This is a genomic window from uncultured Altererythrobacter sp. (assembly GCF_913057185.1).
Classification (GTDB): Bacteria; Pseudomonadota; Alphaproteobacteria; order Sphingomonadales; family Sphingomonadaceae; genus Erythrobacter; species Erythrobacter rubellus.
In genome coordinates this window covers 1,470,130-1,526,709 of the sequence record NZ_CAJXNK010000001.1, presented here as the reverse complement: position 1 = coordinate 1,526,709, position 56,580 = coordinate 1,470,130, and the positions used below count along the sequence as shown (strand labels likewise).

The window sequence follows — 56,580 nt, the reverse complement described above, 5'->3', positions numbered from 1 at the left end:
TCTCGACATCATCACCAATCTGATAGGCTGACTTTATTCGCGCGCGTAAACTTTCCAGATGCGCCGCATAGTCCGGCAAACCGCCCGCCAGAACCCCGCGCAAATGCTCGAACGCATCCGGCGAGAGGTCATTCGCCGTGGACGAGGCATAAGCCATCGTTTTGCGGGGATATGGAGCGGAGAAATATTTATTGAGGCCACTTATCGGGTCCAGCGAAGTCCGCGCGTCGCCCCCCGATGATAGCTGTGCAATCAGCTTCGCTGTAAGCTCGTCCATTGCAACATGCGCTGCAATGTCGGGGGTGCTGTATCCGTCTTGACCCATCTATGTCCCGTTTCGACTTGGCGATTACCCATTCCCGTCTTATGGGCCCCGGCAGACAAAGGAAAGGTTCGCTTGCATGTCATTCCCCCATGAGCCTCTGACAATCGACGCCGCGACAAAGCGCGATTGCCGAATCATGTTCATTGCCAAGAACGCGCTGTGGGATGGATCTGGCAGTGCAGAAGATGGCAATCATGCGAGCTATCACGTTGAAATGCGTGAAGTTTTAACGAGACTTGGCTTGAACCTGCGAGTCGAAAACCGCTTCGAAGTGCTGTTTGAAAATCCCGAAGTGGATTTCGTTTTCCCGCTTCTGAACCGCGGCGGTTTTTTCAATTCGGAAATGTTGTGCCCGTTGCTGTGTGAGCGTGCCGGCATCCCATATCTGGGCGCGAGCCCGATTCTGCGCGGTCTTTCCGACGACAAGCACTTGGCCAAACGTTCAGTCGTCGAAGCGGGTGTGCCCACCGCACCCTGGGCTATCTATCGCCGCGGCGCGCCAATCAATCCGTCGCTATGCCCGGCGGGAGAGCGCTTTGTGGTCAAACCCAACAACTCCTCTGCCAGCTGGGGCGTGAATGACGCAACCGATTGGGCCAGCGTCATAACTGCGATCGATAGCGTGCACGCGCTAGGCCACGATGCGCTGGTCGAGCCATTCATCCAAGGCAGCGACGTCGAAGTGCCCGTTATCACCATCAATGGCGAGCCTGTTATCATGCCGATGATGATCTTCCGCCAGGCAGACCCATCGCATCTGCGCACCTATCAGGAAAAGCGCGATCTTGTTGACCGCAGCCAGAAATATTCGCTCGATCCGTTCGAAAATGCGGACATGATCGCCCAGATCACTGACCTGACGCAGAAGGCGATGCAGGAATACCGCCCGTTCGATTACGGACGCTGGGAATTCCGCGTGAATGAGGGCACCGGAGAAGTGACCTTCCTTGAACTCAACCTCAACTGCAACCTCTGGTCACAGAAAGTGTTCGGCCGCTCGGCAGAACTCGCTGGCTGGACGCAGGAGCAGCTGATCGAGACGATCCTGGCGGAGAGTTTGAGGCGACACGGGCTGATGGCCTAGGGCCTAAGAAGACTTTTTGGAACGATGGCGGGTTGTCAGTTTTTGCTTGGATGACAGCCAAGAGCTGGCAGTCCGCTAACGACCCCAAGGCCGCTATTCCGGCGAAGGCCGGAATCCAGTCGATTTCGGGGTATTTCTTCGATCATAGCTGGACCCCGGCCTTCGCCAGGGTGACGACTTAATCCAAAGTCCACTTCCCACCCCAATTGAGGCCTCTAAGATTGGCCAAGAATTGGAACGATTGCGGACATTGAGGTTCAAGCCGGAATCTCCTCACCTTTCCAGTCGAAGACCTTGCCGGATTGATCCGGCCCTAGCCCGTTCAGCACGCCGAGCAAGTTCGCGGCCGCTTCCGCCGGGTCAGTCAATTGCCCGGCTGGCAAACCCGACTGAAACGGCTGTGACAGCGCGGAATCAACCGTACCCGGATGCAAGCCCACCACAACAGCCTGATCGTGTGTGCGGCCAAGCTCGATCGCAAAATTCTTCAGCAGCATATTGAGCGCGGCCTTGCTCGCGCGATAGCTATGCCACCCGCCCAGCCCATTCTCGGATATCGACCCCACGCGTGCTGATAGCGCTGCAAACACAGCTCGGCGATCGCGCCGCAGCAAAGGAAGCATATACTTGGCGATCATCGCCGGTCCGATGGTGTTGAGCGCAAACACTTCGCCCATCGCCGCGCTATCCAACCGCTTGTAGGTCCGCTCCGGCCCGGTTCCATCCGCCAAAGTCAGCACACCGGTCGCCACTATCACAAGTTCCGGGGGATTTGCGCGCATCGACTCAGCGGCACAGGCAATGCTCGCTTCATCGGTCAGATCAAAACTAAATGGGATCAAGCCAGTTGCCTCCGGCGCACTTCCGTTGCGAGAGCCTGCGTAGATTGTTCCCACGCCGCGATCGGCCAGCTTCCGGACCAGCGCTGCGCCAATACCGCCTGAAGCCCCGAAAACTGCCGCTGTGCGCGGCCATTGCTGTCCTACATCACTCATACCGGATAGACGGTTGACATGGCCATGAAGTTCCCCTCACATCCCGTTTCAACCCCGCGGACCGGCGCAAACCCTTTCCCCTCTTGGACAGTGTTCGATGTGTTCCATCCTGTAGGAATTCAGCGCGCGCCGCAGCACTGTTCAATTCGGTTCACCACCCCCCTCAAAAGTCTCAACAGCAGATGGCTTGCCCTCCTCGCCTCAGCCGCTAGATAGGGGTCGCAAAGTAATGGGATTCACGACTGATATGGCTACCTTCACGCTCCCCAAGAACTCCAAGATCACCGGCAAGGGCAAGGCCCACAAGGCCGATGGCGGTTCGCGGATCAAGAAGTTCACAATATACCGCTACGATCCCGATAGCGGAGAAAATCCGCGTTACGACACGTTCGAGCTGGACCTCGACAATTGCGGCCCAATGGTTCTAGACGCACTGTTCAAGATCAAGAACGAAACCGATCCGACGCTCACCTTCCGCCGCAGCTGCCGCGAGGGGATTTGCGGTTCATGCTCGATGAACATGAATGGCAAGAACGGCCTTGCCTGCACCACCGCAATCGAAGACCTGCCGGGCGAAATCCGCATCACTCCGCTGCCGCATATGGAAGTGATCAAGGATCTGGTGCCGGACTTCACGCATTTCTATGCGCAATACGCCAGCATCCGCCCCTGGCTGCAAACCGTATCACCTACGCCAAGCGGCAAGGAACGGCTGCAATCGCCCGAACAGCGTGAAAAGCTGGATGGCCTTTACGAGTGCATTCTGTGCGCCTGTTGTTCGACTTCTTGCCCGTCCTATTGGTGGAATTCGGACAAGTTTTTGGGCCCGGCCATCCTGCTGCAAGCCTATCGCTGGCTGGCGGACAGCCGTGACGAGATGACTGGCGAGCGGCTCGACCAGCTGGAAGACCCCTTCCGCCTCTATCGCTGCCACACGATCATGAACTGCGCGAATGTGTGCCCCAAAGGGCTTTCGCCGGCAAAGGCTATCGCTGAAACCAAGAAGATGATGGCAGAGCGCGCGATCTGATATCGTCATGCCGAGCAAGGATGTATTCGAACATGGGCCCGATCCTGAACATCCGGGCTGGCATCACTGGAATCTGAAAGACGATACACTATTCAACGGCGCGGTGATGGGCAAGCTTATTACCCGCAAGGAAGGCGACAAGTGCCGCCTGCGCATGTTTCCAGAGCGCAAACATGAAAACCTGCAAGGGATCATCCATGGCGCGGTAACGCTTGGCCTGATCGATATTTCCATGTTCACCACCATGCATGGTGTCGGCAGCGGCAATGCCGGGCCATCTGTGACGCTGGAGCTATCAACACATTTCATCGGCGGAGGTGACCCTGCGCGCCCGCTTGACGCAGTGACAGAGATCATGCGCGAGACTGGCAAGCTGGTTTTCGTGCGCGGCGAAGTGGTGCAAGATGACGATTGCGTAGCTGCTTATAGCGGCATCGTGCGCAAATTCGCGCCGCGCGGGTAATGCGGTGAGCGGCATCCTCGCCCGCTATTATGCGCTGATTGAGGCTGGAGAACTCAAAGCCGATCCGGACCAAAGTGCTGCAGTAACGCGGCTTGCAAGGCTTCAAACCGATTTGGAGACCGTGCCGAAACGCGGTTCAGTGCTGTGGCGCGCGCTCACTCGAAAACCGGATTCGATCGAAGGCGTTTACATGTGGGGCGGCGTGGGCCGCGGCAAGTCCATGCTGATGGACCTGTTTATCGAAACCTTAGCAATTGATCGCAAACGCCGGGTCCATTTTCATGCGTTCATGCAGGAAGTTCACGCGCTTCTGCGCGAGGTTCGTAAAGGAAAGACAGGGGACCCCATTCCGCTGGTTGCCAGACAGCTGGCTGAGGGGATCCGCTGCCTGGCCTTTGACGAGATGGTCGTGAACAATTCAGCTGATGCGATGATCATGAGCCGGTTGTTTCGCGCACTGATCGAAGATGAAGGGGTAACCGTGGTCACTACCAGCAACCGACCGCCGCATGATCTCTATAAGGATGGGCTCAACCGCGAGCATTTTTTGCCGTTTATCGACCTGATCTGGGAACGGCTCGAAGTGATGTCATTGAACGGCCCGACTGACTATCGCCTGGATCGATTGGGTGGGATCGACTGCTGGCATACGCCACTTGGCGACGCGGCCACCGCGCAGGTTCGCGAAGTCTTCTTTCGCCTGACCGACTACAAGCCTGAAGACGCAGAGCACGTTCCCTCAGCCGAGCTGGATGTGGGTGGCGGACGTATGCTGCATGTACCCAAGAGCCTTAAGGGCGTTGGCGTTTTCAGTTTCAAGAAATTGTGCGGCGAAGCGCGTGGTGTACCAGACTATCTCGCGATCGCCCGGGTCTATCATTCGGTGATAATTGTGGGCATCCCGCAGATGGGCAAGGACATGCGCAATGAGGCGGCACGCTTTGTCACGCTGATCGATGCGCTCTACGAACATCGGGTAAAGCTGTTTGCAACCGCTGCGGCGCAGCCGGACGATCTATATATCGAAGGTGATGGAGCGTTCGAATTCGAACGTACGGCCAGTCGCTTGATGGAAATGGGCAGCGACGAATACATGGCACTCGGCCACGGAGAACAGGAAACAGTTAGAGACTAGGCGGCAGCGATCCGTTCCGCCAGGCGGCCTTGCGCAGCAACCAGTCGATTCATCACTTTCAAGTCCTGCTCACGAAGTTCCAACGCGGTGTCTGCCCACATCTCCGTGATCTTGTTCAACTCACCAAGTTTCAGGTTCCACGCATGCTTCATGGCTTTACGCGAACCAACCAGCCCGGCGTGGCGACGCTCGGAATTCTTGATGAATTGCTTGCAGGCGTTGATCCCGTCGCCAGGCTCAGCGAGCTCGTGAACAAGGCCAAGCTCGAACATCTGCTCTGCAGTATAGGTTTCGTTCGAAAGGATGAACTGTTCGGCCCGCGCGCTGCCCAACTTTCGATAGAGCAGTGCGTGCGCGCCCATACCCGGGAACAGACCGAACATGATTTCCGGCAAGCCGAATGTGGCCGTACGCTCAGCGACAATGAAGTCGAACGACAGAAGCGCTTCAAAGCCACCGCCCAAAGCAGCACCTTGCACCAGACCGATTGTGAGCATCGGAATATCAAGGTTCTTGATATTGCGGTCCAGGATAGCGCAGCACCTGTGACCATATTGGACCAGCCCTTCGCGATCACGATTGCGGATAAGTTGTTCGAATAGCGCCAAATCCCCGCCGAAGCAGAATACGTCCTGCGCACGGCTGCCCAATATCAGATAGCGCAGCGGAACCTTGCCTTCACCAAATCCGGTCGGGATCAATTCCTGCCAACGCTCAAAATCGTGCAGCATCGGCGGAGTAAAGCTCGGTCGTCCTTCGGGGTTCATAAACGTCCAGAGTGCAGCAGTGCGATCGTCGTAAAGAACGTCGAGCTCGTTCAGTTCAAACAAGCCGTCCGGAATGGCCGCGTGCTTCACGCTCTCAACCAGCAGTTCTTCGTCACCTGACAAAGGTATAGCTTGCGAAATACCACTATCCATCGTTGCGCGCCCCAATTACCGTGAAATCGGGAGAAATACTTAAAATCTTTAGAATTGATTCAAGCATTTCTGATTTCGTTTGGCGAATCTAAGCGAGAGAGGAGTCGCTTGGCAAACGCAAATTTGCGACGCGTTTGAGGGACAAGTGCCAAATCGGGGCAGTGGAAAGCGATTGTCCAGTGTCAGGAAGCAAGCAAAAGACGCAGAAATCCGCCGATCAACGCACTATGTGACGTCAGGTTGCGCCCAATCGGCCACACCACCGGAAAAATTTGAATTGAGGTAAATCGGCTGTTTCCCGCAGTTTCAGGCCGCTTCGCTATCGACCGCTGGCTTGGGCTTGGTGTCCGTTTCAAGCCAGTCAATCAGCATATCGAGCACGCTGCGCACAGAATATTCCTGATCTTCCAGGCGCTTCTCCAGCTCGGCAATACGATCATCGCGAGCACCAAGCTACTGCTTGATCTCTGCCAGAGCGAATTCGATATGTGCGGCTTCTTGTTCTTCAGACATGGTGCAAAGCTCCCTAATACCAGCAGGGCTAAGCCAATTTTATGAATAATAGGTTAGGCTTAGACTAGTATTTCCGCCGCTGGACCGTGCCCGAGAAAATTGGCTGGAGACGCGCTAGCACCGTACGCACCGGCGCAAAACACAGCGACCAGATCACCGACCTGCGCCCGTGGCAAATACGCATTGTCGGCCAATCGATCGAGCGGCGTGCAAAGGCATCCCACCACACTGGCCTCTTCTTCCGGTGAAGCACCAAAACGCGTGGCTATCGCAACAGGATAGTTTCGCCGAACCACAGTCCCGAAATTTCCGGACGCGGCCAATTGGTGATGCAGGCCCCCGTCAGTGATCAGATAAATCACTCCGTGGCTACCCTTGCGATCAATGATGCGGGTTAGATAGACGCCCGCTTCGCCAACGAGATAGCGCCCCAACTCGATGCAAAGATCGGTTTCGGATAGGCTGTCTGGCAGTGCATCGAAGCGTTCGCCCAAAGCCCCGCCAATCACAGAAATATCGAGCGGCGCATCGCCAGAGAAGTACGGAATGCCAAAGCCGCCGCCCATATTGAGCTTCGGCAGTGGCGCGCCGATCTCATCCGAGAGCCGGTTCGCGCATTCCAGCACATTGCCTTGCGCTTCAATGATCGCCTCCGCGCTTAGAGCCTGACTTCCTGTAAAGATGTGAAGCCCGCGCCATTCAGCACCAGCGGAAATCACTTCTCGCGCCAGAGCCGGCACACGTTCGGCATCGACGCCGAATGGCTTGGCGCCTCCCCCCATTTTCATGCCCGAGCCTTTTAGCTCGAAATCGGGATTGACTCGGATTGCGATGCACGGTGCCTTTCCAAGTCGCTCGCCGATCGCCATCGCACGCCGCGCTTCACCTTCGCTTTCGCAATTGAGCGTTACGCCGGCAGAAATGGACGCTTCCAGTTCCTCATCGCGCTTGCCGGGCCCGGCGAAACTCACCCGCGCGGGATCGATACCGGCAGCCTTGACCATCTCAAGCTCGCCAGCAGACGCGATATCGAATCCGTCGACTAGCCCCGCCATATGTTCGATAACTAGCGCAAACGGGTTGGCCTTCACCGCATAATTGATGCCCAAACGTTCGGGCATTGCCGAGCGCAGCATAGAAACGCGCTGATCGAGATGTTCCCTGGAGTAGACAAAACAGGGTGTGCGCCCGGCAAGATCTACCAGCTCGCTCGCTGCCCTCCCCCCAATCGCCAACTCTCCATCAATCGCAGAGTAGCCCGAAGGAATCGGTCCCGTTGGTTTGGGTTTCATACCGAAAGCTCCCGCTGCAAGGCGGAGCGGTCGATCTTGCCATTGGGATTCAGCGGCATCGCTGTGCGCCAATGGATGACTTGCGGCTGCATGAAATTGGGCAACTCCTTTGCGAGCAGTTTGGGCAATTGTTTGTCGGCATCGACCGCCCCCGGCTCAGCACGAACGACCAAATGCACCGCCTGCCCTAGCCGTTCATCCGCAATTCCCAAAGCGACCGCTTCTGCGACCAGACCCGTGGCAAACGCAGCTTCTTCCACTTCCTGTGGGCTGATGCGGTTGCCTTGGCTCTTTATCATCGCGTCCCACCGGCCGATAAAATAGAGCAAGCCCTGCGCATCGCGTTTAACCCGGTCTCCAGACCAAACCGCGATGCCGCCATAGTTCGACATCTTTGGTGAGGGCTTGAAGCGCTCGGCGGTGCGTTCGACATCCTGCCAATATCCTTGCGCGACGAGTGGCCCGCAGTGGACGAGTTCGCCTTCCTCGCGAGGCGCAGCAAGCTCGCCAGCATCATTGATGACGAGAATTTCTGCAAAGGGGATCGCGGTCCCCATCGAGGTCGGGTGCGAATCCACGAGATCAGGATCAAGAAACGTTGAGCGGAACGCTTCGGTTAGCCCGTACATCGGAAACAGCCGCGCTTCAGGGAATATCCCGCGCAAATCACGGACAATATCTGTCGTCAACGCACCTCCGCTATTGGTCAAGCGGAGCATAGGCGCGACGGCCTGTTCACTCCAATCAAGCTCGGTCAATTGCACCCACAAGGGAGGAACCGCCGCCAGCGTTGTCACCTGATGCTTCGCGCAGGCCTTCATGACATCTTTCGGGAACAGGTAATCAAGCGGTGCAACTGCTCCCCCCGCATACCAAGTGCTCAAGAGCTGGTTTTGCCCGTAATCGAAAGACAGCGGGAGCACAGCGAGTGTGACGTCATCAGACGCCATACCAAGGTAATGTGCGACGCTGGCCGCGCCGAGCCACAGATTGGCATGGCTCAACATCACGCCTTTGGGCCTGCCGGTCGAACCGCTCGTGTATAGAATGGCGGTCAAGTCATCCGGATCCGCATTGGAAGGCGGCATATGCTCACTGAGCTCGGCAGCGGAATCAAGCGCATCATTCTCCTCGATCAGACGACAGTGTTGCGGCACATCGCCCGCTTCGAGCGACTTCAAACGCGCCTGCGTCCCGATCAGTATCGTTGCGCCGCTATCGCTCAGGATGTGCGCGGCCTGCGCATGTTTCAGAAGCGGGTTGATCGGCACATGGACCAACCCTGCGCGCGCGGCAGCCAGCGGCATCAGACAAGTCAGCTCGCCCTTGGTTGCCCAAGTTGCAATGCGAGCACCCTTTTCCGGAGCCTGATGCGCAAGCCATGCGGCCAATCGCCGCACCCTGTCGCGCAGATCAGCAAAGCTCAGTTTTTCCTGCTTCAGGATCAGCGCAACATCGGCATCTGCGCCGCGCTCAGCCAAATGGTCCAACGGAAAAGGGGTGGGATCGGGTTTAGCAGTCATCGCTGCACACCAAACCCGCACATGGCGACAGCGTCAATCGGATAATCACCCCATCCACCAGTCACTTGCACCTTCAACAACGCACGGCTAAGGCGAGCGGCCTTTTCGTTGTAGGGGAACTTCACCAGTGACGGGTGAAAGCAAGACTGACGGACATGCCAACAAGCGTGGCCTTCCGCCAAACCGTTCGGCGATTGATCGCGATCTAAAAGCCATTCTGGTCGATGTGCTTGGCCTTGAGCCGGACGAGGTCGATGAATTTGACAATGAAACGGGCCTGTTCGGTCACTTGCCTGAACTGGATTCCATGGCAGTTGCCGGCCTTTTTACCGAGATCGAAGACCGCTTCGACATGCTGATCGAAGATGATGATGTTGATGCAGAGATGCTCGAAACCTTCGGCGGGTTGCTGGCATTTGTCGAAATGAAGCTGATCGAGGGCTGATCCGGCAAGATCACCCACGCGTCCAATAGCTCGCCAGTTCAACATGCGTTGACCAGCGAAACTGACCCACAGGGCGCAATTTTTCCAGACTAAAACCTGCTTCAATCAGCTTGGTACAATCACGCGCCCAGCTGACGGGATTGCAACTGATGTATACCACGCGGTTGACGCTGCTGGCCGCAATCTGCCCGACCTGTTCTTTCGCACCAGCTCGCGGGGGATCAAGCAGAACGGCTTCAAAACGGTTCAGTTCGTCAGGCTGCAATGGATTACGAAACAGATCGCGATGCATCGCGGTCATTGGTAATCCTGCGCTTGTGGCCTTGCACGCGAGATGTGCGTCGCGCGCGGCCTCAACGGCGAGCACCTTTGCAGGGTTTGCCAGCGTAAAAGCAAAGGTGCCGAGCCCGGAAAACAGGTCCGCGACGCTTACCGCATCGCCAATCCATACTTTCGAGTCAGCGACCAAAGCGTCTTCGCCGTCTTGCGTTGCCTGTAGAAAACCGCCCGGCGGCATCCCGACGGGTCGGCCCGAGAGCGTAATTGTAACCGGCTGCGGTTCCCATTGTGTCTCCGCGCCGTAACCCTGATCCAGCGTCAATCGCGCCAAACCGTTCGACTGCGCGAATTCCAACGCAGCCTCTGTTGCCTCCAAGCCTTCCAGCTCCAGATGCTTGATGCTGCAATCCACGCCCTGGTGTGCCACCGTCAGATCGATATCTACCGGTCGCTTGCCCCCATGCTGCGCGACAAACTGCCGAAGCTTTGGCAGTAATTCGGCCAGTTCGGGCCGCAGGATATGGCATTCCTTCAGATCAACGATCTTGTGCGAACTGCCTTCGCGAAAGCCGAGCGCAGCGCCTCTTGCTGTTCGCAGAGCATGCAAGGTCGCGCGACGCCGTGTTTTAGGCGGCGAAAGGTGTGTGGGCAGCAATTCACCTATCGAGAATCCGTGCTTTTCCGCTTGAAACGTCACCCGCTCGGTAACGAATTGCCGTAGAACATCCTCGTCTGCGTGTTGAAGCTGGCATCCGCCGCACTGCTCGAAATGCTGACACACAGGGGCAATATGATGCGGTCCATGTTCAAGCGCCCCATCAGGGCGCAAAACATCGCCCGGTACACCGCCAGCCGCATGCTGTCCGTCTGCGGTCACACCGTCACCGCGCGCCGCAATGCGAATGATTTGGAAGTTTTCGCTCATAGAGCTGCGGCGATAGCGGCGGAAACCGCCAGCGCAAGGTCATCTGCGCTAAAAGCTGGCCCGCATTGACGTGCGGCCTCACCATGCAGCCATACCGCTTCGCACGCGGCATCGAACGGCTCGCGACCAGATGCCATCCGGCTAGCGGCAATTCCTGCCAGCACGTCTCCGGTACCCGCAACGGACAGCCAGCTAGGAGCAGGCGGCGCGATTGCCAAACGCCCATCAGGCGCGGCGATCAGCGTATCCGGCCCCTTTGCAAGGATGACCATCCCGCTGGTCTTCGCGAGAGCAAACGCGCAAGCTTGCCGATCCGGCGCAACGATAGCGAACGCGCGGCACAATGTCTCAAACTCGCCATCATGCGGCGTCGCGAGACATGGCATGTCCGCTCGCAACATTCCCGGTTTCAAGAGCACCAGGGCATCCGCATCGATCACAATGGGCTTACCGCAATCAATCGCCATGGCCAGCCGGTCCTCAGCCTCGCGATCACGACCAAGCCCAGGGCCCACCAGAACCGATGCAATGCGGTGATCACCAAGCGTATCTTCAAGTGAAGCCTGATCGATCACGAGCCCAGCTGGCGGGTTGGTGGGCAAATGGTGCGTCAACAGCTTCACATAGCCAGTGCCCGCGCGCATCGCGGCCTGGCTGGCTAGCAAGGTCGCACCCGGCATTGCGCCACCAACCACGGCGCATAGCCCGCGCGTATATTTATGCGCATCGCTCGCTGGCACAGGGATATCCGGTTTTCCGGCCAATTGCGCCGCCCCTTCGATCGCGGCAACTCCAATCGGTACCAGCCGAAGGTCACCCATCATTTCGCGAGCAGGCAGCCGCCAATGCGCGAACTTCCACGCACCTAGCGCTATCGTAAGGCGGTAATCCGGCAAACGCTCGTTGAGCAATGCACCGCTATCGCTCTCAACACCTGAGGGCAGATCAACTGCAATGCGAACAGTGTGTCGCTTCGCCAAATCGCGCAGCATCAATATGTGTTCACCGCTCAGCGGTCGCGCCAAACCTGATCCGAACAGGCAATCAACCAGCACCTGTCCCGTGACATCCTTGCCCGAGCTGAGCAAAACGCCTTTGTATGCCCGGCGCGCATTTTTTGCAGCATCAGTCTTAGGCGTAATGGGTGCTACAATTTGCACTTCATCGCCGCGCTGGCGCAGAGTCTCTGCGATAACATAGCCATCGCCGCCATTATTGCCCGGGCCGCACAGCACAGTGACCGGCCGGCCCGCTGCAACACGCCAGACCCACTCGGCTGCGCCCCTGCCCGCAATCTGCATAATTTCGTCTACGCTGGTGCCAGCATCGATCAGGGCCTGCTCTGCGGCCTGCATTTGAGCAACGGTCAGGACTTGCGCGTTTTTCATGCGCAGCAGCTTATCAGATATCTCCGAAAACGTGGCGTTCGGATTTCGCACCGGGATGCGTAAGCGCACCTTTTACCGCCGGGCCGACATTCTGCGCATAACGCCACAGCGCGCCGGACTGGTAATCATTGGTGCGCGGTTGCCAGGCCTTGCGACGCTCGGCCAGAACAGCCTCATCGACCTCCAGATCGATTGTGCCAGATTTCGCGTCGATGCTGATGATGTCGCCATCTTCAACCAACGCGATCGGACCGCCATCCGCCGCTTCAGGGCCAACATGACCGATACAGAAGCCGCGCGTCGCGCCGGAAAAGCGCCCGTCCGTGATCAGCGCAACGCTTTCACCCATACCTTGCCCGTAAAGTGCGGCCGTTGTGGAAAGCATTTCCCGCATACCGGGGCCACCTTTGGGGCCCTCGTAGCGGATCACGATCACACTGCCATCGCGGATTTCGCGATTTTCAACCGCGGCAAACGCATCTTCCTCGCAATCAAAGCATTGCGCCGGGCCTGAGAACTGCAGTCGCTCCATTCCCGCCACTTTCACAATCGCACCATCGGGGGCCATGCTGCCCCTCAGGCCCACGACGCCGCCAGTGGGTGTGATCGGATTGGAAACTTCGTAGATTACCTTTTGATCGGGGTTCCAGGTGATCTCCTCCAGGTTTTCTCCGATAGACTTGCCTGTGACCGTAATCGGTTCTGGATCTAGGAAACCGCCGTCCAGCAGCGTCTTCATCACCATGTAGACCCCGCCTGCTGCATGCATATCCTTGGCGACATATTGCCCGCCCGGCTGTAAGTCAGCGATGTAAGGCGTAGACTTGAAAATCTCCGCCACGTCGAACAGGTCGAAATCGATCCCCGCTTCGCTCGCCATGGCGGGCAAATGCAGCGCGGCATTGGTAGATCCGCCAGTCGCAGCGACAACGCGCGCCGCATTTTCAAACGCGGCCCGCGTGCAGATATCGCGCGGGCGTAAATTGCGCGCGAGCAGTTCCATGACCTGCTTACCGGCAGCAACCGCCACTTCCTCGCGCGACTTGTAAGGTGCAGGAGCCATATTACTGTTCGGCAAGGACAAACCAATCGCTTCGCCGACACACGCCATGGTGTTTGCGGTAAACTGCCCGCCGCAAGCTCCGTGTCCCGGACACGCGACTTTCTCAAGCGCGATCAGCTCTTGCAACGGGCAATTTCCCGCCGCGTGCTGTCCCACAGCTTCGAATACGTCTTTGACCGTCACATCCTTGCCATGAAAAACGCCGGGCAGGATCGAACCACCATAAACAAAGATAGAAGGCACGTTGAGCCGGAGCATTGCCATCATCATACCCGGAAGGCTTTTGTCGCATCCCGCAAAACCGACCAGCGCATCATAGCAATGCCCACGGACGGATAGTTCGACCGAATCCGCGATGACCTCGCGGCTCACCAACGAGCTTTTCATGCCTTGGTGACCCATCGCGATGCCATCTGTCACAGTGATGGTGTTGAAACGGCGGGGCATACCTCCGCCTTGCTCTACGCCAGTGCGGCAAATGTCTGCTTGCGCATCAAGCGTGGTGTTGCAGGGCGCAGAATCGTTTCCGGCAGAGGCCACCGCCACGAAGGGCCGCGCAATCTCTTCTTCAGTCAGCCCCATCGCATAGTAATAGGACCGGTGGGGTGCCCGTTCCGGGCCGACCGAAACGTGGCGGCTTGGCAATTTCGACTTATCGAAGCGCGAGTCAGACATTTTCTTTCCTGTTTCACTAAGTTTGCGAAACAGGCAGTGCCTTCACTCCATCGCCAGCGCAACCCTGTTTGCAACATCTGTGATCATCGCTGCCCAGCGCGATTGCTCTGCACGGGTAACAATCAGGTCCTGCCTGATCTCCAGCGCGATATAGGCGCGGCCGTGAGCTTCGGCATGGCGGTTCATCGTCGCGTTCAATTCCTTACCCGAGTAGGGCTGATTATCACCCACATTGAGCCTATGATCACTGAACAGCCGAATTGCATGGCGAGCGGCGCGATCATCATTGTTGTACAGAAGCGCCACTTCCCAAGGGCGCTCTTCGTCACTGGTTGCCAGCGAAGGTGTGAAGGAATGGAGCGATATGATCAATTCGGGCTGGGCCGCATCAAGCCATTCTCCCAGCGCCTTGTGATATGGCCGGTGCAAACGCTCCAACCTTGCTTCAAGATCGGCGCCAATATTGCCCGGTATCAGGTGCCCGTCACTTTCCGTGGGGACCACGTTCTTGTGATTTTCCTCGCGGTGCATGTCGCATATCAGCCTGCTGACCGTTGCCAGATGCGCGGGAATGTCGTGGCGGCGCGCCATGCGAACTGCAATACCTTCGACGCCAATATCGAGCGCGATGTGCTGTTCGAGCAAATCAGCTGAAATGCCAAGCTCGATGTCTTCCGGCACGAAATTGGTTGCATGGTCCACCACACATACGATCCCGCCAGGTTTGGGTTCGCCCACCTGGCGATAGGGTAGGTCATCAATCATCATTGCTGCATTTTACCTTAGTAAACCTGACATTTGCCACCATTGCGGCTCGAGCTCGGCCAAGACACGCGATGCGCGATCGCGGTGCTCCGTGCTGTCATAGAGCGCAAAACAGGTGGCGCCGGACCCTGACATTTCGAACATCCATGGATCAGTTTGACCCAAGCGCTCAAGAACATCTTCTATTTGCGGGCACAGACTGAGTGCGGGTGCGCGCAGATCATTGCGACCTTCCAGTGCGATATTGCGCGCAGTTCCTTTGGGCAATGGCCCGCGATCTTCACCATCCCACGCTGCAAAAACTGGCCCGGTAGGCACGGGAACACGTGGATTGACCAGCAACACAGCCATGCCTGCCATGTCGTTCTTTACCGGCTCAAGTTCAGTCCCGGTGCCGCGCCCAATTGCCATCTCGCTTCGCACGCAAGCTGGTACGTCGGCGCCAAGTCGCACCGCCGCGTCCTCCCATCCTTTTGGGAGACCGTGGACTTGCTCGACAATTCGGAACAGAGCGCCTGCATCGGCTGACCCACCGCCCAGCCCGGCGGCGACCGGCAGATTCTTTTCGAGCGTGACATGCAAACCCTGCGGGCGCGGCAAGGCAGAAAGTGCGCGAGCGACAAGGTTGCCAAACGGGTTATCCAGCACATCGGCGAACTCACCGTATACTTCGAACCGATCCGCCTCGGCTGGCTGCGCAGTCAGAACATCACCATTATCTACGAAGGCGAAAAGCGTTTCCAGTTCATGATAGCCGTCATCGCGCTTTACACGTACATGCAGCGCGAGATTGATTTTGGCGAATGCAATTTCTTTTACAGTCACGCACCTGCTCTAGCGGGAAAAATTGTGTCTGTCCGCTGATAGTTACAGCGAGAGCTTATCAGCTGGTGACAGCTTCTTTGGCTTCCTCTGCCAATGCAGCTTCGGCTGCACGGCGATCAGCGCGTTCTTGCTCAGCTTTTGCGCGATCAGTCGCCACCCGGCGCGCCTGTTCGGCCAACCCGCGCCAAGTCTTCTCTGCTCGCAGATGACGGTCACGGACATTTTCCAGTTGAGCTTTTTCGGCATCGGCGGCGGCTTCTTTGGCGCGCGCATCGTAAAATTCAAACGTCTGGCTCATGTGGTTCTCCGGGCAAGAAGTGTTGCCTCTCCCACTCGAACAGCGGGAGAGGCGAAATTCGAAATTTAGTCAGCAGCCGAGAGGTTTACGGCGCTTTCCTTGCCATTACGGCCGATCTCAACTTCGTAGTTCAAGCGTTGCTCTTTATCGAGCGAGTGCATGCCAGCGGCCTGAACGGCTGAAATGTGAACAAAGCTGTCATTCGAACCGTCGTCTGGCTGGATGAAACCATAGCCTTTGTCGGTGTTGAAAAATTTGACAGTACCGGTCTTACTCATGTGCGTTTCCTTTCAAGAAACGAATTCACCCGCGCGACGGAAGTGCCACGTAGGTCGTGCGTCAGGTCGTAAAGTGAAAGGAAGTCGTCGTCTGGTTTACGCGAGCACCAATGGTACTTAGCGGTCGTCAAATATCGAAGTCCGTCGCGTTATTCGACGTCAGCAATGATTGTTTAGCACAGAGACAGGAAATTACCTAATCAATAGCGCAATCAGCGTCATTCCTGCCGTAAAGTCGCTTCAAAAGGGCTAAGAGCAAGGCCAGCTTTCGCATTCATTGCACGGGAATGAGGTAGACTACATATTCGGATAGTTAGGCCCGCCGCCGCCTTCAGGAGTGACCCAATTGATGTTCTGGTTCGGGTCCTTGATATCACAGGTCTTGCAGTGGACGCAGTTCTGCGAATTGATCTGGAACTTCGGCTCCCGCCCTTCTTCCTCAATCCATTCGTAGACACCTGCCGGGCAATAGCGCGCCGATGGACCACCGAAAATGTCGTATTCGCTCACCTTTTGCAGGTCGCGATCCTTCAGCTGCAAGTGAACCGGCTGATCTTCTGCGTGATTGGTAAAGCTGAACGCGACATTGGTCAGGCGATCAAAGCTGATCTTCCCGTCGGGCTTGGGATAATCGATCTTGGGATAGAGGTCTGCGCGGCCTGTATGCGTATAGTCAGGCGTATGCTTCATCGCAATCGGCAGTCCGATCTTGAGTGTCCGCATCCACATATCCGCGCCAGCCAGAACCGTGCCGACATCGCCGCCAAACTTGGCAACCGCAGGTTGCGCATTCTGCACCAGTTTCAGTTCGTCCGCGATCCAGCTTGAGCGAACCGCTGCGTCGTAATCCATCCGCTCGTCATGCTCACTACCGGCTGCAATCGCCGCGGCCAGACTCTCTGCCGCCAACATGCCGCTCTTCATGGCAGTATGGCTACCCTTGATGCGCGGCACGTTCACAAAGCCAGCTGCACAGCCGATCAGCGCGCCACCCGGGAACGCAAGCTTTGGCACAGACTGCCATCCGCCTTCGTTGATTGCGCGCGCGCCGTAAGCAACGCGGGTTCCACCTTCGAGATACTCGCGGATCGCCGGGTGCTGCTTCCAGCGTTGGAACTCCTGATAAGGCGAAACCCATGGGTTGGCGTAGTCAAGCGCTGTAACGAAACCCAGCGCCACCTGACCATTCGCCTGATGGTAAAGGAAACCTCCGCCCCAGCTGTCACTTTCTGAGAGCGGCCAGCCCTGCGTGTGGATCACGCGGCCCGGCTCATGCTTGTCCGGGTCAATGTCCCACAATTCCTTGATGCCCAGGCCATAGACCTGCGGCTGACAGTCGGCCTCAAGATCGTATTTCGCCTTGAGCTGCTTGGTCAAATGGCCGCGCGCACCCTCTGCAAACAGGGTGTATTTCGCCTCGATCTCCATGCCCGGCTGAAAATCGCCTTTGTGGCTGCCATCTTCGGAGATGCCCATGTCCTGCGTAATGACCCCGGTCACCGCGCCAGCATCGTTGAACATAACCTCTGCCGCAGGAAAACCAGGGAACACCATCACGCCCAGCGCTTCGGCCTGCTCGCCCAGCCACCGACACATATTGCCGAGCGAGCCGGTATAGCATCCCGCGTTACTCATGAGTGGCGGCATCATCAGATGCGGCATGTCCCACTTGCCGTTCTTGGTCAGCGCCCAATGCCAATTATCAGTGACTGGCGTTTCTGCCATCGGGCAGTCCATCTCGCGCCAATCCGGGAACAACTCGTTCAGCGCTTTTGGATCAACCACAGCGCCAGACAGAATATGCGCACCGATTTCAGACCCTTTTTCAAGGACGACAACTTCTAGTTCATCATTGATCTGCTTTAATTTGATTGCAGCAGACAGGCCCGCCGGGCCTCCACCAACAATTACAACATCACAGGGCATCGATTCACGTTCAATAGCTTCGGCGCTCATGAAGTTCTCTTCCTTCGGAAATCGGTGTTCAACGTCATGCAAAGCCTTGATTGCTACGCCTTCCAAGGTCAAGACCCGCAATTGTGAGTATGGCCAATCAAGACACGCTGACTGCGCGCGATTTTGACGCGCTGGTTTCATGGTGGCGGGATGCCGGCGTGGATTGTGACTTTGTTGATCACGCTACGGATTGGCTGGCAGAGCCTGCGGTTGCCGAAACCACCGAAAAGACCGTGGCAAAGGCCAAGCCGAAGCTAGAATCCGCTGAGACACCGCCTCCACAAAAGATTGATCTTTTCGCTGCAAATCGGCCTGCCGACCTCGCTTCATTCCGCGAATGGTGGATGAGCGAGCCGTCGCTCGATGCGATCGGACCGCGCGGTCGGGTGGCTCCGCGAGGTAACGCCGGGGCCAAGCTGATGCTGATCGTGGTCGATCCCGAGCAAGGCGATACCGAAAAACTGCTCTCGCAGACGCAGGGCCAGCTGGTTTCCCGAATGCTCGCGGCGATGCAAATTGCAGAGAGCGATGTTTATTTCGCCTCCGCTTTGCCGCGTCATACGCCGATGGCCGATGGCGCGGCGCTCGTGCAGGCGGGATTCAGCGAAGTTTTACAATACCATATCAAACTTGCCTCGCCACAACGTGTGCTAGCGTTCGGGGCTAACCTTTTGCCGCTTTTGGGGCACGATGCGGCGCAAGAGCCTGCTTCTTTGGAAAAAATTAACCAAGAAGGGTTCAGCGTAGCTGCCATGGCGGCGGACGGGCTCGACAGCATGATGTCAATGCCGCAGCTCAAAGCCCGTTTCTGGCAGCGATGGCTCGAATGGACAGGCACGTAAGCGCAATGGCACACTACAGCGTAAGAGCATTGGCAATCGGACTTTTTGGAAGCGTTGCCGCGCTTTCTGCGACTCCGGCTTTGGCTGCGAACAGTGCAGCGGATTATTTTCGCGAACGCGCCGAAACGAGCGAAGTCCCGCAAATCCTGAGCGACGCAGACCAGGCACATTACCGCGACATTTTCACCGCAATTGCTTTGGAAGACTGGAGCCGCGTTGATGAGCTGTTAGCGAAAAGCCATGACGGTTTGCTGCAGCAAGTGGCGCTCGCCGAATACTACACACATGCCAACAGTCCAAAGATCGACGCCGGGAAAATAGCAGCATGGCTCGAGATGGGCACCCACTTGCCGCAAGCCGAACAACTAGCTCGCTTGGGCGAAAAGCGCGGGCTGGAGTACACACCCTCCCTCCCCCGGACTCAAAGCTTTAATCGTCAGTCCTATGCTTCCAAGCGGCTCCGGCCGCGAAGCGTACAAGACGGCACCATGCCACAGGATATTCGCAGCGAAATCCTGGAGCACATAAAGAATGACGATCCCGATAGCGCGCGCCTGTTGCTAGAGGGGATTGACGAATTGCTCAGCGCCGAAGCGCGGGCCGAGTGGCGCCAGCGTGTCGCCTGGAGCTATTACATCGAGAATAATGATCCGATGGCTCTGGCGATGGCACAAACCGTTACCGAGGGCGCTGGCGCATGGCTCGCCGAAGGGGAATGGGTCACAGGGCTGGCCGCATGGCGCATGGGCGATTGCGACACCGCCGGTCGCGGATTTGCCCGCACAGCCGAGCTTGCCAGCAATGTAGAGCTCAAGACAGCCGGCCATTTCTGGGCCGCGCGCTCGCTGACCCGTTGCCGAGCACCAGGAGCTGCTACCGAACATCTGCAAGCCGCCGCGAGATACGACGAAACGTTCTATGGCATGCTTGCGCTGGAGCAACTTGGGCAGGATATCCCGACGCAATATGCCGGTGCCGATTTTGCACCCGCCGACTGGCAGCGCCTCCGCGATGAGCAAAACGTGCGCATCGTGATTGCCCTGATCGAAATTGGCCGTAGCGATCTGGCTGACGAAGTCATCCGTCATCAGGCGCGCATCGGTGATCCGAAAGACTTTGCCGCGCTTTCACGGCTTGCTCGCGAACTTGGCCTCCCGCAGGCGCAGCTTTGGATGGCACACAACACGCCGCGCGGCAGCGATCCGGTACCTGCTCTGCGCTATCCCACGGCCCGATGGAAGCCGACGACCGGATGGCAGGTGGATCCGGCACTGGCCTTTGCGCTCGCATTGCAGGAATCCGTATTTCGCGCCGACGCCGTCAGCCCGGCCAATGCGCGCGGGCTGATGCAGATTACGCCAATCACCGTGCGCGAACATGCCGGCCGGATGAATATGAGCGCAAGCTACGTCAATCTCAACGATCCCGAGACGAACCTCGCTTTCGGGCAACGCAATCTGGAGATGCTGCGGGATAGCAATGCTACGCAAGGTCTGCTGCCCAAGATCATGGCCGCCTATAACGCAGGCCTGTCACCCGTGACGCGCTGGAATGGTGAGGTCCGCGATCAGGGCGATCCGCTGCTCTATATGGAGAGTATCCCCTATTGGGAAACACGCGGATATGTGAACGTGGTGATGCGCAATTACTGGATGTATGAACGGCAGTCAGGCGCTCCGTCAGAAAGTCGAAAGGCGCTGGCGCAGGGCCTTTGGCCAAGATTCCCGGAAAGCCGCGGTGCCGGTGCGGTTCGCCTTACCGGGCGCAACTGAAAAAGGACGCAAGAGGACATGTATGGCGATTGATCCGGACAAGACATTCACCCCGATCAATATTGCTGTCCTTACCGTATCCGACACTCGCACAGCAGAGAATGATACCTCGGGCGATATCCTTGCCGCGCGCATTACAGATGCAGGGCACAATCTCGCCGCGCGTCTGATCCTGAAGGATGATGCAAACTTGCTCGCAAGCAAGTTCAACGACTGGATCAATGATCCGCAGATTGACGCGATTGTCTCAACCGGTGGAACCGGCCTGACCGGTCGCGACGTAACGCCTGAAGCGCTCGCTCAGTTGGACGGCGCGCGCGATATTCCCGGCTTTGGCGAGCTGTTCCGTTGGCTCAGTTACAAGACAATCGGTACTAGCACCGTGCAATCGCGCGCCTGCGCAGTGGTTGCTCGCGGAACATATATATTTGCCCTACCCGGCTCGAATGGCGCGGTGAAGGACGGCTGGGATGGCATCCTGACCGAACAACTCGACAGCCGCAATCGACCATGCAATTTCGTAGAACTGATGCCGCGTCTAAGAGAGAAATAGGCTTTCGCACACTAAAGAGGCGTCTACGTCTCATTCGTGCTAATTCGGCAAAGGCCGGTGGTTTTCGGTTAATTGTGCTGCAGAGGGGCTAAGAAAAAATACCAGCTGATAATGAACCGCTCTAATAAGTACGCAACATACTCGATACGAAACGGATCAAGCTTTTCGGGGCGCATGAGCATGTTGGGCGTTGCACTTAAACCTTACAATCGGCGAGACAACTATCTTTGCATTTCAAAACTAAACGTGTCGATAGTGGACAAACGTTGTTAGTCTTGGCCGCAGCGAACGAATCACCCGAAGGCAGCGCCCACCATTACCGGCTTGAAGCGGATGAGGCGGCTGTCGACCAGCGCCGCGGTGCGGTTCACCACGGCTTTCTGGTAATCCGCATCCTTGATCATCTCAAAGAACGCGCCTGAATTGGGATAATGTGCAACAAAGCCATCGTGCCATTTGCGGGTATCGAGGCCTGTCACCATCGTCTGAAATGCGCCCCGCCACACGATCTCTCCGCCGACCCGGCGAAAGATCGGGCCGGACGTTTTGCCGTATTCCTCATAGGCGCGCCTCCCGCTCCAGCCGTTCCCGTGATGCTCGTGTCCTTCAGGGTATTTGGCAAGGTGACGGTAGAGCAGCAAGTTGAGCATATGGATCGGCTCGTCGCGCGGCAGATCCTTGAATGCCTGAAAATTGGTGGGCGATGGATCGATGTAGACTTCGCTCATGCTGTTCACCCCTCCAGCTTATAATCGGCGAACCGATCACGCAGGTCTTTCTTTGAAATCTTGCCGGTTGCCGTGTGGGGAATTTCATCCACAAACTCGATCGCATCGGGCATCCACCACTTAGCAATCTGCGGTTCAAGATGCTTGAGGATATCCTCCTTCGTGACATCGGAACCTTCGCCTTTGACCACGAAAAGGACGGGCCGTTCGTCCCATTTCGGGTGCGGCATGCCAACGCATGCTGCCTCTGCAACGCCTGAATGGCCAACAGCTGCATTTTCCAGCTCGACCGAACTGATCCACTCGCCGCCAGATTTGATCACGTCCTTTGTCCGGTCCGTCAGCTGCAACGTACCGTCCGGATGGATGATGCCAACGTCACCGGTGTCGAACCAGCCATCCTGGTTCGCCGCATCCTGCTCGGCCTTGAGATAGCGCTTAATGATCCATGGTCCACGAATTTGCAATGCACCGGAAGTCTTCCCATCGCGGGGCAGTTCGGTCATCATGTCATCAAGATCAACAATGCGCAGCTCTACTCCGAAAACCGGGCGACCTTGCATTGCGGTCTTGTCGACTTTCTCCTCAAAGCTAAGTTCGTCCCAATCCCATGTTGGGCCGCCGACTGTACCGATGGGTGAGGTTTCAGTCATGCCCCAGGCGTGCTGCACGCGAGTGCCGTTCTTCATCAGGCGCTCGATCATGAAGCGCGGGCAAGCCGATCCGCCAATCGTCGCAGCCTTCAGCGGCGGCAGATCAATCCCCTCTTTGTCGCAATATTGGAAATGGGCGAGCCACACGGTGGGCACGCCAGCGCTGTCGGTTACTTTCTCGCGGATCATCAAATCATGCAGCACCGCCGGATCATTCACCGCGCTGAACACGAATTTGATCCCTGCCATCGCGCCTGCATAGGGCAAGCCCCAGCTGGCCGCATGAAACATGGGGACAACCGGAAGCATGCAAGAGGCGCTGCTGAAGTTGAACGCGGCAGGCTGCAAGCCCGCCAATGCGTGCATCAGTGTTGAGCGATGCTCATACTGCACGCCCTTGGGATTTCCGGTGGTGCCGGATGTGTAGCAAATCATGCACGGATCAGTCTCCGCACCGGTAACCCATTCGAAGTCTCCGTCATGCTCACCAATCCAGTCCTCAAACGCGGGAGAATGCTCACCGCTGTCATAGCAGATGTAATGCTCGACTGTGGTCCAGCGCTCTTTCATCCGGTCCACAATCGGCTGGAACGCCGCATCGTAGCAAAGCACCTTATCTTCGGCGTGATTGACGATGTATTCGAGCTGGTCATCGAACAGGCGCGGGTTCACTGTGTGAAGCACCCCGCCCATCCCCGCAACGCCATACCAGCTGACCAGATGGCGTGAATGGTTCATCGCAAGGCTGGCAACCTTGTCACCTTTCTTGAGGCCTAATGCCTGAAGAGCCTGCGCCATTTTCAACGCATCTGCGCGAATTCCGGTCCAGTTTGTGCGCGTCTCGCTGCCGTCGGCCCAACGTGTCACGATCTCGCGCATTCCCGCCTCGCGTGCTGCGTGATCGATCACATGGGTGATCCGCATGGTCCAATCTTGCATGGCTCCGAGCATCAGGTCTCTCTCCTCAATTGAAATCCTCGTTTGAAACTGTCATGCCGAGACCGGATGTGCTTTGCAATCGTTCAAAATTGGCCTATGAATTAGCTTTCAAGCCGATCGTCAGGCAACCAATCTCAAATTCGCACGGCCGCGCAATGGTTGAAGCTGGACATTGCCGATGCCTTCGACCGCACCCAACCGCTCAGCCAGTTCGCCATCCAGCGCAAAATCCTCGCCTAGAATGATGGTGACATACTCACCCGCGTCCAACAGGACCCGGACGATCACTTCACCACCCATCGACGTATTGCTGCCTTCGGACGCCGGGACCAGCTCCAGCCGCAGATCAGCGAGCGCTTCCAGGCTGAGTACATCAAGCATCAATCGCATGCGCTTGCCGCCCCGAACTTCATCTAGCGGCCGTGCACCCCGCACCGTTACGCGCGGCGGTTCACTTGGATTGGGCGAGTCCAGTTCGACATTGAGCAAGATGCAAGTGCCTTCAGCTGCCCATTTCTCGAACTGAGGCACCAGGCTTTCTTCGAAGCATGCCGCGCTGAACTGCCCGGACGAATCGGAAAAGTCGCCTCGGATAAAGTCTGCGCCGCGCTTGGTGCGGCCCTTACTGAAGCCTTCCACCATCGCCGCCAAGACGGCTGGTGAACGCCCCCCGGCAGGTGCGCCGGCCTCCATGATCGATTGATAGCTGCGCGCGCCATTGGCAGATGCAAGATGCCAATATTGCTGGACGGGATGAGCGGAGAAATAGAAGCCGAAATTCTCGCGCTCTTTGGCCATCTGCTCGGTACGAGACCACGCTTCGGCTTCCTGAAGCCGCAAGTCCTCATCCGCGGCATCCTCGCCGCCGAACAATGCCGCCTGCCCACTCGACCGCTCTCTCTCTGCCGCATCGGCAACGGCCAGGAGCATGTCGATATTGGCAAACAGCTTCCCGCGGTTCTCATCCAGGCAATCAAGCGCGCCCGCAGCGACCAAGCCCTCCAACTGCCGCGAGTTCATTGAACCCTTGGGGATTCGTTCGAAGAAGTCCTTCAGGCTGGTGAACGGGCCAGAGCCTTCGCGCTCAGAGACGATCGCATCCATCGCCTTGTCACCGACATTGCGGATGCCCGCGAGGGCATACCGCACTCCGTAACCTCTATCGGTCTGTTCGACCGTGAAACGCGCCTCGGAATGGTTGATCGAAGGTGGCAGAACTTCGACCCCGCCATCGCTGCCCGGATATCGCCGCGCATCATCTACAAAGACGGCCAACTTTTCAGAATGGTGCATGTCAAAGCACATCGAGGCGGCGAAGAACTCTTCCCGGTAATGCGCCTTCAACCACGCGGTCTGATACGCCAGCAGCGCGTAAGCGGCTGCGTGCGATTTGTTGAAACCATAGCCAGCGAACTTGTCGATCAAGTCGAACAGTTCGTTGGCCTGCTGCTTATCAATGCCTGAAACTTCCTTGCAGCCATCGATGAAACGCTGGCGCTGCGCGTCCATCTCGGACTGCTTCTTCTTACCCATCGCGCGGCGCAGCAAGTCCGCATCACCCAGCGAATATCCCGCCAGAATCTGCGCGGCCTGCATCACCTGTTCCTGATAGACGAAGATGCCGTAAGTTTCGGCCAGAATGCCTTCCAGCTTGGGGTGCGGATATTCGATCTCGGCTTCGCCATTCTTGCGTTTTCCGAACAGCGGGATGTTGTCCATCGGGCCCGGACGATAAAGCGAAACGAGCGCGATGATGTCGCCGAAGTTGGTTGGCTTCACTGCCGCGAGTGTGCGCCGCATACCTTCGGATTCCAGCTGGAACACACCCACGGTGTTGCCTGACTGGAGCAGGTCATAAACCGCCGTATCGTCCCACTCGAGCGCGCCGAGATCGATCTCGACCCCGCGCTTCTCCAGCAGATCAACCGCTTTGCGCAGCACCGACAGCGTTTTGAGGCCGAGGAAGTCGAATTTCACCAAGCCGCTGCTCTCGACATATTTCATGTCGAGCTGCGTCACTGGCATATCCGAACGCGGATCTCGGTACAGCGGCACCAACTGCGCCAGCGGGCGGTCGCCGATCACCACCCCAGCGGCGTGGGTCGAACTGTTTCGCGGCAACCCTTCAAGCTCCAGCGCCAGATCCACCAGCGCCTTCACCTCGTTGTCGTTATCGTATTCGCGCTTGAAATCCGCCGCGCCATTCAGCGCGCGCGGCAGCGTCCACGGATCTGTCGGATGGTTCGGGATCATCTTGCACAGCCGATCGACCTGACCATAGGGCATCTGCAGAATACGCCCGCAATCGCGCAGCACCGCCCTCGCTTTCATTTTACCGAATGTGATGATCTGCGCCACGTGATCATACCCGTATTTGGCTTGGACATAGCGGATCACTTCGCCGCGCCGTGTTTCGCAGAAATCGATATCGAAGTCCGGCATGGAGACGCGTTCGGGGTTCAGGAAGCGCTCGAAAAGCAGACCCAGCTTGATCGGGTCCAAGTCTGTAATCGTGAGAGCCCAAGCGGCAAGCGAACCGGCACCAGAGCCGCGGCCTGGCCCCACCGGAATACCGTTATCCTTGGCCCATTTGATGAAGTCCGCAACGATCAGGAAGTAGCCGGGGAAGCCCATCCCGACGATGATCTCGACCTCGTAATCCAGCCGGTCAAAATAGACCTTGCGTTCTTCCTCTGATAACGGGCCATAGGGCCCGAGCCGCGCTTCCAAACCTTTGCGCGCATCTTCGGCGAGCATTCTCGCTTCACCTTCCAGATCACCCGCAAGACTGGGCAAGATCGGCTTTCGGTCGGGTGGAATCACAGCGCAGCGTTGTGCAATCACCATCGTGTTCGCGATCGCTTCCGGCAAGTCCGCAAACAGCTCTTCCATCATCGGCGCAGATTTGACCCATGCCTCCCGATTGGTGTGCGGGCGATCCTCGGCATCGATATGCGATGAATTGGCGATGCACAGCATTGCGTCATGCGCCTTGTAGAAATGCGGCTCGGCATATTGCGCGGGGTTGCTAGCCACCAAAGGCAGATCGCGCGCATAGGCCATATCCAACAGGGCTTCTTCTGCCGCAATACAGACCGGATCCGAATGCCGGGCGATCTCGATGTAGAGCCGTTCAGGAAACAGCGCTTCGAGCCTGGTAATGAGTGCGTCGGCATGATCTCTCTGCCCCTCAGCCAGCAAACGGGTCAGCGCGCCCTCACCCGCACCAGTCAGCGCAATCAGTCCCTCTGTGTGCCCTTCAAGCTCGCTCAGCTGCACATGAGGTTCAAATTCGAGTGGCCGATCAAGATGAGCTTTGGAGACCAGGTGGCACAAATTGTCATAGCCCGCCTCATCCTGCGAAAGGAGTGGCAGATAATCGACCTGACGCCCATCCTCGTCACGCGCGATACCCAGCAAAGTGCCAATGATTGGCTGAACGCCTTCATCAATGCACGCGCCCGCAAAGGCGACCGTCCCATACAAGCCGTTGCGGTCACAGATGGCGATAGCGGGAAAGCCGCGTTCCTTCGCAAGCTTCGCAATCGCCTTGGGCTCGATGGCTCCTTCAAGCATCGAGTATGATGATTGCACACGTAGCGGAACAAACGGAGCGAAAGCCATTTCGCTACTTTAGGAACTGCTGCGCGATTCGGAAGCACCGAACCGCGTTAATTCTCCACAAGTGGACAGACTTACCAAATGGCTTGTCTATTGCGACCCAATTTCACCGACCAATGTCCGCAATTGGGTCGTTAGCGGTCTGTCCGCTTTTGTCCGGAAGCTAACCCAGAGCCGCCACGCTAAACCGACATCACAGCAGTTTTTCGATATCCTTCGCGATCCGCTCCGGCTTGTCGGTCGGGGCATAGCGCTTCACCACATTGCCTTCGCGGTCGATCAGGAATTTGGTGAAGTTCCATTTGATGCCGGTTGAGCCCATCAGACCCTTCGCTTCACCCTTCATCCAGTCATACAGCGGCGAGGCATCCGGCCCATTGACGTCAACCTTCTGCATCAGCGGAAAAGTGACGCCAAAGTTCACCTTGCAGAATTCCTGGATCTCGTCGGCATTGCCGGGTTCCTGCGCGCCGAACTGGTTGCAGGGGAAGCCAAGCACTTCGAAACCCTGATCCTTGTACTTCTGGAAGACCTTTTCCAAGCCGTCATATTGCGGGGTAAAGCCGCACTTGCTGGCGGTGTTTACGACCAGCAGCACCTTGCCCTTCTTTGTTGCAAGATCGAGCTCTTCACCGCGGTTGGTGGTAACGGTAAAATCGGCAATCGTGGTCATTCTGGTGCGTCCTCTTTCGGGCGATAGGTAAAGTCGAATGCGCTTTGCCACGAAACACCATGGTCCGTCGAGGATTCTCCGAACTGTCGCATCGATCCATCTTCATTTGCCGTGTAGCTCATCCGCACAAGCGTGTGCGGGGCGCCCGGCGATGGCCAGATCCCGGTCAGCACCATTTTGCCTTCAGTTACGCCGCCGGTGAACTCTACCGCGCCCGGTGAAGAGCCAACCCATTTCTGTCGTCACACGCCGGCGTTAGTGTCCCAGTGATTAAGGCTGGTTCCGCCGGCCCCGCGCAATGGCATCCAGCTTTCAATCACAGCGCAACCATTGTGCTTGCGCTCTATCCGGCTGTCGGCGACCTTGGCATCCCCCCCGGTTTGATAGACATCCCATTCACCCAGCCAGAAATCAAACCCCGCATGCCCTTCGCTGTCGCAAGCTGGTGGGGATGGCGGCGGCGATGGTTGCTGCGCGCCGGGTTCAGGTGCTGACTGCAGCAGCAATGCGGCGATAAGCGATGTAAGCATGAAATTCCCCCCGTTGTTTGTGGGGAGAAGACGCCAGATAGAGCCTGCCGTCAAAGCCGCATCCATCAGACGCCAACGCGCCTCTGCCAATGTCGGCGAGCTGTTAAGTTAGCATTCCGTCGTGCAAACGCACCACACGGTTCATTTTGCTGGCAAGCCGTTCATTGTGCGTCGCGACCAGCGCCGCGCTGCCCTCGCCACGCACCAGCGAAAGGAACTCGGCTAGCACCCGCTCGGCCGTGTGCTCGTCCAGATTTCCTGTAGGCTCGTCAGCCAAAACCAGCACCGGGCGATTAGCCAGGGCACGCGCCACAGCGACGCGCTGTTGCTCGCCGCCAGAAAGCTGGCTCGGGCGGTGATCCATCCGGTGACCTAGACCCAACGCGGTCAGCAGCTCTTCTGAACGTGCTTCTGCAAATTCGCGATCCACTCCGGCGATCATCTGCGGCATCACAACATTCTCGCGCGCGTTGAAATCGGGCAATAAATGGTGGAATTGATAGACAAAACCCAGATGGTCGCGCCGCAAGCTGGTGCGCTCTTCGGTTTGCATCGTTGCTGCTTCCTTGCCCGCGATCTGGATCGAGCCTTCGAAACCACCTTCGAGCAGGCCAACAGCTTGCAACATGGTCGATTTACCCGTTCCGGACGGCCCAAGCAAAGCGACGATCTCGCCCGGCCTGATATCAAGATCCGCACCGCGCAGGACTTCGATTACAGTATCGCCCTGCTTGAAGCTTCGCTTGAGTCCGCGGAGTTTGACAACCGGCTTCTTCTCCTCGTCGGCTGCGGTTGTATGCAGGACATCACTCATAACGCAGCACCTCCACAGGGTCAGTGCTTGCAGCTTTGAGCGCCGGGTAGAGGGTGGCCAGGAAACTCAAGATCAAGGCGAGTGCAACTATACCTGCGATCTCAACGGGGTCCGTGCGCGAGGGCAATGTCGAAAGGAACCGCACTTCAGGGTCCCAAATCTCTTGCCCTGTGACAAAAGCAATGAAGGAAACAATTGGCTCCCTGAAGTAAAGCACGACGAATCCGAGCCCCAGTCCAGCGATTGTGCCGAGTGCTCCGACGGTAAATCCAGTTGTTACAAAAATCTTGGTCAGGCTTTTGCGAGTTGCGCCCATTGTCCGCATGATCGCAATATCACGCGTCTTCGCACGCACCAGCATGACAAGACTCGACAGAATATTAAATGCTGCAACCAAAACCATGAAACTCAATGCAAAAAACATTGCGACGCGCTCTACCTGGAGCGCTTCGAAAAGCGTTGCATTCATCGTTTTCCAGTCGGCAATCACCGCGCGTCCAGCGAGCTTTTCCTGTACTGGTGCCAGTATCTCTCCAACCTTGTCAGGGTCAGTCACTTTAATTTCGATCTGCCCCACACTGTCGCCCATCAACAGCAACGTTTGCGCATCGGACATGGGCATCATCACGAACTTCTCGTCAAAATCGAAGATACCCACCTCGAAAATCGCTGACACTTCATACCCCACCTGGCGCATGGTCGTGCCAAATGGAGTCGTGCGGCCCTGCGGGTTGATGATCGTAATAGTGTCTCCCACCCGCGCGCCGATGTTCTGCGCAAGGCGAGAGCCAATCGCTACCTTGCTGGCATCAGGCTGAAGCTCTCCGATATTGCCCAGCAGTACCTTGTCAGCCATGCTGGCCAGATCATCCTGCGTCTGCCCGCGCACAAATATGCCCTCGACGCGTCCGTTAAATGTCGTCAGCAGCGGTTGCTCGATCAGCGGGTTTGCTTCCGCCACATCAGGGGTTGATTCAACCTCGCGCAGGACTTCTTCCCAGTTCGAAAGCCGTCCGCCATAGGCCTGCACCACCGCGTGGCCGTTCAAGCCAACAATTTTGTCGAGCAATTCAGCGCGGAAACCGTTCATCACGCTCATCACCACCACCAGCATGGCAACGCTGAGCATGACAACCCCAACCGAGATACCGGCAACCAGCGCAATGAACGCCTCCCCCTTGCCCGGCAAAAGGTATCGTTTGGCAATCATCCATTCGAATGGAGAGAGGATCACGGTCTATCTGGGCCCTCGAGAAAGTGACTGACATCAACTGGCAGAGCCTGGCTGAACGCAGGATTTAGGGCGCGCTGCAGTTCAAGGCAATGGAACAACTTGCGTCTTTCCCGATCAAAAGCTTGTGACACTGCCGCTATCGCCCTTGTAATCCTGCTGTAATATCGCCATTGACGCGGCGACGGTAACACGCGGCGCTAGCGGGCAGGCTCAGCATGAACTGGACTAATCCTTTCCTCGACGAATTTGGCGACAAGTTGCGCGAGGAATGTGGCGTGTTTGGCGCTATCAACGCATCTGACGCTTCTGCGGCGACCGCTTTGGGGCTGCATGCCTTGCAGCACCGCGGGCAAGAGGCGGCCGGCATCACCAGCTATGACGGTAAGGAGTTCTTCTCTCGCCGCGGGCTTGGCCATGTCGCAGAGAATTTCTCCTCGCCGGAAGCCATTGCGGAACTGCCCGGCTATATGGCCGCTGGGCATGTGCGCTATTCCACCACCGGCGGTGCGGGCCTGCGCAACGTACAGCCGCTCTATGCAGACCTCGCCAGCGGCGGTTTTGCAGTCGCGCACAATGGCAACATCTCGAATTCGCAGAAGCTTCGCGCCGAACTGGTTCAGAACGGCGCGATTTTCCAATCCACATCCGACACCGAAGTGATCATCCACCTTGTCGCAACCAGCCGTTATCCAACTATGGTCGACCGGCTGGTTGACGCGCTGCGTCTGGTCGAGGGGGCCTACGCGCTCGTAGTTATGACACCTGAAGGCATGATCGCATGCCGCGATCCGCTCGGCATTCGCCCGCTTGTAATGGGAAAAATGGGCGATGCAGTTGTCTTTGCCAGCGAAACCGTCGCGTTCGATGTCGTCGGCGCAGAATTTACCCGGGAAGTCGAGCCAGGCGAACTGATCCGTGTCGATTTCGAAGGCAAGATCGAAACATTGCGCCCCTTCGGCAATCACAGTTCGCGACCATGCATCTTCGAGCATGTCTATTTCAGCAGACCGGATTCATTCTTCGCGGGTCAATCGGTCTATGAAGCACGCAAGGCGATTGGACAGCAATTAGCTATCGAAAGCCCGGTCGACGCTGATCTGGTCGTGCCCGTACCGGACAGCGGCGTGCCCGCAGCCATTGGCTATGCTCAGGAGTCGGGCGTACCGTTTGAGCTGGGCATTATCCGTTCACACTATGTCGGGCGAACATTCATCCAGCCTTCGGACACAGCGCGTCATTCCGGCGTTAAGCGCAAGCACAACGCCAATCGCGGTCTTGTTGAAGGCAAGCGGATCGTGCTGATCGACGATTCAATAGTCCGCGGCACTACTTCGATGAAGATCGTCGAGATGATGCGCGAAGCAGGCGCCAGCGAAGTACACTTCCGCGTTGCCAGCCCACCCACGGCGCATAGCTGTTTCTACGGTGTCGATACGCCGGAGCGTGAGAAACTGCTCGCCGCCCGGATGGACGTTGAGCCCATGCGCGAATACATCAAGGCAGATAGCCTGGCATTCGTGTCTATCGACGGCCTGTATCGTGCCGTCGGCGCTGACCACCGCGAGAACAGTTGTCCGCAGTTTTGCGATGCATGCTTTACGGGCGATTATCCAACCTCGCTGACAGACCTAAATGCCAAGGACAGCGACGACGCTCAATTAACATTCGCAGATCACAAGGCAGCTTGAGCCATGACAGACGGCAACAAACCACTTGAGGGCAAGCTCGCGCTTGTCACCGGCGCAAGCAAAGGAATAGGCGCTGCAACTGCAAGAACACTTGCTTCCCAGGGGGCTCACGTGGTGCTGGTCGCTCGCGACGTCAAAGCGCTCGAAGCGGTAGAAGACGAAATTCACGCGGAAGGCGGTACTTCCACCATCGCCCCGCTCGATCTGACCGAGCCCGAATCGATAGCGCGTCTGGCCCAGGCAGTTTCAAGCCGATGGGATGTGCTCGATATCATGGTGCTATCTGCCGCCTATCTGCCAACTTTGACGCCCGTCACGCAGATCGATCCGAAGCAGTTTAATCAGGCGTTGAATCTCAATGTCTTGGCGACGCAAGCCTTGTTGTCCGCGTTCGACCCCATGCTCAAACGTTCAGAGGCGGCCCGCATTATCGGGCTCACAAGCAGCGTGGGCGCCGGCCCCCGAGCCTATTGGAGCGCATATGGTGCATCCAAGGCTGCCTTTGATAATATTCTTAGCTCTTACGGGCAAGAAGTTGAAAAGATTGCTAATATCCGCGTTGCGATTGTCGATCCCGGTGCCACGCGCACCAGCATGCGTGCCAAGGCCTATCCCGGTGAAGATCCCGAAACGGTAAAGCAGCCTGACGTCGTGGCGACCCGTATTGCCGAGCTAGTCCAGGAAGGTTTTGAGACCGGTCATCGCGAGCGCGTTGACGGCTAAATCGTACGCCTGTTACCGCGCAATACCATTCGGTTAAATCGCCGCTAACCACTTTCCTATACAAATGGGAAACCGCGCTCGGTCAACGTGTGTGAAGCTTAAGGCCATGTTCGCAAGATCAGCGAGCACCGGTTCGAGAGCAAGATACGCTAGAACTCAAGGAATTCGGGCATGCATACAACGCAAGACCGCTACGAAATCTCCGCGCAGGAAGATCGCTGCGCTCCACGCAAGAAGCTGACCAGCCAATGCTATCGCTGCGCGCATCGGGTGGCTGCGCCTTCCCAAGCGTGGTGCACGACCTGTCCATCTCCGGCTTCTCCGCCGCCGCGATCAACCGGATGCATGAAGGCCAGGTTTGCTGGCTGACGCTGCCCGGCCTGGAATCGCTCCAGGCGCAGGTTGTATGGTGGGAAAACTGCATTGTCGGCTGCGCCTTCACCAAACTGCTCAGCCCGATCGTGCATGACAACATCATTCAGCGTTACGCGCAGATGAGCGCTTACCGCAGCGTTTAATCATAGTGCGGGCCGCAGCTAAGATCGCCGTTGCTGAGTTATTCAGCTGCGGCGATTTTTTGCACCAACTGATACCATTCGCCTCGTGCATTACTGGTAGCTGTGGGCCAATTGCTGACCACCGCAACCACAAGGCCCTGCTCCGGTATGATCGTAATCGATTGACCGAATATGCCCTGGGCACCGTACCCGCCATCGTAGACCCACCATTGATAGCCATAGCCGAACCCCGGGCGTTCGAAGTCCACTTTACTATCCCCTGCATCGCCAAACCAGCCATCAGGAACGACGCCCTTACCGCCTTCCAGAGCAAATTGCCCCATGCGGGCATAATCAGCCAAGCGGATCGACAAGCAGCAGCCACCGATGCTGCCGCCGCGCGGGTCGCTCATCCAGAACATATCGGCTTCAAACCCTGCCGGGTTGACGACCTTCTGCTTGGCGTAGGCAGCTAGCGGAAGACCTACAGCATTCTCTACCACCAGACCGATAAGATTGGTCTCGCCGGTCTTGTAGACCCATTTCTCACCTGGTGGCGCTTCGCGCGGTAGGTCCTTCATCTGCGCGACCATCGCGTCTTCGCCATATTCCAGCACAAAGCTCGCCATCTTGGCCACGTCGCTGTCAGGATCGGTATAGTCTTCGTTCCACGCGACGCCTGACGTCATTGTCGCAAGCTGCTCGACTGTCACATCATCATAGGCCGAGCCCGCAAGTTCAGGGATGTACTTGGTCACAGGGTCCTGCAAACTGCCAATGAAGCCATCCCGAATTGCTGCACCCAGCAGCGTCGAGGTGAAGCTCTTTGCAACAGAGAAACTGGTCCAGCGCTGTTCGGGGCCAAAGCCAAGGCGATAACTTTCAAAGCGTTTCTGCCCGTTCTGCAGCACCATGACACCTGCGGCATTGGTCGCATCCATCACGTCGCGAATTTCAGCCGCCAGCGCATCATCTAGCGGCGCACCATCGGGCAATGGGCGCGGTTCCAGAGCGCCCTTTACTTCGTGACCTTCGAACCAATTCTCCATATCGCGAAAACGCGCGCTGCGTTGTTCATCGCTCCAGAAAAGAACCTGCAAGTCAGCCAGATCGCGTTCTGGCGGCGTGACAAACGTAACCGGATTTTCCTGCACCGCCACGGTTTCGACCGGGCCACTATAGCCCGCTACACATCCTGAAAGTGCCAGCGCCATTGCCGCGCTGCTAATCCAAATCCGCATTATTCTCTCCTGTCTTCCGTTGCAGCGCTCCCTATGGAGAGCAATCCGCGGGAGCAAGCCTAGCTTTGCGCTTTCATGTCGCGGTAGGCCGCCAGCGCGCGCTCGCGCCCTTCCTTATGCGCGATAATCTTCGCAGGGTAGGACGAAGGGCGCACGCCATGCTCTTCGGGATCATGTATGTAAGGCTCGCTTAAGTCTGCCAGTTCGGGCACGTACTCGCGGATATAGCCCGCCGCATCGAACTTCTCCGACTGGCTGAGCGGTGCCATGATCCGCACGAACATATTGCTGTCTACGCCTGTGCCCGCGACCCATTGCCAGTTCGCGCCATTGCTAGCGTAGTCCGCATCGACCAGCGTGTCCCAGAACCATTGTTCACCCACGCGCCAGTCGATCAGCAGATGTTTGATCAGGAAGCTCGCCGCGATCATCCGCACACGGTTGTGCATCCAGCCCGTCTGCCACAATTGCCGCATGCCTGCATCGACGATCGGATAGCCGGTGCGCCCCTGCTGCCACGCTTTCAGATCGCGCGCGGCCGCTTCATCTGTCTCCGGATCGCGCCAGGCGATTTTGTCAAAGTCGGCGCGGTAATTGTCGAGCGCATAGCGCGGAAACTGGCAGATCGCATTCTGCGCATAATCGCGCCAGATCAGCTCTTTCTCATAGGTCTTCCAACCCTTAGATCGCTTGTGCTTAAGCGCATGCCAGATCTGGACCGGGCTGATTTCTCCGAAGTGGAGGTAGGGCGAGAGCTGGCTGGTCTTGTCCACACTCGGCAAATTGCGCGCATCGTCATAGTCATCTGCGTGGTCTTCCCACCATTCGAGCCGTTCGTTCGCTGCTTTCTCACCCACTTCCCAGAAGTCACGCATGCCGCCTGCCCAATCGGGATTGGTGGGCAGCAGGTTCCAGCTCTCCAGGGTATCGCTCGCGGGCCAGTTTTCGGGCGATGACAGCGTTTCGGGCTCTGGCAACGCGTCGCGTGGCGGCAGCATCTCCAGCGTCGCTTTCGCAAACGGCGTGTAGATCTTGTACAGCGCGCCGGAGCCCGTCGTCACAGCGCCGGGTGGCAGCAGGTAATTGGCATCATAGAGCTGGAGGTCGAGCCGCTCTTTCAACTCGCCCTGCGCCTTGCGCCACCACGGTTCGTAGTGCCTGTTGGCGTGGATCGTTTCTGCGCCCGTTTCCTCCGCGATCTTGATGAGTTCCTCCACCACATCGCCGCACCGCAGGATGATCTTCGCGTGGCGCTGGGCGAAGCTGTTTGCCAAGCTTTCTAGCGAATGATGCAGCCACCAGCGCGACGCACCGCCGTAGGCATGACTGCCCGCGATCTCATCATCGAGCACATAGACCGCGATCACGGGGCCCGCTTGCGCCGCGTGATAGAGCGCGGGATTGTCCGCCATGCGCAAATCGCGCCGGAGCCAAAGGATTTGGGGTTTGGTCATTCTCTTTCTTTCCCCTCTCCCCATGTGGGGAGAGGATATCGAAGCTTGCTCCGAGTGGAGTTAGCGGAGCCTGGAGAGGGGAGAACGGTCTGGGCTGGCCCCTCCCCCAACCCCTCCCCTGAAGGTTAGGGGGCTTTGAATGGCAACGAAACTAGCCGCCTGAGTGTTCCTGATTCAATGGTTCACACTTTACATCGGGCAGCGCGACCGAGAAACGGTCCCGCACACGCGGGTCGTAGAACCGCGCATCGCGCAGCAGCACCGAGCCGTCTTCAGCCCGTTCGGCAAACGGCGCACGGGTCCAGAAGAGGAAGGCGTCGAGCTCCGAATTGCTCGCTGTCTGAGAGACAGCGGCATCGAAGTCGCAGATATGCTCAGAAAGCAATCTTCCGCGATGCGAGATCGACTGAGGATGGTGTGCGACCAACCAATTGTGCTCATGCTTAAAGGTCGGAGCCAGAATCTCGCGTTGCCAGAACCAAAGCGGCACAGGAGATGCGATAGCTTCTTGGGATCTAACAAAAACCATTTCACCAGCTGTCGAGCGTGCAAATTCACTGATCACCCCATTCACCCCGACATACGTCAGGCTCACAGCTATCGCCACGCGAGCCGGCTTCATCCAATCGCCGCCTGCCTTCTCCCGCCACAGCGAGAACCATGTCGCGAAGCCCATCAGCGCCCATAGCCACACATCGATGATGAACAGCGTGTCGCCGAAGAACCACTGGCTCGAAAACGGTTCGAGGAACCGCACACCATAAACATTGAGCCAATCGAGCGCCGGATGAGTCAGGCAACCGATAAAGGATAACGCGTAAAGCCATCCGAAATGCACGCGCAATCGCCCTTCAGGCCGAGCTCCGCGCTTCGCTTGCCAGCGGTCATAACCCCACAGCAGCCCCGCGAGGATCAGCGGCAACAGCACCATCGCGGGCGGGCCATGCGTAATCCCGCGGCGGAAACCGAGGTGTTCCTGCCCCTCCAACCAGAAGAAGCACGCCGCATCGACATCGGGCAGGTTCGCCCCGATGATCAGCGCGGGCATAGCGAGCCCGGTCTTCTTCTTAAGCCCTGCCTGCCCCAGCAGCGCACCAACCAGCGAGTGGGTCAGATTATCCAAGCCAATTCTCCGCTCTTAGCCCCTGCTCAAACCCTACAGCATGGAACACATGGAACACTGTCCTAGGCGCAAAAAACTCTCGGTGGAAATCCGACAAATTCAATAGCTTCCCGAAAATGGCTGATAAAGAGCGCATTCCACCTGATAGGGTGAAAGACACTACGTAGGAAACACTAGTCGGTCGTGTGACCTTCCTTGTCATCCACCGTCCAGGTCTGGCCCGAGCCCAGCAGCTTGGCGAGGTTCGCCTGCTTGCCTACAATCGCCCGTGCGCGCTCATCGGCCACGGCAGCTTCGAATGTCGGGCGCGGATCGTCATAGAGCACGCCGAGCGCCATCGGGAACGGTCCAAATGGCATTTCAATCAGCATGTGCGCAACGCTGCGGTTGGTTGCATCATGCACCAGCACGCCCGCCTCCTCCCAATTTTCCTCCGTCGCATCGACCACCTTGAGCTCCAACGCATCGCGATCCAGCGCGATGCCCTTTTCAAAGCCTGTCTTGGGATCGCCGAACAGCATCGGCTTGCCATGCTCCAGCCACAGCTGGCGATCACCCGCCCCTTTGGGCGCGGCGAAATCGTCAAACACATCCTTGTTGTAAACGATGCAATTCTGGAAAATCTCGATGAAGGCCGCGCCCTGGTGCGCATGCGCTGCTTTCAGTACATCGGGCAGGTTCTTGGACACATCGAAACCGCGCCCGATAAAGCGCGCACCCGCGCCTAATGCAAAGGCGCAAGGATTGGCTGGGCGATCATAGGAACCGATTGGCGTGGACGGGCTGCGCGTGCCAACGCGGCTGGTGGGGGATGCCTGCCCCTTGGTCAGGCCGTATATCTCGTTATTGAACAGCATGATCTGCATGTTCACATTGCGGCGCAGGACATGCAGCATGTGATTGCCGCCGATGGAAAGTCCATCACCGTCGCCCGTCACCAGCCAAACATCCAAATCGGGATTGGCAAGCTTCACGCCCGTCGCAATCGCCGGCGCACGGCCGTGGATGGTGTGGAAGCCGTAAGTTTCCATGTAATAGGGGAAGCGGCTGGAGCAGCCGATCCCGCTGATGAAGCAGGTGTTGGACGGGTTCGCACCCAGCTGTGGCAGCGTGCGCTGCACCGCCTTCAGGATCGCATAATCCCCGCAGCCGGGGCACCAGCGGACTTCCTGATCGGTTTCCCAATCCTTGAGCGTGGTCTCGATCTTGGTCATCTCGTTCATGCCAAGGCCTCCTCAATCGCGGCTTCGAGTTCGTGGATGTAGAATGGCTGCCCGCTGGTCTTGTTGAGCGGTTTCGCATCGACCAGATATTGATCGCGCAGAACAGTCTTGAACTGGCCGGTGTTCATTTCGGGCACCAGCACCTTGTCATAACTCTTCAGCAGATCGCCCAAGTTTGCAGGCAATGGCCAGACGTGACGCACATGGATGTGGCTGACATCGTGCCCCTTGGCGCGCATGCGGCCGACCGCCTGATGGATCGGGCCATAGGTACTGCCCCAGCCCACCACGGCCAGCTTGCCACCTTCGCCGCCGAGGCAAACCTCCTGATCGGGGACTTCGATACCAAGCACCTTTTGTTGGCGTGCGACAGTCATCGCCTGGTGGTTTTCGGGCGAGTAATCGATGTGGCCGGTATCAACCGCTTTCTCGATCCCGCCGATGCGGTGCATCAGATCGGGCGTGCCCGGCTTGATCCAGGGGCGTGCGCCATTTTCGTCGCGCTTGTAAGGCAACAAAGTGGCGTCGCCATTCTCGTTGGCAGGCCCGTTCTTCGCATCGAGGAACTTTGCCGGAAACGGCGTGAAGCTCGCCGGGTCTGGCACCAGCCATGGCTCCGCAGCATTGGCGATATAGCCATCGGTCAGCAACATGACCGGCGTCATATATTGGGTGGCAATACGGCAAGCCTCGATGGCGCATTCAAACGCATCTCCCGGGCTGCTGGCTGATACGACCGGGATCGGCGCGTCACCATTGCGGCCATAAATCGCTTGGTAGAGGTCACTCTGCTCAGTCTTGGTTGGCAGACCTGTTGACGGTCCGCCGCGCTGCGAATTTACGATTACCAGCGGCAGCTCGGTCATGATTGCAAGCCCCATGGCTTCGCCTTTCAGCGCGATGCCCGGGCCAGAAGAGCTGGTGACGCCCAGCGATCCGGCATAGCTTGCGCCAATGGCTGCGCAGATCGCGGCGATCTCGTCTTCCGCCTGGAAAGTGGTGACGTTGTATTCCTTCAGCCGCGCCAGATGGTGCAGGATCGCGGATGCCGGCGTAATCGGATAGCCGCCGAAGAACATCGGCAGTTCCGCCAATTGCGCGCCCGCGACCAGCCCGAGCGAGATCGACTCCGCACCGGTGATGGTACGGTAAAGTCCCGGCGCGCTCGGTGTGGCAGGCACATTCAGCTGTTTGAGCGGGCCGGAAAGTTCCGCTGTTTCGCCATAGGCGTGCCCTGCATCAAGCGCGGCGATATTGGCGCCTGCGATGTCCGGCTTATTCTTGAACTTGGCGCGCAGCCATTCCCGGATCGGTTCGCGATCACGGTCAAACATCCACAGCGCGAGGCCCAGCGTCCACATATTCTTGGACCGCAGTGCGTCCTTGTTGCCAAGGCCAAATTCCTTGACCGCTTCGATCGTCAAAGCGCTGATATCGAATGCCAGCACGTCATATTTCGCCAGACTGCCATCATCGATCGGGCTTTGGTCGTATTTCGCCTTGTCGAGATTACGCTTCGTGAACTCACCCGTGTCTGCGATGATCAACCCGCCGGGTTTGAGCGCTGACAGATTTACCTTGAGCGCAGCAGGGTTCATCGCAACCAGCACATCGGGCGCGTCACCCGCGGTGTTGATCTCCCGACTGCCGAAGTTGATCTGAAAAGCCGAGACACCGAACAACGTTCCCTGCGGCGCACGGATTTCCGCTGGAAAGTCCGGGAACGTCGCCAAATCATTGCCCGCCAGCGCGGTGGATAAGGTGAACTGCCCGCCCGTCAGCTGCATCCCGTCGCCGCTATCACCCGCAAACCGGACCACCACGGCGTCAGGCTGTTGAGAATCTGAATTCGGCTTTTCAACGGCTTGCTTTGCCATCTGCGTTCCTTGTCACGCGCCGCAAGATCCGGCGCAGTCCCTATTGAAGCTGGCAAGTATTCTCCACCCTCTCCTCTCGCAATGAAGTTTTTCTCCTATGTGCACAAGTGTTGAGTGGAAAAGCGCGTTTGTCCCCTCTAACCTGACAAAAAGCACAGCAAGAAAGAGCATTGAATGGCCGCAGAGACACCTTTTATCCGCCCCGATGTGAAAGCTTTCCTCGATGGACTTGCGGCTATGGGCGGTGTTCCAATTGCTGAAATGACGCTTGAGGAAGCGCGCGCAAGCTATGTGGCGCTGCATGGAATGGCGGATGCGCCGCCACGCGATCTGGCGGTCATCAAGGATCTGAGTTACCCCGGTACAGACAATCCCTCGGGCGGCGAAATCGGATTGCGACTGTATGATGCTCGCGACACCAGAGAGCCTGGCCCCGTCATCGTATTCTACCACGGCGGCGGCTTTGTCATTGGCGATCTGGATACACACCACAACCTCTGCACTGAAATTGCGCACCAGATGGATTTGCCAGTGGTGGCGGTCGATTATCGCCGCGCTCCCGAACATCCCTTCCCCGCGGCGATTGACGATTGCGAGGCCGCCACGCGCTGGATTGCGACTTCGCCTGAGGCATTAGGGCGCAAGGCAACCGGCCTGATCCCGATCGGTGACAGCGCGGGCGGCAATGCGACCATCGTGGTGAGCCAGCAACTGGCGGCAAAGCCAGCAGACGTTCCCGTTGTGCTGCAAGTGCCGATCTTCCCGCTCGCCAGCGATGCAATGGGCTCAGCCAGTCTGGAGGAGTTCGCAGAGGGCTTCGTTTTGACAAAGGGTGCGGTCGAATTTTTCGATGCCGCTTATGCGCCTGACCGCAATGATCCGCGCGCGATACCGATACTGGGCGACCACAGCACAGCACCGCCAACAGTCCTTGTCACAGCCAGCCTCGATCCGATCCGCGATTCAGGTCGCGACTATGGCGCGGCGTTGAGCGCGGCCGGGATCGATCATGTCCATCTGGAAGTGCGCGGCGGCACGCATAGCTTTACCAATCTGCGGCAGGCCGTACCAAGCTATCAGCATGAAACGGAGCGCATGTTTGCGGCAATGAAACTGATGCTCGGAGCCTTTGCATGAGCGCGGCCGCTTACCGGCTGTGCGCCGGATTCATGCTCACAAACAAGCATGGCCAAGTATTCGTCGGGCAGCGGATCGACTCGCAGCATCTGGGCGCATGGCAGATGCCGCAGGGCGGGATCGACCCGGGCGAAGATACAAGGGAAGCGGCGCTGCGCGAGCTTCATGAAGAGACCGGGATCGGCACACATCTGGTGGATATCATTGCGCAAACGCGTGAGCCCTTGCGCTATGATTTGCCCGATGAACTGATCGGAAAACTATGGGGCGGGAAGTATCGCGGGCAGGAACAACATTGGTTCCTGGGCCGGTTTTCTGGCTCGGACGATGATGTCAATCTGGAGGCGCATGACCCGCCCGAGTTTGCTGAATGGCAATGGGTTGAGCCGACGCAATTGCCGGATCTGATCGTTCCGTTCAAACGCGATGTCTATCGCGCCTTAGTGCGAGAGTTCGGCGATCTGATCTAGTTTGCAAAGCGAAATGCAATCCGCTCCCGATTGTCCTTGGCGCGTGCTGACTTGAACGAATCCAACGCCTCAATCCGCCCAAACCATGCATTGATGTTGGGATAGCCGCCTTCGAACGCGCCTTTATCGCGCGCCGCATACATCGGATAGGCCAGCGTGATGTCAGCAGCGGTCAAATTGTCTCCGCCAAAGTATGGCTGGGCACCAAGGTCCTTTTCCATCTCACCCAGCAGCGCCTGCATGCGCGGGTTCAGAAACATCTTTCGAACCTGACCGAACACAGCCTTCAAAAGCGAGCTGATCGGCCAAGGCGAACGCATTTCCAGCAATCTGAGCACCATCTCTATACTCTGCAGCGGCATGAGTGACCCGGGTGAGGAATGGTACCAGAACAGGTGCCTTACGCGATCCTTATGGCCAGCTTTCGGGTTCAACTTGCTGTCTGGATAGGAATCCAGAATGTAGTCTATGATCGCATTGCTCTCTGCAAGGACCACCTCACCGTCAGTAATCACCGGAGCTGTGCCAAGCGGGGACAGAGCCTTGTAATCATCCGGGGCGAGATTGGTCTCCGGATTGCGGTTGTAGGATTTTAGCTCGTACTCTGCACTCAATGCCTCGAGCAGCCAGAGAATCCGGAAGCTTTGCGAATATTCAAGATGGTGGAGTGTCAGCATCCTTGATCCTTCTGTCTAATTGCTCAAAGGGGCCGCCCCGGCATCTTCCGCCGCCAACGAGGCCGACGGGCCGGCATTGATAGCCATCCTTAGACCAACTGTTTCGGGGCAATTCGCGCCACACAGGCTCTGAAGAACTGCCAGATTACGCCGCGCCTTCGCCAGCGCGCCCTTTTGGGCAAGCGCTTGTCCTTCTCCTGCCAGCGCTCCGAAATGTCGCGGGTCACCTTCCAGAACCCGGCGATAGTAATCGATCGATTTACCCGTCAGACCTTGCGCCCGTGTCGCATCGGCCAACGCGACGAAAGCCTCGTCGAAGCCCGGATCGAGTGCCAACGCGGCCTCAAACGCGTCGATTGCGCCGTCGGTGTCGCCGCGCGACAACGCCAGCTGACCTTCCTGCACCATCATCATCGCGCGGGGATCTGGCGGCGGCTTGCTCAAACTGCCAACGCTGTTTGACAATGCAAAAACCAGAAAGAGCGCCGCAAAAGCAGGACCCAACCGGGCAGCTCGCGAGAATTTGTTGCGCAGTTCTGGGACTGAAACGACAGTCATGATGCCTTACTGGCTATCACCCGGCGCGCAGCATGGCGACAAAAAAGCCATCAGTGCCGTCATGAGCAGGAGAAAGACGAACACCCGCCCCATGCGCGCGACCCAGCGGCAGTGCGATGTCGATCGGTTTGAGCTTTGGATGCCGCTCCAGCGCCGCAGCGATCCGATCCTTCCCTTCGACATCCAGCAAAGAGCATGTGACAAAACCGATCCGGCCGCCCGGTTTTACCATCGCGGCTGCGATATCAATCAGCCGGTCCTGCAGAAAAGTGAGCCTGGTTAATTCACCCTCGTCCAGGCGCCAGCGTGCTTCTGGATTGCGTCGCCATGTGCCAGTCCCCGAACACGGCGCATCCACCAACACGGCATCGGCAACACCGCGCCACTCAGCCAGCATTTCCAATTCGCGATCAGGATTGAGCAACAGAGTTTCGATCAGACCAGCCCCTGCCCGTTCCGCACGCGGAGCAAGCCGTGACAATCGACCGCGATTGGTATCACATGCCAGCAAGCGGCCCTGGTTTTGCATGGCCGATGCTAGCGCGAGCGATTTTCCCCCTGCCCCGGCGCACAGATCGACCACGGTCTCGCCTGGTCTGGCCGAAAACGCCTCACACACCAGCTGGCTGCCGTGGTCCTGCACTTCGATCCGACCATCGCGATAGGCCGGCCATTGCTCGACCGAAGTACCGGTTGAAAAACGCAGAGCCTGCGATGCCGCGAGCGGCCCGCCGGTCTCGGGAAGTTCTATGCCTGAGCGGTCTGCCTTGAGCGTGTTCACGCGAATGTCGAGCGGCGCGCGATCGAGCAGCGCGGCGGCCTCGTTTTGATCGATCCCGGACGCGGTAAGAGCTTGTGTCAGCCAATCGGGCGCCACACCGTCTGGTGCTGGCTTCTCTTCATCGCCAATCGCCGCCGCTGCGTGTGCCGAGCCATCAAACAATGCTGCGATCGTGTCGTCTTGCTCTGCCAGACGCAACATCGCTGCCCGTCCGCTAACGGGAATGGGCCCGCAAGCCCGCACTGCTGCATAAACTAGCTCGCGCACGGCGCGGCGATCCTTCGATCCGGCATAGCGACGCTGCTTGAAATAGTTTGCAATCAAGCGGTCTGCGGGCGCACCTTTGCTTTTCGCCGCATCGATGATTTGATCGAGCAGCTCGATTGCCGCTTGCACACGTGCCGCGGGGGTCATCGTATGGCTCTAACGTGTCGGATAGTTCGGCGCTTCGCGGGTGATCGCGACATCGTGGACATGGCTTTCGGAAAGCCCGGCACCGGTGATCCGCACAAATTTCGCGCGTTTCTGCAAGTCTTCGATCGTTGCAGAGCCGGTGTAGCCCATCGCAGCTTTCACGCCGCCAACCAGCTGGTGAATCACATCTGCGGCCGGGCCTTTGAACGGCACCTGGCCTTCAATGCCCTCTGGCACCAGCTTCATCGCGGAGACATCCGCCTGGAAATAGCGATCCGCGCTGCCGCGTGCCATTGCCCCCACGCTGCCCATGCCGCGATAGGCCTTGTAGCTGCGCCCTTGGTACAGGAAGGTTTCGCCGGGACTTTCAGCGGTTCCTGCCAGCATAGAACCGACCATCACCGTCGAAGCGCCTGCCGCCAGAGCCTTGGCCGCATCGCCCGAAGTGCGCAGTCCGCCATCGGCGATCACTGGGATGCCTGACTTGGCCGCTTCTGCCGCGCTTTCCATAACCGCGGTCAATTGAGGCACACCGACGCCGGCAACCACGCGGGTCGTACAGATCGAGCCGGGGCCAATGCCAACCTTCACTGCGTCTGCACCCGCGTCGACCAGCGCACGAGTGGCCTCTGCAGTGGCGACATTGCCTGCAATAACCTGGACCGAGTTCGAAAGTTTCTTGGCGCGTTCAACAGCGCGCGCGACATCCTTGTTATGGCCATGAGCGGTGTCGATCACCACCACGTCCACTTCCGCGTCGATCAAAGCTTCAGTGCGTTCAAAGCCCTTGTCACCAACCGTAGTTGCCGCTGCCACACGCAGGCGGCCCGCTGTATCCTTGGTTGCGCGCGGATAATTGACAGCTTTCTCGATGTCTTTGACTGTAATCAGGCCCACGCAATGCCCGTCATCATCGACAACAAGCAGTTTTTCGATCCGGCGTTGATGTAGCAGCCGGCGGGCTTCTTCTTGTCCGGTCCCGAGCGGTACAGTCGCCAGATTTTCCGTTGTCATCAATTCGCGCACAGGCTGCATGGGGTTTTCGGCAAAGCGCACGTCGCGATTCGTCAGAATACCGACCAGCTTGCTTGAAGCATCCGTGACCGGAATCCCGCTGATACGGTGCAGATCCATCAATGCCTGTGCATCACCCAGCGTGGCATCCGGTGTGATCGTAATCGGGTTGACGACCATGCCGCTCTCGAAACGTTTTACCGTGCGGACAGCAGCGCATTGCTCTGCAATATCGAGATTGCGATGCAACACACCAATCCCGCCAAGCTGAGCCATGACAATTGCCATGTCAGCTTCGGTAACCGTGTCCATCGCGGAAGATATCACCGGAATGTTGAGCGAGATATCACGGGTCAGCTTCGTCGCGGTGTTCGCCATTGATGGCAAGATATCGCTTTCGGCCGGGCGCAAGAGCACGTCGTCAAAGGTCAAGCCGAGGGGGATATCCATATGCACCACTTTCGTCATCTGCAGATTCGTGGCGGCCCATGTAACCGCACCTCGTGCAAATCGCTAGTGGTAGGAGCGGCCTTTTTTGCCCCCGAGGCATCTACGGGAAAAGCTACACCTAGGGATACACCGCGCTATCGGCCACCCGGCGGATCAGCAACTCGTGCAACAGAAGGTCATCCACCGCTCCGCCTAGCTCGATATCGCCGGGGTTATCGGATGCCTGATGATAGTCCCCCGAAAGAAACTCGGTCAGTTTCTCCTCTGAACCGAATGCATTGGACAATAGCACTGACGGCACGTCACGCTGCAGCAACGCCCAGCCGTCCTGACGCTGCAAGAACGGCTCTGACAGCTCACGTGGCGCTAACTCACGTCCTATATCGTTGATTGCTTCCTTTATGATCGCATCAAGCGGCGTTCGCCCTTCGCCGATAAAGCCGACCGGGCTACCTCTGGGCGAAATCGCCACGGTGTCGAAATTGAATGCCGCGACGATATTTTCGAGCGGCAGCGGCGGTTGATCTGCAAAGGCTTGCGCACCCAACAAGCCCCACTCCTCTGCCGTCGTCCCAAGGATGTAGAGATCGCGCTCCATCGGTTCGCCAGCTGCCAGACGCTTGCCAAGCTCCATCATCAGGCCAATCCCGCTGGCATTGTCGACCGCGCCATTGCAAAGCCGGTCCTCAGCACCTTCCGGTCCACATTCGCCGAAATGGTCCCAATGGCCCAGAAGCAACACCGCTCCGGCATCAGGGTTTGTCCCGGGAAGCTTGGCGAGGAAATTGCGCGATGGCACTTCACGCCTGTCTGTACGTATGTCGAGGGTCAATTTGGCGCTCAGCGGTATCGGCACAAAGTCATTGGCACCCTTGCTCGCATCGGCCAATTCCAGCAGTTCAGCCCATCTCGTTTCACCCAGAACGTTTGCAAGAACTTCCCGGGCCATAAAGACAGAAACATTTTCGTCCGCTTGCGATGCGAGGGCTAGCCTATCTCGCATCTGGAATTGGCGGATTTGCGCGGTGCTTTCTGCCGACTCCACTACTGTCACAACTGCAACCGGGCCTTTCTCTTGCAGCGCAGCCCGGCGTGCCGGGCTTTTTCCCGGATCGCTTAACATGATCACGACACGCTCGCTCACAACCGCCTCGTCAACGTCACCATCGGCATAACCCACGAACAACGTGTCCGCGTCTTCCATCAAGGCTCGGCGCGCTTCCGTAGCAGCGGCAATCGCTTCGGGATCGACTGGAATCACGCGCCTTCCGATCTTGAACTGCGCGAGGGCGCTTTCGCCTTTGATATTGGCCAACAAGACTGGTGCATTCCATGGATTGGCCGGGTCATTCGTGCCTGAAACAAAGCCAGCCGGCTCTAGCACCGACCGCATGTAATCAAGCGTTTTCGTCTCGCCAATTGTGCCGGGTCTGCGACCTGCAAACTCATCGCTGGCCAGAACGCTGATATGCTGATCGATCCTGTTTTCGAGCGAGGTGAACTCTGAATCCGAAACTTTGAGGCCAGTGCTTGCGCAAGCCGATAAAGTCAATGCGATTGCGAAGGCAGCAAAAGTTCGTCTCTCGATCATTATGGCCCCCAAAGCCTCAAATCCGTTATTCAGCGGTCCAGCCGCCATCGATGCTCCAGTTCGCACCGGTTACATTGCCCGCCTCTTCACGGCAAAGGAACACCGCCAGCGCGCCAATCTCATGCGGTTGCACAAATTTCTTGGTCGGTTGCTTGGCCAGCAACACATCATTGATCACTTCTTCGCGGCTAAGCCCGCGCGCTTTCATCGTATCTGGGATCTGCCCTTCGATCAGCGGTGTCCATACATAACCAGGCGAAATGCAGTTGGCAGTCACGCCGGTCTGCGCAAGCTCCAACGCGATAGTCTTGGTGAAACCGTCCACGCCGTGTTTCGACGCATTATATGCGCTTTTGAACGGTGACGCCGTTTTGGAATGCGCAGAGGCCGTGTTGATGATCCGTCCCCAACCCTTTGCCCTCATGCCAAGCACCGCGTGCCGCGTAGTGTGGAACACCGCGCTAAGGTTGAGCCCTATGATCGCGTCCCACTTGTCTTGCGGGAATTCTTCGACCGGCGAGACGTGCTGCATTCCGGCATTATTGACAAGGATGTCGATTTCACCCGCGTCCGCCATCATTGCCTCGATATCGGACGGGTCGAGCAGATTGGCGGCCGAATGCGTCGCACCCATTTCATCGCATAGTGACGCAATCTCGGACCTGTCACCGAAACCATTCAGGATCACTTCTGCGCCTTCGCTGCTCAAGGCCCGCGCAATCGCAAGCCCGATTCCCGAGGTGGATCCGGTTACCAGAGCGCGTTTTCCCTGAAGGAACATCAGTTTCCCCTGTTGCACGATACGATTCGGACTACAGCTTTTGGCGTAACGCGCGCGCCTGTCCAGCGTTAAAACCACCAAAACAAGGGGCAATTCGGCGAATCGGAGGGATTGAGGATGAAGCTGCGCAGGTTCGACACATCAAAGATTTCAGCTGGCACAGATGGCGGGAACAGGAGGCGATTTTGCGCGGCTTTATGTCATCGCGCATGAATATGGTCACCATATCCAGAACCTGACCGGCCTCGCGGCGCAAGTTCGCAGCGCGCAGCAGCAGAACCCGCGGCGTTCAAACGAGCTGCAGGTTCGCATGGAATTGCAGGCGGATTGCTATGCTGGTGTGTGGGCACGCAAGAACCGCCAGCTGATCGAGCGCGGCGATCTGGAAGAAGGGATGCGCGCGGCCAGCTCGATCGGGGATGATACGCTGCAACGCAATGCCGGTCAGCGGATCAATCCCGAAGGTTTCACGCATGGAACAAGTGCAGAGCGCATGGACGCTTTGCGCGCGGGGCTAGAGAGTGCGGACGATTCTGTCTGCGACCGCTACTTCCAGTTCGACTGATCGGGTAGCCAAACGGGAAAGGGCGGGAGCAATTGACACCCCCGCCCCATTCTTTCCGATTCAGCCGCGCGAATCAGGCGTAGCCAGTCACTTCGCCGTCGTTGCTACCACCATCGCTCCAGTCGATATCGCGGGTCGTGTACATCACCCCTGCCAGTGCAAAGAACAGGATCACTGAACCGATCACTAGCGATAGGCCTTCGAGGTTCAGCAGTACGTAGAGCATGACATACAGGCCCACGAGCAAGCCACCGATCATGCTCGCGCGGCGCCAGCTTTTCAGCACCGCAGCGCTATAGCTGGTGAGCAATCCGATAATCGCACCACTGGCGACAATGTATGCCCAAGCGAACCCGATCATCTCTGCAAATGCCAGCAGCATAACGAAGAAAAGGATCAGGCCAGCGCCACTCAGAAGATATTCTGCGCTCGCAACTTTCGCGCCGCCAATAATGTCAAACATCAGGAAGGCCAGAAATGTGAAGCCGATGAACAGGAAGCCATACTTCACGGAACGGTCAACCAGGCTGTAGAGATCAACCGGCTCGACCAATCGGATCGTCGCCATTTTGCTGGCACCATTGTCACTTGCAACCTCGACCGGTGATTGCTCGAACTGTGCCGGGCCGAAGTCATTTTGCGATACCATCGGTTGCCCCAGGGCCAGATTGGAGATGGACCAGCTAGCGGAGAAACCCTCGTCACTGATCTGCGCGGCATCGGCATCAGGCAGAAAGCTGCCAACGAAGCTCGGGTGCGCCCAGCTTGAAGTGACGGTCCATTCAGTCGACTGACCGCGCGGTACAAAGCCGAAGCTGCGGCTGCCGCGCAGGCTGTAGGACCATTGCAGGTCAAGTGTCTCACCACCCGTCCAATCGAGCATAGCATGTACACCTGTCCCACCGCTTGAGGCTGGCCCGCGCCCTGGGTGCAGCTCCATTGCGTCTCCGTTTACAACCAGCCGCGCATCAGTTTGCAAACCGCGGGGATCGCTCATTCCGAAACGCAACTCAGCTTCATCAAGCAACAGGTCCTGACGATCGATGCCAAGCCCGGTCAGATCATCGGGCAATTCGAAACGTGCCGAACCGTTGATTGAAGCGCGATACAGAACCGAACGATAGATCGCGCGCTCCTTCACCTGCGGGTCAATCTGCGCTTCAACGCTTTGCTGTTCCGGAGAGAGAAAGAGATTGTGCCGCTCGCGCACGGTACGGCGCATGCTTCGGCCTTCGACAATCTCCGTTGTGATGTGATCTTTACTGTAGGGTAGCATCAGCACCGGGCCGGAAACGGCCTGTGCGCCGGCCCAACCTGCAGCTATCGAATCCTGCGCTTCCCGCGCCTGATGCTGGCGATCACTGACCAATCCGTAGACAAACAATAACGGTATGATCAGCGCGCCACCTATCAGCGCGACAATCAGTAGTTTCATTCCCGGGGAGCGGTTCTTCAGCACAGTTTATCCTCCTTATTCTTGCGATGAACCGTGCTTTGTGAACGATGAAATGAATGTGTTGTGAATGCCCAAAAGCAGCTCAAACAAAAAAGAGCGGGAGTGGCCGTACACCCCCGCTCTTCATTCATCACACCGCTTAAACAGTATGATGGGTCTAGCTCATGCGAATCAGCGGCTTTCCCAGGCTGCGATCTTCTCATCCAATGCCGCGATCACTTCCTTGAGCATATCCTCTGGCATTTCGGGGTTGCTTGCGAGCGCTTTGCGAGCCTCTTTCAGTCCGGACAGTGCGCTGGCCATGATTTCACTTTTGCAAATCACAGTCACTTCCTCACCGTCCTGCATCAGCTTCTTGCCCTTGCCTCCGGTGTGGCAGTTGACTTCAACAACGGTGAAGTTGCCTTCACCATTCTCTAGCTCTGCGAACGCCATGCTCTGTTCTGCGAATGCTTCCCTCAGAGCAACATCCGCTTCTTCTAATCCTTCGCGAACTTCGATCAGGATTTCGCGCTTTTCCTCTTCGGTAAGCCCTTCACCTTCGCGCTGGACCCGCACGATGCGGTACTTCTTTACTTCGCGATGCACCTCGTGGTCGTCATGCTGGCCATCGACATGCACCGCCTTGCGGATGACATATCGGCGTTCAACGCCGTCTTCGTCTTTCTCAACCCATACGTTCTCTTCAACTTCAGGAGCCTCGGGCGCTTCGGGCGCAGCGGGCGGCGCAGGAGGTGCCGGAACGGCTGTACCTGGTGTCGGGGGTGTTGGAGGTGCTGGCGGTGCCGGCACATCGGCAAACACATCGTCAAAGCTCGTGCTGTCAGCATAGGTGACAGTCGCCGTTAGCGGCAAGGCAACCAAGGCAGCAGCCAATAGGCCGCGTCCAGCCATGCGGCGCTTAGTTGATTGATTGTTCATTTTAAGGCTCCTCAAACGGTGAATTATCGATTTGTCCCCGAGCACTGGGCACGTCATCGGCGCAGCAAGCGCTACATTGGGTCCGGCAGCAAAACTGGCGATCACTTGCGCATAGGTCGCGCGGTCTTCCTTCGCGCGCTTCGCAATCACGCGCGCGTCACAGGCCGCTTCCTGGTCACGCCGCAGCGCGAGCCAGCCAAGATAGCCAAGTGGATTAAACCAATGCAGCGCGAACAGGGGCTGCACAGCCATGTTAATTGCAAGATCGTGCCCTTTGTGGTGTGCCAACTCATGTGCCAGCGCCAGATCTCGGGCATCACGATACCAACTGGCCATGAAACCTTCGGGCAGCGCCACAACTTTGTCGATTACGCCGAAGGCAAGGGGCGCGCTGGTCAAAGGGGTTTCGATCAGGCGCACCTTGCCGGCCTGGCCGACGTCGCGTCCTTCGGCCAGAAGCTCCTGCCGCATCCGGCTATAGGCTCGGAAGCGCAGGAAAAGGAATGTCGCAGCACCCGCCAGCCAAATGGCCAGCACGAATTCTGAAAGATTGAACGGCAGCAAGGGCTGGCTGAGAGTTACGTCTGACCCTGGAAAAGGAATAGCGTTGCGCTCAGCGACAAGCGCAAAGACATCAAGTGGCTCAACCTCAGTCGCAAGCGCAGTTGCTGGCTCCGACGGCGCCATCCATGCGGGCAAGGTCAGTGGGGGGAGAACCAACCTTATCAGCGGCAGAGCCCACAGTGCATAGGCCGCTTGGGGGCCGAAATGCCGTGCCACAGGGCGACGAATGAGCAGGACCAGCGCAATCAATGCCGCGGTCCAAATGAATGTATCGGTTAGCCAGTCCATCATCGTTTCAGCTCCTTCAACAGGGCTTCGATTTCCGTCAGATCATCTTCTGTCAGCGCTTCCTGATCGGCCAGATGCGCCACCAGTGAGGCGGCACGACCTCCGAACAGCCGGTCGACCAGCCTTTTGGTCTCGGTTCCGATATAGTCCGAGCGTTCGATCAGCGGCGTATAGAGATAGCGCCTGCCGTCTGGACTGGCAGAAATGGCGTGCTTCTGGACCAGTCGCCCGAGCAGCGTTTTGACTGTGGCCAGGCTCCAGCCGCGATTCTGTGCCAGCGCATCCGATACATCAGCGGCGGTTGCCGGGTTTCTATCCCACAGCACCTCCATAACGGCGTGCTCGGCCTCGCTAATGCGTTCGGGTTTTGCGTTACTACCCTGTCCCATTTGCTTCCTCCGATAGACGCTCGATCAGTCCGGTTACGAATTGACGATTACGTCTGTAGTCATTTCGACTACGGCTGTAAACACGAAGCGTGGATTAACGGCGAATTACAGGGGTTGAAACTCTGCGAGCGACCGACCACGATGGATGAATGACTTGGAAGTTAGCACTCCCACTCGCATTCGGCGTTGCGGCAACGGCCGCTGTTATGCACGCCCCCTCCTTCGCGGAAACAGGCACAGTGATGCCCGAGACCTTGCCGGTTTCGCTTGACCCCAATGATGCCGACAACGTCAAACTCGGTGAGCTGATCTATCGTGGCGGTCTGGAAATCGAAGCCGGCGAACTGGAAATCGGCGGGATATCGGGCCTGGAATGGCACGACGGACATTTGGTTGGCGTGATGGATGACGGGCGCTGGTTGACCATCGAAACAGACGAGATCCGCGGCACACTCGTCGATTTGATCGAGATCGAAGTCGGCGCACTGAATGACGAGCGTGGAAAGCCCCTGCGCGGGAAAGCCGACAGCGATGCCGAAGCGATAACCCGCTCTAGCGATGGTGGCTGGCTGGTATCGTTTGAACAGGATCACCGAGTTTGGCGCTATGCCAGCTTGGCGGGGCCAGCGGAACCTGCCGCCTATGAGGCCGTCACGCATGTTGCCAATGCGCCATCAAACAGCGGTCTGGAAACGCTGGCAGTAACGTCGAACGGCTACCTTGCGTGCGGCGAATGGGCGGGCGAAGCGCAGCCAAACTGTGTGCTGAAAGACAATGTTGGTCTAGTCAATTTCGAGCTCGAGCCCCCAGCTCCGCTGGACACGCGCGGAGGTGTCCCGACCGATGCCGATTGCGCGAGCAATGGTGTGTGTTTCGTACTCTTCCGCAGCTGGTCTCGGGAACTCGGAAATTCGGCTGCAATCATCGCAATCGGTCCGGACGGACTGGATGAGACACTCGCCGTCTGGGACACGTCGCTTTCGATCGACAATTTCGAAGGGATCGCGGTGCGCGAAGAAGGCGAAGAGACCTTTCTCTACATTGTATCAGACAACAATTTCTCCAGCGATCAGCGGACCTTGCTGATGAAATTTCAGGTCAGTCAGCGCGCCGCGACTGCTCCGGGCGTCCCGCCAAAGGTCTATGCAACCGAACTGGTCGTGCTGGAAACTTCCATGGGTGACATCACGGTCTCGCTCGAGACTGAACGCGCACCGATTACTGCCGCCAACTTCCTGCGCTATGTCGATGAAGATCGATACGACAACACCAAATGCTATCGCGCGATGCGGGTGACAGGCGGCCAGGAGCTGAGCGGCTTCCTGCAATGTGGAACACAAAACGATCCGCGACGGATACTTGACGGCATTACTCACGAACCGACCAATGAAACCGGGCTCAGCCACACCGATGGCGCACTGTCGATGGCGCGGTTTGAACCGGGCAGCGCGACAGGTGACTTCTCGATCATGATCCGCGATCAACGCGGGCTGGATGCCTATCCGGAATCTGATGACCCCGGTCGCCGCCCCGGCTTTGCCGTGTTTGGCTATGTAGTGGGCGGGATTGATGTCGTTCACGCAATTCACGCTACGCCCACCGATCCGGACAAAGGCGAAGGCTTCCTCAAAGGCCAGATGCTTGCGAAGCCAATTGAGATCGTAAATGTGCGGCGCGTTGACGCGGCAGAATAGTTTTATTCGCCCATAGCCGGCTTGCCAGTGGGCACTGTCGCGACCCGCGGCATGCTCGCTTCGATTGCGCTGAGCCAGCTCATCGCCCCATTGCCGATCCGCGCCTGCGGCAAGCTGGCGGGCAACCGCATGCGTGATTCCCAATCCGCTATCGAAAGCACAGCTTCGCGGTGCGCCATCAGTAGCGTTTGCGGCTTTCGCATTGCGCGGTTGACCAGCGCGTCTCCGAAAAACGTCCAGTCATTGTCTGGCTGACAGCCAAAAGACGTGCGATTGTCAGCCGACGCGGTGATGATCGCGGTGTTCTCGCCTGCGAGTTTTGGCACGAAAACTCCGGAGTAGCATGCCGAGAGCAGCAGCAAGCGTTTCTCGATTCCTAGCTCTGCGAAGGTGTCTTTCAGCAGTTTGGGCGATAGCACGCCATAGCCGCTATCTTCGTAGTGATAGGCCAGACCTTGTGGCAGTCCGTGGCTGGTAGAATAGAGCACCAGCACGTCTTCAGCCGGGTCCATCTTTTCAGCGATGCTGGCGAGCGCGATCAAAAGCGAGCGGATCGAACCGCGCGGCAGGCCATCATCTTCACCGTCAGGCCCGGCGAGAACCAGCGTCCGGTCCTGGGCGTTGTAGCGATGCTTCAATACCTCACCGACTTCGCGCGCCTCGCGAGCGAATACCGGATCGCTGTCGAGCGCGATCGCGACGACATATGCATCGACCTGCCCCGCCCGCTGCGGCGCAATTGCTGCGAGAGCGCTGTCCAGCCTTCGGCGCTGCTCGAGCAGATCGAGCGCGGAAAGATTGCGGTTAAGCTCTGGCCCTTGTTCCAGGCTCTGCTGCATGTCTTGTGGCGTGGAGCCCGAGCCGAGGCTGGGCCACCGCGCGCTATGAGTGGAGGCGTTGTCTTCTGATGTGGACGCTTCTTGTGCCAGCGCCGGTGCTGTGATCGCCACCGCTGCTGCCAAACCAATTGAGAAAAAAGCGCCCCTCTTCATAGCCGGGAAGGTGCAGCGAGAACAGCGTTCTGGTCAAGACCTGATGCCTATCGCTTTTGACGAAGACGCTGCAAATCTGTCGCCATTTGCGACGCTCTGAAGCCTCTGCCTTCGAGTAACCGTTTCCAGTCCGCCGCATGGTCAAAGTGCTGCAACTGGCGATGATAGTAGTTCACATACTCCAGCATCGCGAGCGAGGCAGCGATACTGGCCGTGATCCGGTCGCCCAGAGACAAGGCAAATTCACCTGTGATCCAGCTCGCCAGACAAAGTGCGCACACAATCGCACTGGCGATGGCGAACGGCCATTGCAAAGAGCGCGCCCATGGCAAAAGAATCGCCAATGGTTGGTTTTGGCCTTGAAGAAGCCGAAGCTTCGCGCGCCAGTATAGCCCGCCAAGCAGCAGCAAACCGCACATAGGCACCATTGAAGTCCAGCTCAGCCAACCCAACGGATACTCGAGGAAATAGGCCGCCCACACCATGCAGACGGGAAGCAGCCAGACATTGCCCAGCTCCATCTTCCAATAGCCGTCTAGGCGTTTTGTCAGTGCGGGTTTGGAAGTCAAAGGCGCCCTCCCACCGCGCGCCTGAACTCTAATACACCCGCTTCTTCGGCTTGATGTACTCGGCGTCATCCGTCAGCGTGTATTCGTGCACCGGACGGTAGTCGATCTTCACCGCGCCACCATTGCCGCCCCAGCCTTCGAACCATGCGATCGTGTGCTTCATCCAGTTCGCATCGTCACGATCGGGGAAGTCCTCATGCGCGTGAGCACCGCGGCTTTCCTTGCGGTTTTCAGCCGACGCCATGGTAACATTCGCCTGCGCCATCAGATTGTCGAGCTCAAGCGTCTCGATCAAATCGCTGTTCCAGATCAGCGAGCGGTCAAACACCTTGATATCTTCCATCCGCTTATTAACGGATTTCAGCGCATCAACACCTTCGGACAATAGCTTGCTGTCGCGGAACACCGCCGCGTGCTTTTGCATCGCCTTCTGCATTTCGCTGCGAACTTCGGCGGTCGGTGAACCACCATCCGCATTACGGAAGTGATCAAGCCGCGTCAGTGACATTTCCGCGCTGTCCGCAGGCAGTTCGTCCTGTTTGCCGTTGGGCGTGATGTTGTCTTTCAGGTGCAAGCCGGTTGCGCGGCCGAACACCACCAGGTCGATCAACGAGTTGGAACCGAGGCGGTTCGCGCCGTGTACGGATACGCAGGCCGCTTCGCCTACGGCATAAAGCCCCGGCACAACATGATCCGGATCGCCATCAGGGCCGAGTGTCACAACCTGCCCGTGATAATTACAGGGGATGCCGCCCATATTGTAGTGCACCGTAGGCGTTACGGGCAGCGGTTCTCGCGTCAGATCAACGCCGGCAAAAATCTTGCCGCTTTCGGTGATCCCCGGCAGCCGCTCACCCAGCACCTTGGGATCAATGTGATCCAGATGCAGGTAGATGTGGTCACCGTC

Annotated in this window: 54 protein-coding genes and 1 pseudogene (2 of these 55 cut by a window edge); 16 read left to right on the top strand and 39 right to left on the bottom strand. The window is 57.8% G+C overall.

Annotated features, from left to right (window positions below; genetic code table 11):
- A protein-coding gene (locus tag QZ487_RS07720) for a hypothetical protein (protein ID WP_296024056.1) crosses the window boundary here: on the bottom strand, positions 1–277 show its start. Its footprint begins 1,181 nt before the window's first position; the window shows 277 of its 1,458 coding nt (coding positions 1–277); its start codon is at positions 275–277; the stop codon falls past the left edge of the window.
- Between the two features lie 124 nt (positions 278–401).
- Here QZ487_RS07720 and QZ487_RS07715 point away from each other — a divergent pair, with 124 nt between their 5' ends.
- Positions 402–1,409 carry a phosphoribosylglycinamide synthetase gene (locus tag QZ487_RS07715; RefSeq protein ID WP_296024055.1) on the top strand — a complete coding sequence of 336 codons (1,008 nt, stop codon included), beginning with the start codon at positions 402–404 and terminating at the stop codon, positions 1,407–1,409.
- Positions 1,410–1,459: 50 nt separating this feature from the next.
- Positions 1,460–1,591: a hypothetical protein gene (locus QZ487_RS07710; RefSeq protein WP_296024053.1), complete on the top strand. Its 132-nt coding sequence runs from the start codon at positions 1,460–1,462 to the stop codon at positions 1,589–1,591.
- A gap of 75 nt (positions 1,592–1,666) precedes the next feature.
- On the opposite strand, the gene QZ487_RS07705 is transcribed toward QZ487_RS07710, so the two are convergent.
- The gene (locus tag QZ487_RS07705) at positions 1,667–2,404 is read right to left on the bottom strand and encodes an SDR family NAD(P)-dependent oxidoreductase (protein WP_296024052.1); all 738 of its coding nucleotides are present in this window, start codon (positions 2,402–2,404) and stop codon (positions 1,667–1,669) included.
- A 247-nt stretch (positions 2,405–2,651) separates the two neighbouring features.
- Here QZ487_RS07705 and QZ487_RS07700 point away from each other — a divergent pair, with 247 nt between their 5' ends.
- From QZ487_RS07700 to zapE, 3 genes are read left to right on the top strand one after another with little or no spacing between them, the layout of a single operon-like run.
- Complete coding sequence (locus tag QZ487_RS07700; RefSeq protein ID WP_285976980.1) at positions 2,652–3,434, top strand: succinate dehydrogenase iron-sulfur subunit; 783 nt, start codon at positions 2,652–2,654, stop codon at positions 3,432–3,434.
- A 7-nt stretch (positions 3,435–3,441) separates the two neighbouring features.
- Positions 3,442–3,897 carry a PaaI family thioesterase gene (locus QZ487_RS07695; RefSeq protein ID WP_285975072.1) on the top strand — a complete coding sequence of 152 codons (456 nt, stop codon included), beginning with the start codon at positions 3,442–3,444 and terminating at the stop codon, positions 3,895–3,897.
- A 4-nt stretch (positions 3,898–3,901) separates the two neighbouring features.
- Positions 3,902–5,032 carry a cell division protein ZapE gene (zapE, locus tag QZ487_RS07690; RefSeq protein WP_296024050.1) on the top strand — a complete coding sequence of 377 codons (1,131 nt, stop codon included), beginning with the start codon at positions 3,902–3,904 and terminating at the stop codon, positions 5,030–5,032.
- Here the strand turns inward: zapE and QZ487_RS07685 are convergent.
- The 4 genes from QZ487_RS07685 to QZ487_RS07670 all read right to left on the bottom strand — a co-directional run bounded on the left by QZ487_RS07685 (position 5,029) and on the right by QZ487_RS07670 (position 9,405).
- The gene (locus tag QZ487_RS07685) at positions 5,029–5,952 is read right to left on the bottom strand and encodes a crotonase/enoyl-CoA hydratase family protein (protein ID WP_285975070.1); all 924 of its coding nucleotides are present in this window, start codon (positions 5,950–5,952) and stop codon (positions 5,029–5,031) included. The two genes, zapE and QZ487_RS07685, sit on opposite strands and share 4 nt — an antisense overlap.
- A 572-nt stretch (positions 5,953–6,524) precedes the next feature.
- Positions 6,525–7,757, bottom strand: a complete 1,233-nt coding sequence (locus QZ487_RS07680) for a pyridoxal-dependent decarboxylase, exosortase A system-associated (RefSeq protein ID WP_296024049.1) — start codon at positions 7,755–7,757, stop codon at positions 6,525–6,527.
- Positions 7,754–9,280, bottom strand: a complete 1,527-nt coding sequence (locus QZ487_RS07675; RefSeq protein WP_296024048.1) for an acyl-CoA ligase (AMP-forming), exosortase A system-associated — start codon at positions 9,278–9,280, stop codon at positions 7,754–7,756. The genes QZ487_RS07680 and QZ487_RS07675 overlap by 4 nt, the downstream gene beginning before the upstream one ends.
- The gene (locus tag QZ487_RS07670) at positions 9,277–9,405 is read right to left on the bottom strand and encodes a hypothetical protein (RefSeq protein ID WP_296024047.1); all 129 of its coding nucleotides are present in this window, start codon (positions 9,403–9,405) and stop codon (positions 9,277–9,279) included. The genes QZ487_RS07675 and QZ487_RS07670 overlap by 4 nt, the downstream gene beginning before the upstream one ends.
- A gap of 68 nt (positions 9,406–9,473) precedes the next feature.
- On the opposite strand from QZ487_RS07670, the gene QZ487_RS07665 reads away from it, so the two are divergent.
- Positions 9,474–9,725: an acyl carrier protein gene (locus tag QZ487_RS07665; RefSeq protein ID WP_285976979.1), complete on the top strand. Its 252-nt coding sequence runs from the start codon at positions 9,474–9,476 to the stop codon at positions 9,723–9,725.
- A gap of 10 nt (positions 9,726–9,735) precedes the next feature.
- On the opposite strand, the gene QZ487_RS07660 is transcribed toward QZ487_RS07665, so the two are convergent.
- The 8 genes from QZ487_RS07660 to QZ487_RS07625 form a co-directional block, all read right to left on the bottom strand.
- Entirely contained in the window at positions 9,736–10,929 is a 1,194-nt protein-coding gene (locus QZ487_RS07660; protein WP_296024046.1) for a class I SAM-dependent RNA methyltransferase, read from the bottom strand.
- Positions 10,926–12,317, bottom strand: a complete 1,392-nt coding sequence (locus tag QZ487_RS07655; RefSeq protein ID WP_296024045.1) for an NAD(P)H-hydrate dehydratase — start codon at positions 12,315–12,317, stop codon at positions 10,926–10,928. The genes QZ487_RS07660 and QZ487_RS07655 overlap by 4 nt, the downstream gene beginning before the upstream one ends.
- 13 nt (positions 12,318–12,330) lie before the next feature.
- Positions 12,331–14,055, bottom strand: coding sequence for a dihydroxy-acid dehydratase (ilvD, locus tag QZ487_RS07650; RefSeq protein ID WP_296024044.1), 1,725 nt, complete (start codon positions 14,053–14,055; stop codon positions 12,331–12,333).
- 42 nt (positions 14,056–14,097) lie between these two features.
- On the bottom strand, positions 14,098–14,823 hold the full coding sequence (locus QZ487_RS07645; RefSeq protein WP_367114437.1) for an N-formylglutamate amidohydrolase: 726 nt from the start codon (positions 14,821–14,823) through the stop codon (positions 14,098–14,100).
- Positions 14,824–14,832: 9 nt separating this feature from the next.
- Positions 14,833–15,645 (bottom strand): 4-(cytidine 5'-diphospho)-2-C-methyl-D-erythritol kinase, encoded by an 813-nt coding sequence (locus QZ487_RS07640; RefSeq protein ID WP_296024042.1) that lies wholly within the window; start codon positions 15,643–15,645, stop codon positions 14,833–14,835.
- Positions 15,646–15,703: 58 nt separating this feature from the next.
- Positions 15,704–15,943, bottom strand: a complete 240-nt coding sequence (locus QZ487_RS07635) for a hypothetical protein (RefSeq protein WP_296024041.1) — start codon at positions 15,941–15,943, stop codon at positions 15,704–15,706.
- 65 nt (positions 15,944–16,008) lie between these two features.
- On the bottom strand, positions 16,009–16,221 hold the full coding sequence (locus QZ487_RS07630; RefSeq protein ID WP_285975061.1) for a cold-shock protein: 213 nt from the start codon (positions 16,219–16,221) through the stop codon (positions 16,009–16,011).
- A 297-nt stretch (positions 16,222–16,518) separates the two neighbouring features.
- Complete coding sequence (locus tag QZ487_RS07625) at positions 16,519–18,177, bottom strand: electron transfer flavoprotein-ubiquinone oxidoreductase (RefSeq protein WP_296024040.1); 1,659 nt, start codon at positions 18,175–18,177, stop codon at positions 16,519–16,521.
- 89 nt (positions 18,178–18,266) lie between these two features.
- Between QZ487_RS07625 and QZ487_RS07620 the strand changes: the two genes are divergently transcribed.
- Genes QZ487_RS07620 through moaB form a run of 3 tightly spaced genes read left to right on the top strand, consistent with a single transcriptional unit; the run spans position 18,267 to position 21,344 of the window.
- A complete protein-coding gene (locus QZ487_RS07620; protein WP_296024038.1) occupies positions 18,267–19,019 on the top strand; it encodes a hypothetical protein in 753 nt (250 codons plus the stop codon).
- 5 nt (positions 19,020–19,024) lie between these two features.
- Complete coding sequence (locus tag QZ487_RS07615; RefSeq protein ID WP_296024037.1) at positions 19,025–20,791, top strand: lytic transglycosylase domain-containing protein; 1,767 nt, start codon at positions 19,025–19,027, stop codon at positions 20,789–20,791.
- Positions 20,792–20,813: 22 nt separating this feature from the next.
- On the top strand, positions 20,814–21,344 hold the full coding sequence (gene moaB, locus QZ487_RS07610) for a molybdenum cofactor biosynthesis protein B (RefSeq protein ID WP_296024036.1): 531 nt from the start codon (positions 20,814–20,816) through the stop codon (positions 21,342–21,344).
- Positions 21,345–21,637: 293 nt separating this feature from the next.
- Here the strand turns inward: moaB and QZ487_RS07605 are convergent, their stop codons facing one another.
- The 8 genes from QZ487_RS07605 to QZ487_RS07570 all read right to left on the bottom strand — a co-directional run bounded on the left by QZ487_RS07605 (position 21,638) and on the right by QZ487_RS07570 (position 30,536).
- Positions 21,638–22,072, bottom strand: a complete 435-nt coding sequence (locus QZ487_RS07605) for a DUF1330 domain-containing protein (protein WP_296024034.1) — start codon at positions 22,070–22,072, stop codon at positions 21,638–21,640.
- A 5-nt stretch (positions 22,073–22,077) separates the two neighbouring features.
- Positions 22,078–23,676, bottom strand: a complete 1,599-nt coding sequence (locus QZ487_RS07600) for a long-chain fatty acid--CoA ligase (protein ID WP_296024033.1) — start codon at positions 23,674–23,676, stop codon at positions 22,078–22,080.
- 108 nt (positions 23,677–23,784) lie between these two features.
- Complete coding sequence (dnaE, locus tag QZ487_RS07595; protein ID WP_296024032.1) at positions 23,785–27,288, bottom strand: DNA polymerase III subunit alpha; 3,504 nt, start codon at positions 27,286–27,288, stop codon at positions 23,785–23,787.
- 190 nt (positions 27,289–27,478) lie between these two features.
- Entirely contained in the window at positions 27,479–27,958 is a 480-nt protein-coding gene (locus QZ487_RS07590; protein WP_285975053.1) for a glutathione peroxidase, read from the bottom strand.
- Positions 27,955–28,080: a hypothetical protein gene (locus QZ487_RS07585; RefSeq protein WP_296024030.1), complete on the bottom strand. Its 126-nt coding sequence runs from the start codon at positions 28,078–28,080 to the stop codon at positions 27,955–27,957. Before QZ487_RS07585 ends, QZ487_RS07590 begins: the two co-directional genes overlap by 4 nt.
- A gap of 120 nt (positions 28,081–28,200) precedes the next feature.
- A complete protein-coding gene (locus QZ487_RS07580; RefSeq protein ID WP_296024029.1) occupies positions 28,201–28,488 on the bottom strand; it encodes a hypothetical protein in 288 nt (95 codons plus the stop codon).
- A 103-nt stretch (positions 28,489–28,591) separates the two neighbouring features.
- Positions 28,592–29,302, bottom strand: coding sequence for an ABC transporter ATP-binding protein (locus QZ487_RS07575; protein WP_296024027.1), 711 nt, complete (start codon positions 29,300–29,302; stop codon positions 28,592–28,594).
- Positions 29,295–30,536 (bottom strand): lipoprotein-releasing ABC transporter permease subunit, encoded by a 1,242-nt coding sequence (locus tag QZ487_RS07570; protein WP_296024026.1) that lies wholly within the window; start codon positions 30,534–30,536, stop codon positions 29,295–29,297. The genes QZ487_RS07575 and QZ487_RS07570 overlap by 8 nt, the downstream gene beginning before the upstream one ends.
- 215 nt (positions 30,537–30,751) lie before the next feature.
- Between QZ487_RS07570 and purF the strand changes: the two genes are divergently transcribed.
- The 3 genes from purF to QZ487_RS07555 all read left to right on the top strand — a co-directional run bounded on the left by purF (position 30,752) and on the right by QZ487_RS07555 (position 33,465).
- A complete protein-coding gene (purF, locus tag QZ487_RS07565) occupies positions 30,752–32,224 on the top strand; it encodes an amidophosphoribosyltransferase (RefSeq protein ID WP_296024025.1) in 1,473 nt (490 codons plus the stop codon).
- A gap of 3 nt (positions 32,225–32,227) precedes the next feature.
- Positions 32,228–32,947, top strand: coding sequence for an SDR family NAD(P)-dependent oxidoreductase (locus QZ487_RS07560; RefSeq protein WP_285975048.1), 720 nt, complete (start codon positions 32,228–32,230; stop codon positions 32,945–32,947).
- 248 nt (positions 32,948–33,195) lie between these two features.
- Positions 33,196–33,465 (top strand): PilZ domain-containing protein, encoded by a 270-nt coding sequence (locus QZ487_RS07555; RefSeq protein WP_367114436.1) that lies wholly within the window; start codon positions 33,196–33,198, stop codon positions 33,463–33,465.
- Between the two features lie 38 nt (positions 33,466–33,503).
- Here QZ487_RS07555 and QZ487_RS07550 read toward each other — a convergent pair whose 3' ends face one another.
- From QZ487_RS07550 to QZ487_RS07530, 5 genes are all read right to left on the bottom strand, one after another.
- Positions 33,504–34,685, bottom strand: a complete 1,182-nt coding sequence (locus QZ487_RS07550; RefSeq protein WP_296024022.1) for a serine hydrolase — start codon at positions 34,683–34,685, stop codon at positions 33,504–33,506.
- A gap of 59 nt (positions 34,686–34,744) precedes the next feature.
- Positions 34,745–36,139, bottom strand: coding sequence for a deoxyribodipyrimidine photo-lyase (locus QZ487_RS07545; protein WP_296024021.1), 1,395 nt, complete (start codon positions 36,137–36,139; stop codon positions 34,745–34,747).
- A gap of 151 nt (positions 36,140–36,290) precedes the next feature.
- On the bottom strand, positions 36,291–37,262 hold the full coding sequence (locus QZ487_RS07540; protein WP_296024020.1) for a metal-dependent hydrolase: 972 nt from the start codon (positions 37,260–37,262) through the stop codon (positions 36,291–36,293).
- 173 nt (positions 37,263–37,435) lie between these two features.
- Positions 37,436–38,485: a 2-oxoacid:ferredoxin oxidoreductase subunit beta gene (locus QZ487_RS07535; RefSeq protein ID WP_296024018.1), complete on the bottom strand. Its 1,050-nt coding sequence runs from the start codon at positions 38,483–38,485 to the stop codon at positions 37,436–37,438.
- A complete protein-coding gene (locus QZ487_RS07530; protein ID WP_296024017.1) occupies positions 38,482–40,362 on the bottom strand; it encodes a 2-oxoacid:acceptor oxidoreductase subunit alpha in 1,881 nt (626 codons plus the stop codon). Before QZ487_RS07530 ends, QZ487_RS07535 begins: the two co-directional genes overlap by 4 nt.
- A gap of 174 nt (positions 40,363–40,536) precedes the next feature.
- Here QZ487_RS07530 and QZ487_RS07525 point away from each other — a divergent pair, with 174 nt between their 5' ends.
- A complete protein-coding gene (locus QZ487_RS07525) occupies positions 40,537–41,499 on the top strand; it encodes an alpha/beta hydrolase (protein WP_296024016.1) in 963 nt (320 codons plus the stop codon).
- Positions 41,496–41,969: an RNA pyrophosphohydrolase gene (locus QZ487_RS07520; RefSeq protein ID WP_285975041.1), complete on the top strand. Its 474-nt coding sequence runs from the start codon at positions 41,496–41,498 to the stop codon at positions 41,967–41,969. The genes QZ487_RS07525 and QZ487_RS07520 overlap by 4 nt, the downstream gene beginning before the upstream one ends.
- On the opposite strand, the gene QZ487_RS07515 is transcribed toward QZ487_RS07520, so the two are convergent.
- The 6 genes from QZ487_RS07515 to QZ487_RS07490 form a co-directional block, all read right to left on the bottom strand.
- Positions 41,966–42,646, bottom strand: coding sequence for a glutathione S-transferase family protein (locus QZ487_RS07515; RefSeq protein ID WP_296024014.1), 681 nt, complete (start codon positions 42,644–42,646; stop codon positions 41,966–41,968). The genes QZ487_RS07520 and QZ487_RS07515 overlap by 4 nt on opposite strands.
- Before the next feature lie 15 nt (positions 42,647–42,661).
- Entirely contained in the window at positions 42,662–43,204 is a 543-nt protein-coding gene (locus QZ487_RS07510; protein WP_296024013.1) for a tetratricopeptide repeat protein, read from the bottom strand.
- Between the two features lie 16 nt (positions 43,205–43,220).
- On the bottom strand, positions 43,221–44,399 hold the full coding sequence (locus tag QZ487_RS07505; protein ID WP_296024011.1) for an RsmB/NOP family class I SAM-dependent RNA methyltransferase: 1,179 nt from the start codon (positions 44,397–44,399) through the stop codon (positions 43,221–43,223).
- Between the two features lie 9 nt (positions 44,400–44,408).
- Positions 44,409–45,863 (bottom strand): IMP dehydrogenase, encoded by a 1,455-nt coding sequence (gene guaB / locus QZ487_RS07500; protein WP_296024010.1) that lies wholly within the window; start codon positions 45,861–45,863, stop codon positions 44,409–44,411.
- 118 nt (positions 45,864–45,981) lie between these two features.
- The gene (locus QZ487_RS07495; RefSeq protein ID WP_296024008.1) at positions 45,982–47,454 is read right to left on the bottom strand and encodes a M28 family peptidase; all 1,473 of its coding nucleotides are present in this window, start codon (positions 47,452–47,454) and stop codon (positions 45,982–45,984) included.
- A 25-nt stretch (positions 47,455–47,479) separates the two neighbouring features.
- Positions 47,480–48,235 (bottom strand): 3-hydroxybutyrate dehydrogenase, encoded by a 756-nt coding sequence (locus QZ487_RS07490; protein ID WP_285975035.1) that lies wholly within the window; start codon positions 48,233–48,235, stop codon positions 47,480–47,482.
- Between the two features lie 151 nt (positions 48,236–48,386).
- On the opposite strand from QZ487_RS07490, the pseudogene QZ487_RS07485 reads away from it, so the two are divergent.
- A pseudogene (locus QZ487_RS07485) lies at positions 48,387–48,800 on the top strand (neutral zinc metallopeptidase); the annotation flags it as partial.
- A gap of 73 nt (positions 48,801–48,873) precedes the next feature.
- Here QZ487_RS07485 and creD read toward each other — a convergent pair.
- From creD to QZ487_RS07470, 3 genes are all read right to left on the bottom strand, one after another.
- Complete coding sequence (gene creD / locus QZ487_RS07480) at positions 48,874–50,235, bottom strand: cell envelope integrity protein CreD (RefSeq protein ID WP_296024007.1); 1,362 nt, start codon at positions 50,233–50,235, stop codon at positions 48,874–48,876.
- A gap of 192 nt (positions 50,236–50,427) precedes the next feature.
- A complete protein-coding gene (locus QZ487_RS07475; RefSeq protein WP_296024006.1) occupies positions 50,428–52,032 on the bottom strand; it encodes a M56 family metallopeptidase in 1,605 nt (534 codons plus the stop codon).
- Positions 52,029–52,418, bottom strand: a complete 390-nt coding sequence (locus tag QZ487_RS07470) for a BlaI/MecI/CopY family transcriptional regulator (protein WP_296024004.1) — start codon at positions 52,416–52,418, stop codon at positions 52,029–52,031. Before QZ487_RS07470 ends, QZ487_RS07475 begins: the two co-directional genes overlap by 4 nt.
- 149 nt (positions 52,419–52,567) lie before the next feature.
- Here QZ487_RS07470 and QZ487_RS07465 point away from each other — a divergent pair, with 149 nt between their 5' ends.
- On the top strand, positions 52,568–54,112 hold the full coding sequence (locus QZ487_RS07465; RefSeq protein WP_296024003.1) for an esterase-like activity of phytase family protein: 1,545 nt from the start codon (positions 52,568–52,570) through the stop codon (positions 54,110–54,112).
- A gap of 2 nt (positions 54,113–54,114) precedes the next feature.
- Here QZ487_RS07465 and QZ487_RS07460 read toward each other — a convergent pair whose 3' ends face one another.
- The 3 genes in view from QZ487_RS07460 to sdhA are tightly spaced (at most 47 nt apart) and all read right to left on the bottom strand, a layout consistent with a single transcriptional unit that may run on beyond the window.
- On the bottom strand, positions 54,115–55,104 hold the full coding sequence (locus QZ487_RS07460; protein ID WP_296024001.1) for a C13 family peptidase: 990 nt from the start codon (positions 55,102–55,104) through the stop codon (positions 54,115–54,117).
- A gap of 47 nt (positions 55,105–55,151) precedes the next feature.
- On the bottom strand, positions 55,152–55,673 hold the full coding sequence (locus QZ487_RS07455; RefSeq protein WP_296024000.1) for a hypothetical protein: 522 nt from the start codon (positions 55,671–55,673) through the stop codon (positions 55,152–55,154).
- Between the two features lie 28 nt (positions 55,674–55,701).
- Positions 55,702–56,580, bottom strand: the final stretch of a protein-coding gene (gene sdhA, locus QZ487_RS07450) for a succinate dehydrogenase flavoprotein subunit (protein WP_296023999.1). The gene runs 945 nt beyond the window's last position; the window shows 879 of its 1,824 coding nt (coding positions 946–1,824); its start codon lies beyond the right edge, outside the window; it ends in the stop codon at positions 55,702–55,704.

Excerpts from the sequence above, each read along its gene's own strand:
- QZ487_RS07615 (WP_296024037.1), top strand. The coding sequence starts at position 19,025 with ATGGCACACTACAGCGTAAGAGCATTGGCAATCGGACTTTTTGGAAGC.
- QZ487_RS07520 (WP_285975041.1), top strand. The coding sequence starts at position 41,496 with ATGAGCGCGGCCGCTTACCGGCTGTGCGCCGGATTCATGCTCACAAAC.
- QZ487_RS07705 (WP_296024052.1), bottom strand. The coding sequence starts at position 2,404 with ATGAGTGATGTAGGACAGCAATGGCCGCGCACAGCGGCAGTTTTCGGG.
- QZ487_RS07490 (WP_285975035.1), bottom strand. The coding sequence starts at position 48,235 with ATGTTCCTTCAGGGAAAACGCGCTCTGGTAACCGGATCCACCTCGGGA.
- QZ487_RS07635 (WP_296024041.1), bottom strand. The coding sequence starts at position 15,943 with ATGAGCCAGACGTTTGAATTTTACGATGCGCGCGCCAAAGAAGCCGCC.
- QZ487_RS07660 (WP_296024046.1), bottom strand. The coding sequence starts at position 10,929 with ATGAGCGAAAACTTCCAAATCATTCGCATTGCGGCGCGCGGTGACGGT.
- QZ487_RS07685 (WP_285975070.1), bottom strand. The coding sequence starts at position 5,952 with ATGGATAGTGGTATTTCGCAAGCTATACCTTTGTCAGGTGACGAAGAA.
- QZ487_RS07655 (WP_296024045.1), bottom strand. The coding sequence starts at position 12,317 with ATGAAAAACGCGCAAGTCCTGACCGTTGCTCAAATGCAGGCCGCAGAG.
- QZ487_RS07510 (WP_296024013.1), bottom strand. The coding sequence starts at position 43,204 with ATGACTGTCGTTTCAGTCCCAGAACTGCGCAACAAATTCTCGCGAGCT.
- QZ487_RS07630 (WP_285975061.1), bottom strand. The coding sequence starts at position 16,221 with ATGAGTAAGACCGGTACTGTCAAATTTTTCAACACCGACAAAGGCTAT.
- QZ487_RS07605 (WP_296024034.1), bottom strand. The coding sequence starts at position 22,072 with ATGAGCGAAGTCTACATCGATCCATCGCCCACCAATTTTCAGGCATTC.
- QZ487_RS07475 (WP_296024006.1), bottom strand. The coding sequence starts at position 52,032 with ATGATGGACTGGCTAACCGATACATTCATTTGGACCGCGGCATTGATT.
- QZ487_RS07715 (WP_296024055.1), top strand. The coding sequence starts at position 402 with ATGTCATTCCCCCATGAGCCTCTGACAATCGACGCCGCGACAAAGCGC.
- QZ487_RS07645 (WP_367114437.1), bottom strand. The coding sequence starts at position 14,823 with ATGATGATTGATGACCTACCCTATCGCCAGGTGGGCGAACCCAAACCT.
- QZ487_RS07495 (WP_296024008.1), bottom strand. The coding sequence starts at position 47,454 with ATGATCGAGAGACGAACTTTTGCTGCCTTCGCAATCGCATTGACTTTA.
- guaB (WP_296024010.1), bottom strand. The coding sequence starts at position 45,863 with ATGGATATCCCCCTCGGCTTGACCTTTGACGACGTGCTCTTGCGCCCG.
- QZ487_RS07585 (WP_296024030.1), bottom strand. The coding sequence starts at position 28,080 with ATGAGCTACACGGCAAATGAAGATGGATCGATGCGACAGTTCGGAGAA.
- QZ487_RS07575 (WP_296024027.1), bottom strand. The coding sequence starts at position 29,302 with ATGAGTGATGTCCTGCATACAACCGCAGCCGACGAGGAGAAGAAGCCG.
- ilvD (WP_296024044.1), bottom strand. The coding sequence starts at position 14,055 with ATGTCTGACTCGCGCTTCGATAAGTCGAAATTGCCAAGCCGCCACGTT.
- QZ487_RS07625 (WP_296024040.1), bottom strand. The coding sequence starts at position 18,177 with ATGAGCGCCGAAGCTATTGAACGTGAATCGATGCCCTGTGATGTTGTA.
- QZ487_RS07590 (WP_285975053.1), bottom strand. The coding sequence starts at position 27,958 with ATGACCACGATTGCCGATTTTACCGTTACCACCAACCGCGGTGAAGAG.
- QZ487_RS07710 (WP_296024053.1), top strand. The coding sequence starts at position 1,460 with ATGACAGCCAAGAGCTGGCAGTCCGCTAACGACCCCAAGGCCGCTATT.
- QZ487_RS07465 (WP_296024003.1), top strand. The coding sequence starts at position 52,568 with ATGACTTGGAAGTTAGCACTCCCACTCGCATTCGGCGTTGCGGCAACG.
- QZ487_RS07550 (WP_296024022.1), bottom strand. The coding sequence starts at position 34,685 with ATGCGGATTTGGATTAGCAGCGCGGCAATGGCGCTGGCACTTTCAGGA.
- QZ487_RS07505 (WP_296024011.1), bottom strand. The coding sequence starts at position 44,399 with ATGACCCCCGCGGCACGTGTGCAAGCGGCAATCGAGCTGCTCGATCAA.
- QZ487_RS07460 (WP_296024001.1), bottom strand. The coding sequence starts at position 55,104 with ATGAAGAGGGGCGCTTTTTTCTCAATTGGTTTGGCAGCAGCGGTGGCG.
- QZ487_RS07555 (WP_367114436.1), top strand. The coding sequence starts at position 33,196 with ATGCTATCGCTGCGCGCATCGGGTGGCTGCGCCTTCCCAAGCGTGGTG.
- QZ487_RS07700 (WP_285976980.1), top strand. The coding sequence starts at position 2,652 with ATGGCTACCTTCACGCTCCCCAAGAACTCCAAGATCACCGGCAAGGGC.
- QZ487_RS07620 (WP_296024038.1), top strand. The coding sequence starts at position 18,267 with ATGGCCAATCAAGACACGCTGACTGCGCGCGATTTTGACGCGCTGGTT.
- QZ487_RS07675 (WP_296024048.1), bottom strand. The coding sequence starts at position 9,280 with ATGACTGCTAAACCCGATCCCACCCCTTTTCCGTTGGACCATTTGGCT.
- QZ487_RS07530 (WP_296024017.1), bottom strand. The coding sequence starts at position 40,362 with ATGGCAAAGCAAGCCGTTGAAAAGCCGAATTCAGATTCTCAACAGCCT.
- QZ487_RS07535 (WP_296024018.1), bottom strand. The coding sequence starts at position 38,485 with ATGAACGAGATGACCAAGATCGAGACCACGCTCAAGGATTGGGAAACC.
- creD (WP_296024007.1), bottom strand. The coding sequence starts at position 50,235 with ATGAAACTACTGATTGTCGCGCTGATAGGTGGCGCGCTGATCATACCG.
- dnaE (WP_296024032.1), bottom strand. The coding sequence starts at position 27,288 with ATGGCTTTCGCTCCGTTTGTTCCGCTACGTGTGCAATCATCATACTCG.
- QZ487_RS07470 (WP_296024004.1), bottom strand. The coding sequence starts at position 52,418 with ATGGGACAGGGTAGTAACGCAAAACCCGAACGCATTAGCGAGGCCGAG.
- QZ487_RS07580 (WP_296024029.1), bottom strand. The coding sequence starts at position 28,488 with ATGCTTACATCGCTTATCGCCGCATTGCTGCTGCAGTCAGCACCTGAA.
- QZ487_RS07695 (WP_285975072.1), top strand. The coding sequence starts at position 3,442 with ATGCCGAGCAAGGATGTATTCGAACATGGGCCCGATCCTGAACATCCG.
- moaB (WP_296024036.1), top strand. The coding sequence starts at position 20,814 with ATGGCGATTGATCCGGACAAGACATTCACCCCGATCAATATTGCTGTC.
- QZ487_RS07600 (WP_296024033.1), bottom strand. The coding sequence starts at position 23,676 with ATGCTCGGAGCCATGCAAGATTGGACCATGCGGATCACCCATGTGATC.
- QZ487_RS07545 (WP_296024021.1), bottom strand. The coding sequence starts at position 36,139 with ATGACCAAACCCCAAATCCTTTGGCTCCGGCGCGATTTGCGCATGGCG.
- purF (WP_296024025.1), top strand. The coding sequence starts at position 30,752 with ATGAACTGGACTAATCCTTTCCTCGACGAATTTGGCGACAAGTTGCGC.
- QZ487_RS07680 (WP_296024049.1), bottom strand. The coding sequence starts at position 7,757 with ATGAAACCCAAACCAACGGGACCGATTCCTTCGGGCTACTCTGCGATT.
- QZ487_RS07515 (WP_296024014.1), bottom strand. The coding sequence starts at position 42,646 with ATGCTGACACTCCACCATCTTGAATATTCGCAAAGCTTCCGGATTCTC.
- QZ487_RS07560 (WP_285975048.1), top strand. The coding sequence starts at position 32,228 with ATGACAGACGGCAACAAACCACTTGAGGGCAAGCTCGCGCTTGTCACC.
- QZ487_RS07525 (WP_296024016.1), top strand. The coding sequence starts at position 40,537 with ATGGCCGCAGAGACACCTTTTATCCGCCCCGATGTGAAAGCTTTCCTC.